Origin of the sequence: Acinetobacter sp. BY419 (assembly GCF_019038395.1) — a bacterium.
In the GTDB taxonomy this organism is placed as follows: domain Bacteria; phylum Pseudomonadota; class Gammaproteobacteria; order Pseudomonadales; family Moraxellaceae; genus Acinetobacter.
In genome coordinates, this window is sequence record NZ_JAGFXZ010000015.1 from 1 (window position 1) to 57671 (window position 57671).

The window sequence follows — 57671 nt, forward strand, 5'->3', positions numbered from 1 at the left end:
AGCAAATCACATGATTTATTCTATAAGCCGGTGTGATCTTCAATGATCAGTGGATTCGAATTTTCTTCATCAGAATACAGATAGAAATGTTAGTTTTAAGCCGTGTGCGAAGTGAAATTTGAATATCAAAGCGATTTTATCAACGTCTTTTTCGATTCATTCAAAATTATGCCACCCACATTATTTCTTCAATATTCTAAAGGGTTATAAAGGGACTTATGGCCTTGTGAAACAAATCAACATCATTTTTATCAAGCATTGCTTATCCTCTATTTTGCGAATAAAAATGAGCCATAAAAAAGCCCGACGAATCAGGATTTCTTAGACAAAATTAGAGCGTCAGTTACTTATTGTCCGGCAAGGCATAGGCAATGAGTGAGTCGCCCATCTTGGTGCCAAAGGAACCATGACCACCCGCCATAATAACCACATACTGCTTACCATTGGCTTCATAGGTCATTGGCGTAGCCTGACCACCTGCAGGTAGACGCCCTTTCCACAACTCATCACCGTTGTTTACGTTAATGGCGCGAATATAGTTGTCTTGAGTTCCACCGACAAACATCACGTTGCCCGCAGTGGAAATAGGACCACCCAGCATCGGCACACCCATTTTGAATGGTGGCAATGGAATACCCGGCATACTGTCACGGATGGTACCGATGCGGCGTTTCCAGGCCACTTCATGGGTATTTAAATCCACACCTGCTACAAAGCCCCAAGACGGCTGTTTACAAGGCAGACCAAATGGAGACAGGAATGCATTGATTTCAACACCATACGGCACACCATACATCGGTTGAATACCGGCTTCTGTTCCTGCACCTTTAGCAGTTTTCTCACGGTTTGGATCTTGAGGAATCAGTTTTGAAACAAATGGCAGACCAATCGGGTTGGTCAGTGCAATCTGACGCTCTGGATTGACCGACATACCGCCCCATTCGAACACGCCCAGATTACCAGGGAATACCAGAGTGCCATTTTCAGATGGTGGGGTATAAATGCCATCGTAGTTCAGTTTATGGAATGCAACCCGGCAGACCAACTGATCAAACATGGTGGCGCCCCACATCTGCTTGTCAGTCAACTTGTCTTTTGGTGCCAGGTTAAAGTCAGAGAAGGGTTGCGTTTTAGCATAGAACTCGCCCTTGGTCTGAGGACCACGTTTCACAGATTGTGGTACCGGTTTCTCCGTAATCGGCACAATCACTTTACCATTACGACGGTCCAGCACAAAGGCATTTCCGGTTTTGGTCAAGACATAAATGGCTGGAACCATATTGCCATTTTTGTCTTTGATGTCGGTCAATGTCGGCTGTGACGGCACGTCCATATCCCACAAATCATGATGTGTGGTCTGGAAATTCCAAACCAGTTTACCTGTGGTGGCATTCAGGGCCAGCATCGAGTTGGCATAACGCTCGTCCAGTTCAGTACGGTGACCACCATAAATATCCGGAGTCCCCACACCTGTTGGTACATAGACGATGTCCAGCTTCGCGTCATAGGCCAAAGGTGCCCAAGCGTTTGGAGAGTTGTGTACAAATTTTTGGCCCGGTGCAGGAATGGCGTTTGGATCTTCAGCGCCAGTATCAAATACCCAAAGCAGTTTACCGGTATTCACGTCATAACCACGGATCACACCAGAAGGTTCTTCAGTTGAATAGTTGTCGGTAGTTGAACCTGCAATAATGATGGTGGTACCTGTGACAACTGGGGGTGACGTTGGAATATAACCGCCCGGATACGGAAATGGCATATCTTTTTGCAGATCAACTTCGCCATTTTTACCAAAGTCAGAACATGGCTGACCCGTGACTGCATTTACCGCAACCAGCCGCCCGTCATTGACCGGCAAAATCACTTTTTGTGGACATTCCGCAGAGCTGCTTTTTTTCGCAGCGAGACTAGTTTCAAAACCAGCTGTATTGTTCACATCATAATAAGACACACCACGGCAGGTTAAATGCTGATAGGTATGATCGGCTTTTAACTTCGGATCATAAGTCCATTTTGCCTTACCTGTGGCCGGATCAAGCGCAGTCAATTTCTGGTGAGTGGTGCAGATGTACATGTTGTCACCCACTTTAATTGGGGTAACCTGATTGGTGGTTTCACCCGAGTCATTTTCAGTTTTGAATTCGCCCGTGTGATATTCCCAAGCCACTTGCAGGTCTTTGACGTTTTCAGTATTGATCTGTTTTAATGGCGAATAACGTAAACCGGACTGGGTACGGCCATAGGCTGGCCAGTCTTCATCTGCCACACCCGGGATTGGCTGGTGGGTTGCAGGTTGCTGAGATTTTAATTCACCCCGAATTTCTTGCGGATCATTAAAGATAGAATAGATCATGACGGCAATGGTAATGGCCAGTGAACCCGTCAAGGCAATTTTGGCACCTTTACTATAATCAAAACCGCGTGTTACCGCAGGAATAAGTAGGACTAAACCGAACAGACCTAGAATATCTAGACGCGGCGCAAGCGCAAAGAAATCTGAACCAACTTCCCACAACCCCCACACCACTGTCGCCAAAACAAATATCGCATACACCATGAGTGCAGCACTTTTCCGCTGCTGTAATAGAATTGCGGTCGCAATAAAGACAATGCCTGCAATGATGTAGTACCAAGACCCACCCAGCACTGCAAGATAAATTCCTCCAATCAGCAGTCCTAAACCGAAAATAGCGGCAATGACCACTAAAATCGTTTTCAGTACCGAACCTGATGATGAAGTATTCATAGTGAACACCTTATATAAATTTTTTGAAAGCTTATGCGCAGGACCGGCATGAGCAACTTAATTATGAAATTCCTAGTTATAAATACATCAATGTCTTGAGCAGGCATCACTCATCAATGCAACAAAGTGCTTAGATATTCAACTATGTATTGGCAACTAAAAACTATATTTTAGAAAGATGTATCGAACTTAATCCCGTCTATCCGCACATTTTCACCCTCTTTGTCTGCGCTTAAGTGACGAACATCTTGCACATTCGAGCGCATGCTGAACCAGTTACTGGGGCATGTGAGCCACAATAAACTTCCGCGCCCATGTCGTGGTAAGGATCAGCATGTGCAGCTGGAGTCGCCAGAAGCAAAGCTAAACTGCCTTTGATGATGGGGGGAGAGAGATTCAATGTGACACCTTTATCACAATATGAAGCTTGGTATTGTATGCCTGTCTCTTTTGAATAATTATTACTAATAGTTAAAATGTATGAACAAAATGTTAAGGCAAGTATATTTATTATAAATTTATTGCAAATCACTCAATCTATAAATAATTGTTTATATTATTATTTTTAATTAAATGTAAAACATAAAGTTACAATTCCAAATACCGGAATGATATTTACGTGGTGTATTCAAGCTTAACCTCCGTCTACCGACTGCCAGTATAAATCTGTTCCGGTTAATGCTTGTCATCTATCCTTTCAACGCATGCTGACCTGAATATTTCATTGGCTGATCATCAAAACATTATTGCTGTAACTCGTTTGAAATCATTAGAAAATTAATGCCATTTCACTATGAATTTTTAAAAATTCGATTATGCTAAAGTTATTCTGATAAAAAATTGCATCGCTTTAAAAAAAATAATTTAGCTTAATAGACGAGAACAAGCATGAAACGTTCAATCCTTGATTTTTCAATTCAATACAATACCGGTTTCATCTCGGGAGATGATAATCAGCGCTATAGTTTTAATGGTGCGGACTGGCGTGGAGAACGTCCACCGTCCCGTGGGGATCGGGTCGATTTTATCGTGAACACCGCGGGTGAAGCCTCTGATATTTATCTGGCCTTAGGTACTTCTATTTATCTGGGGGAAAAAATTTCCAGTCAGCTCGACAAATACTCCAATCTGGATCAGGCCGAGGAAAATTACAGCAGCATTGACTGGTTTGTAAAATGTCTGACCAACTATGCAAACTTTTCCGGCCGCGCACGCCGTAAAGAATTTTGGTTTTTTATGCTGTTTTGTGTAATTTTAGGCATTATTGCTGAGGTTATTGATACAGTTTTAGGCACTAAATCGCTCGTAAATGGCCTGCTTAATCTGGTACTTCTTGTCCCAAGTCTGGCAGTTGGTGCCCGTCGTTTACATGATGTAGGACGTTCTGGTTGGTGGCAATTGCTGATGCTTACCGTGATTGGTGTTCTTGTGCTGATCTGGTGGTGGGCCACTGAAACCAAACAACAAAACAATAAATATGGTGCTCCGGCCAAATAACCGAAGCTTACAAATCCCGTCTTGATGCAGGATTTGTTTATCGCTTATTTAATGAGTAAATATCAGTAAAATCAGACTCTCACAATGCTACAAGAACAATTAGTGAAATTTCCAGATGCTGTATGGGTGCAAATTTATAAAGACAAAATGCAGCTGATGGACACAGATGGTACGATCACGCATACCCGACTACCAGATGTACCTTATGCCCATCCACGGAGTATTATTGCCGACTTTGATGCAGCCGCAGTGACCCTAAAACAGCTGTTACCCTCGCCGGTAATGAAAAGGCTATTCAGCCCTATTGCATTGCTGCAAATCATGGATCTGCCGGAAGATGGTTTAACGGAACTTGAAAAGCGGGCTTTGCTAGAACTCGGTTATGAAAGTAGTGTACAAAATGTCATCCTGTTCGACCACGCAGGAAATGCACTGACCAAAGCCAAACTTCCACCCCAACATCGAATGACGATCATCAAAATTTTGCTGGTGATCATTATTATGGTGGTGCTGGCATCAACCTGGTTTTTGACGCTTTAAGTATTCGTCCAAGATTAAAATCCTGCAGAGAGCGAGATTTTAATCGGGTCAGCGTTTAATAAAAGAGCTTATCTTCTAGATATACTGATCTCTATAGATTCACCCGCTGATAGATCCCAACATCTCTAAAAATCAGTTCAAATCAATTAAGCAAACAAGAAACTTCATTTAAAATAATCTAATAACTGATTAAAACTATCTATTTTATATTTAGGCTGTGCCAGTGCTAACTCATCCTGACTGCCATAACCATAATTCACGGCAATGGAGTCAATGCCATTATGACGTGCGCCAAAAACATCATATTCACGATCCCCGACCATCACACATTGCTCACCCTGCAACTGTTGCTGTTCCAGAATATATTGAATCAGTTCAGCTTTATTGGTTCGCTCGCCATTCAGCTCACTGCCATAAATTTCTGTAAAATATTGGGTCAGATCAAAATGTTCCAGAATCTGTTTCGCATAAACCGTGGGTTTTGCCGTGGCGACAAACAAGCGATAACCACGGCGTTTCAGTTCTGCCAGCGTTTCTGCCACACCCTCAAAAACATGATTTTCATATAGACCCTTGACTGCAAAGCGTTCGCGATAAGCCATCAAGGCCTGCTCAGCCAGAATATGATCTGTATCGACCTTTAAGATTTTGGCCAGCGAGGCTTTTAAGGGAGGACCGATAATCCAGTCGATATTAACCTCATCACTAATCGGATGGCCAATCTTTTCCAGGCCATAACGCGCAGACGTAGTAATACCCACTTTCGGATCAGTTAATGTCCCATCCAGATCAATCAAAATATTCTTAATCACCGTCCATCCCCTCTTCTCAGCACCGATATAAATTAATATCGAGAGTTCATTCAAATTTGCCTATACTAATGTAATTTAGTGAATGAAGGACATCATTTTGCGCCCTACCGTACTTTGCTTCTCCGGTTTAGACCCTTCAGGTGGAGCCGGTCTTCAAGCAGATATTGAAGCCATTGGTCAAAGTGGTGCCCATGCAGCAATTGCCTGCACAGCCCTTACCATTCAAAATTCGCAGCAGGTTTTTGGTTTTGAAGCCACGTCCCGAGAATTGCTGCTGGCTCAGGCCAATGCCGTGGTGAATGACTTGCCAATTCGTTGTGTAAAATCCGGCATGTTAGGCACCACAGATAATATCGCGGCACTGGCCGAGTTTCTGGCTGCACATTCGGACTATCTGTATGTGCTGGATCCGGTTCTGGTGGCGAATAGTGGTGGCTCACTGGGCAATCAGGCGACCCTGGTCAAAGCATTTACCCAGCTTATTCCTTTAGCTACCTTGCTAACCCCGAATACGGTTGAACTGCGTGCCTTGACCGGCGAGCAGGACCTCAAGCGGGCCACTCAAAAATTATTTGAAATGGGCGCACAGGCTGTTCTGGTCAAAGGTGGTCATGAAGATACCCCTGATTATATTCAGAATAGCCTGTATATCGCGGGTGAGCTGATCAACGAAACCCGCTGTCCACGTCTGGAAGGTGAGTATCATGGTTCGGGCTGTTCACTGGCCAGTTTCATTGCCGGACGTCTGGCCATGGGTGATCAGTTGAAAACTGCGGTACAGCATGCTGAAACCTGGTTATTTGGGGTATTAAAAAATGCTGAAATTCCTGTTCCAAATGGTCAGAGAATTCCAAAACGTTTTTAAGATTAAAATTTTAAAGATAAAAAAGCCTGAATCATTCAGGCTTTTTTATAGTTTCTATTTTTGCGAGGATACCCCTATTGAGCTGAGATAACTATGCTCACATAGCTTGGTAAATTCCAGGCACCACCAGCAAAGCCTTTGCATTGTACGGTCAGACTACTGAAGCTTTTGACAAATTTCCTGCCATTCCATGCCCATTGGTCCTGACTTCGACAATCACCCAAACCTCGTACTTTATGCCCGGAAAATATCTGGCCTTGGCTAAAGGTTTCTCCGGAGGTGGTCACCAGCTGTTTCAGCTGCTTGTTTTGATCCATCAGCCAGAAACCGCTTCCCATATTATACGCCCCACGCCAGCAGGGGATCTGAATCAACTGATTTTGAGCATTGATGGGATAAATCGTCATGGCATCATCCGACAGAAAACGCTGGCTAAACAGCAAATCACATTGATCCTCGTTGGTGGTTGCTTTCAGTTTTCGAATCATCTGCTGACTCGCTGCCGTATTCAGTTTTGCTTGAGTGATCTTGCCTGACTGATATTTAGATATCACAACTTGCGGTATCGCTGCGGCTTTGAGTACCGCTTGACAGGATTTTTTCCCAGGCTTGATCAAGGCTGAGGTCGTAGAGAGTCGGTGCTGAAATGCATCCATCTTGAGCAAAACGGCACTAGCTCCGGCTGTCGACAAAGTCCAGTGTGTTTGCGCATTCTTAAATATCACTGGACTTGTTCCCTGTACAGCTTTCAACAAGGCACGTGTTTGAGCCGTACTCGGTTGTCCTATTCCCTCCCGATTCAGGCCAATCATGCCATAAGCTGTATTGGCAATTTGCATCTGCACTTCTCGTGTCGTTGTGGTGGTAGCTAAGGGCAAAATCCGGACCTGAGCTTTGATGCCACTGTTTGCACCCGCAGCACGCTCTAATAGCACCGAAACAGGTAAATCAATGTCCTGGTCGGATTGATAACCGGCAGCGCGGCAGGTACCGGTATTGTCACAGGCAATTTCCCAATCCTTATGTGAAAAATGCAGTCCCTGAATGGCAGCCAGACTCCATGAACTGATACCGGTCAAAGCGAATACAATGCTCATAGCTTTGATGCTGTATGTCCATTTTTGTTTCATCATTTAATCCTTTTTTAAAACACTTGCCGAAGTAGCTGGCTGCATCTGTTCAATCTGCTTCTGTTTATCTTTTTTCTTGCGCTCATTACTCAGGGTTGCCATTAAATCCTGTGCCAAAGCTTTGAGCAAAATCATATCTTCCGCCTGCATCTGTCTCGGCTGCTTATCCAGCAGACACAGACTACCGAGCACAATTCCGTTTTTATCTCTTAACGGTACACCGGCATAGAAACGGATATGATGCTGTCTCAATTCTGACAGATACGGAAAACGCGGATCGCGCTGCAAGTCTTCAATCACCAAAGGCTCATTTTGATAGAGCAGATGGGTGCAGACAGAACTCTTGCACATCTGCCGGATTGCAACAGGCTCCTGGTTAAAAGGGCTGACCGGAATATACATTTCATGCTGATCTAGCCAGGAAATTTGCGCATAATCCACATCAAAGGCCTGGCGAGCTTCTTCAATATACTGCTTATAAAGGGTCTGATGGCTGTCGTCCAATAATCCCAACTCATTTAAAGCCTGCTGCCGTTCTTTTGTATTCTTGATCTCCAGATTCTCAAACCAGTTTTCTCCTTCACTCAAGGCGTCAGTCTCGATGGTCAGGATCAGATCATCCACGTTATTGACCAGTGCCTCCAGCTCAAAACGTTGTTGCAGTTCATCCAGAATCTCCAGCTGCGTCACGCCCCAGGTTGCAAAAATAACTTTCAGCTCAGGATATTGCTGTGCCAGTTTATATTTCAGCAAACGAATCTGTGCCGCAGGTGCATGATGAAAAATAGACACACATAAAATCTTGATCGAAGCTGGTAATACAATGCCCTTTTCAGATTCGCCCGATTGAATCAGCACATCCGGATCATTTTGGGCGGCAATCTGTTTGAGGTTCAGGGCATGCGCCAACATGGCAGAAATCTGGGTGTCAATTTCCCACCGCGCCCCCACACAATAGACTTCGGGCTGCTCTGCACTCATTTCACTCGGATAAGCTTTTTGAAAAGCATGATTAAAGAACTTCAATCCTTGATAAAGACGCAACCGATGCGCGGCGGTGATATCGGTATCATGTCCTTGGGAATAAATTCGAATGGCTGGAATGGCCACTTTGCCATAGAACATTTGTACGCAACGAGCGACATCATCCGCAGTTGGCTTTTTAGGCAACTGCGCACAGATATAATCATTGGCCACCTGCATCGCGTCATTGACTTCATCGGCCACCAGTCGCTGATAAAACTGCTCGGAGGGTGACAGCACAGGCGTACTGCCCAGCAGAGTTTTGACAAAACCCAGTGCGGGCACATAGTTGGACAATACCAGTAAACAGGCAGTCAAAGGCGTCGACAAGATCAGCCCCACTGGTCCCCAGAGGGTAGTCCAGAAAGTAGCTGCCAGAATAATCGCCAAGGTAGACAGACCGGTGCTTTCTCCATAGAGCCAAGGTTCAATCACGTTATTGCTGATAAGTTCCAGGGCCAGAATCAAGGCCACGGTCCACAGCACCATGTTCCAGCCCGGATCGACGGCGAAGGCCAGCGTTATCGGAAAAATAGCTGAAACAATCGGACCTACATAAGGTACAAAACGCATGACCACTGCGACCAGTCCCCACATGACCGCTGCTGGCACCCCAATCAGCAACAGTCCAATCGCCATGGGAATGCCATAGGTGACATTGACCAGTAATTGCATACGCAAATAGGTTCCGATACTTTTGCCAGCATCATCCAGCGCATCGGTACCGATATTCAGATTACCGCCCAAGAGCTTCAGAAAGCGGTCATGCAGGTCTTTGCCATTCAGCAAAATCAGCACCATAAACAGGAACACAATCCCGATAATCGCCAGCGGATTCAGGATTTTATTCAGCCAATCCAGCGCAGCTTCTTCACTCGATGGTTCCAGGCCGACCACTTTAACATTCTGGACTTTCGGGTCTTCAGTTTCCTGTTCCGGGGTATCTATTGAATTTTCTACGGTATCAAAGGTCTGGATTGCGCCATCCCACATACTCGGTCCCTGACGATAGGCTTTGAGCATATTCAGTTTTTGCTGGATGGTGTCCTGATATTGCGGCAGTTCCTGACTCAGCTTGCCGAGCTGCGCCCCAAGATAGGTTGCAGTCCCCCCCAAAAATGACAAGGTCAGACACATGACCAGACCAATCGCAGCCCATTGTGGACAGCCCCAACGCTTTAAACGGGAAACCAGCGGAGAAAGTAAAAATGCCAGCAAAATAGCCAAAGCCAGCGGAAGAAAAATATCGCGGCCAAAATACAATGCTGTAATCACCACGGCAGCAATCACAAAGCCTGCCATCAATCTGAGTGCATGTTGGGTACGCTGCCGCTCGGACTGATCCGGCATCAATACTTCAGTCTGTTGTTGCAGAGTGGCCTGTCGTAGTTTGACTTGACTGGTCTTGTTGTCATCCACCTGAAGTGTCCTAGCTTATTCCTTCAGCATAATCTAGGACTTTCTCTATTTTTGTTACAAAGGTATTCCTGTAATCATTTGCAAAGATATTTCACTTAAATCTTTACAGGCATATGAATCAGCTCACACTTTTGATCCGGCGCATTTTTCGGGTTTCGAGTTGTACTGGGACTGAAGTATGCTGATGCAGTAATTGCCATTTGCCTTGCTGCTTGCTGAGACACATGCTGACCCGACACCAGCCCAGCTGAAAAATCGGTTCAATCACCGCATAATTAACCCGCACATAACCATCGACGACCGCCAGATCATGGGTGACATGGATATTAAGATCCTGGCGCTCGATACGGATTCCTTCAGGCATAAAGGGCCGATATTGCTGCCAGAGTGCCTGGTAAGCCTCGACACCTTTGACTTCCATGCTGACATCGACCAGACGGATCTCCGGTCGGCATAATTGAATAATATCCTGAATTTCGAGCCTGGCTACTGCGTTGTCCCACTCCTGAAGAAATGCCATGACTTCCCGAGCCAATTGCTCATTCCCAAAAACTTGCATAAGATTCCCTCAACCGGACAATTTAGACCTGAAATCGGGGTGCAATCAGCTGACCGGATTTCTGATCTTTTGTTATTATTATTCTGCCTGTGCTAGCGCTGCTCTCGCTTCGCTGCCTGATTCGCTACAGCTCATCTGAAGATCATTTATACAATTATTTTTATCTCAGTCAGGATGAACCCACTGTTTCTTTATTGGATGATTCAAGAATCAGCAGCGATTAAAATCTACTTTAGAACTTTTATCTCATATCTGTAAATGACAAAATATATCATTTAAAAAATAGAAATATTTTTGGATCTGCACCAGATACCCGGCCATTACAGAGCAGGTAGATCTGCTTATGAATTTCTTAATGCTTGAATAAGCTTTTAATACATTTTATTTATGCCATATCACGCGATAAAAGCCAAGGTTCAAATAATGGCTTTAGCATAAGTCTGCTTTGGCATTTCAATAATTTCAACACAGAGCTGTATTTTTAATCCGGGCTGTGGCGCAATGTATTGCTGCATGACGTCGAGCACCAATGCAGAAATCGCCTGACGCACTTCGAGACTACGCCCACTCAACAGCGAAACTTTAGCATGCACATAAGCTTGATCTGTAACAATATTTAGTCCAACCACATAATCCTGCTGCATAATCGCACGACTTTTTAAATCATTGAGATCAGCTACATGGCCGGCATTAAAAAGTGCCTGATGGATGGCAACCAATAAAGCTTTAGTCTCGATATGTTGCAGATTGTCAGAATATTCCAGATGCAGGTGTGGCATAGAAAAGCTCTCGGATCGAAAACGTAAAGGTCAGGGCACTGAAAAATATTCAGCCCAAAATTTCAGCAATATTGAAAATATAATACAATTGATCAACCGTATTATTCTCTCATTGGAATTTTAATCTAAGACTAAAGTTAAGCTTTTTTTACATATTCCGATTTCAGTTTCATCGGACCAATTCCCTCGATTTTACAATCGATATCATGACCATCGGCAGCATCAGGCAATAGGCGGATGCTTTTTACTTTGGTACCCACTTTCACCACTGAAGATGAACCCTTGATTTTCAGGTCTTTAATGACTGTTACGCTATCACCATCTGCCAGTACGTTGCCATTGGCATCTTTAATGACCACTTGTTCTTCAGTGATTTCGCCTTCTTTCCACTCATATGCACATTCAGGACAGATCAGTAGATCGCCATCTGCATAGGTATATTCAGATTGACATTTTGGACAGTTTGGCAGACCCATAGGAACCTCGAAAAAGAGAAAAATTAAATAAACAAAGAAGCTTACAGTATAGCGCCTTTGCATGCAGCGCTAATTGGCAGGATCTTGAGATGCAACCAGCACAGCAACGTGAAGGAATCAATTATCTGAAATCTGCGGATTAACCAGCAAAGATAAGAGTTGCAGTGATTCCTGCCAACTCAAATGACACACCGCCGGTGGTACCAGATCCGGATAACCTACCTGAATAATATGCAAGCCGGTGCCAATTGACACTTTTTCAAAGATCACGGTAACTTCTATTGCCCCTTGCAGTTCCGGGGTGGAAAATTGATCGGTATAGCGCAGCAACTGATTGGGAATCACCTCATGATAAATGCCATGAAAATGATGTTGGGTCCCGGTAGAAAAATTGGTAAAGGTGGTTTTATAGCTGCCGCCGGGTTTGATTTCTGCATGTTCTACCTTGGCAATAAAGCCATGTGGTGCTAGCCATTTCGCCAGTGCATCCGGCTGCACAAAGGCACGATACACCCGCTCCGGTGGTGCGCTGAACACACGATGCATTTTTAAGGTGTAACTCATTTTGTCCTGTCCTTTATTCTTATTCTTTATTTTTTTTATTGAGGGATATCCCCTGCATTGGTCGTGACTGATCAGCCTGAGTTGGGCAGTCATCTCAGTCATTTTATCCAGTTTCTAACTGGCTATATATAATGAGTATGTATCTATGCACAAGTTCAAGTTTTCGCATATCCATTGAATAAAGCATATAAAAAACCCGGTAGCACCGGGTTTTTTCATTTAAATCACCGTATGATCAGCTGCTACGCGAGCTGCTTTCTTCATCATCCAGTTCATCATCATAGACATAGGCCATACAGCCCCAGCCATCATATTCACCCTGAAATTGTGCAGCGATTTTACTGAACCATTCTTCCAGATCAACAATATCTTCGTAAGCAGGCTCCATATACACATAAATCGTGATGATCCATTCCAAGGTATCGCTTTCTTCATCCTGAAACAGGCTGATTTTTTGCTCTTCTTTTAACAGGTGCAAGGCACAACGATCCGCCTGTGCTTCATCCGCAAAAGCAATCGAAAACTCAATTTCGTGTGCTTCCTGCAAGTCATCACCATCCTGATGCATTTGCCACAATACATTGCCATTTTCATCGTCAGGGAATTGATTGTAATCACGTGACATAGAAGTATCCTTATTATGATGCCGTTTTATTCTGCATTTAAGATTAGCTGATTTTTATACAATTATCGAGATCAGGACAAAAAATATTATCTTTTAACCATAAATAAACATATGATTTTTATAAATATAAAAATATACGATACGATCAACCTCTCCAGCCTTTCCATAACCTAAAAATCCTGAAAATATCAGGATTTAAACCTGCCTCTGGCAAGCAGAACACCTGGCAAAAATCATCTATTAGATGTTGATAAAAATCATGAGCTAGACGGTGTGTGGATACAGATGATCTTGTTTCAGTTGCATGAGCAGTGCAGCAAACCTGAGTTCCTCTAAACGCAGATGAAGATAGGATTCCTGAACCATGGCCTGACTCATTGCCTGCCCGGTATAATTCAGCAAGACATAATCATCTCTTAAAGCTTGCAGCATTTCGCCCAGATTTTCTGTGCTTAATCGAGAAAGATATGAATCTGCCTTACTATTAAAAGCCAGACTGATGATTGCAATGGTGCTTCGACGGCGGCTGTCGTCAACATAATTACAGCTTGCTACCTGCTGTTTTTCTATGGCCTGCTGAATTTTCTCACGCACATTGCACAAATACCGAGCTGTATCCGTTTCGTTATAGCCTTCAATCAACTGTTCCAGAACACGTGTTGCAGGAAGCTGCAAGCCGAACTGCTTGGCCTCTATTTTATGCTCTAAAGCACTTAATACCTCCTGCAAGCGATGCTGTTGCTTGGCCTGCTCATAATAGCCTGTAGACTTTGTCGGGCCTGCTGCTCGACCTCAACTAAGGCTTGCGCCTGAAACTGGGCAAGATAGTCTTTAACCTTTGCGATATAGGCCTTGAGATCATCGATCATAATCGAAGCGTCCAGCTTGGTCACTTCAACAAAGTTTTCGGCCTGCAAGGTCCGGTTAATAATGTATTGCCCTATATCCCAGATATCCTGATATTTTTTGTATTTATTCAGTGCAATGTTTAAACTGCTATTTTGTACCCGCAATTGGGTCATTTCATAATTCAATTCATCGACTTGAGTTTCATAATCTGACAATTTTCTGCGGGAATGATCCAGGTTTTCCTGTAAAAACTGGATATTGCTGCGTAATGAGGCCTGTATCTTCAAGCTCCCTAGCAAAACACATAATAGAATACTCGCGAGAACGAAGAGAGCCATACTAAGCATCGTTCTTTCCTTTAACCCCGGGCATTGCCCTAAACCATCAAATTAAAAATTTATTATAAAGTCGTGGTTGATTCTGCATCACTTTAGCCAGATAATCAAAGTCATTCATCACTAAGTCATTCATTAATTTTGTTTTTCTGTATTTTTTAGAGAGTAGATGATGCATGCTGGACTAATTTTTAGCTCAAACCCACCCCATTCAGAAAGCGTTGAAGAAATTCACTTTATATCAGAGGATATAATTTTAAAATAATGAAAGTAAAATCAAAAAAAATAAAAGTAGAGGTATCAAGATGATAAAAACGATAAAAAACCATCTGAATTCGTGATCAAGATATGTACTGGGCTTGGAAATCTATGTCCTATATCGATAGCCAATCAGGCAATCTACAAGAAGATATCAATTCAACAGGTTGATAAATTCACTTATCTCCAAGCTGCTACCGAAACAAATTCTCACATTTTTTATTTGAGTGACTTGATTTAAAGGATTGATCCTCATCATATTTATGCGTTTAAAAAGTATGTAACCTATGGGAGCTGACTCTTAAGCGGAATTCGATCAGAATGGCACGACGGCCTTAATTTCAACTGGCACACCACTCAACGGCTGGGTAAAAGCCAGATAACTGGCATGCAAAGCCATACGATTTAAAGGACTGCGCTGTGGTTCAGGGTGATAGATTTTATCGCCAGTAATGGGATGACCCAGATGCAGCATATGCACGCGAAGCTGATGGGAACGACCGGTAATAGGTGTCAGTAGCACTCGGCTAATATCTTGCTGAGGTAAATATTCTACTGCCTGATACAGGGTTTTGGCTGCCTTGCCCAGTTCATAATCCACCATCTGACGCGGACGGTTTTCCCAGTCGGCAATCAAAGGCACTTCGACACTCCCCTCACCTTCAAGTTTGCCCTGTACCAGCGCGACATAGTTTTTAACTACCCTGCGAGCCTGAAACATTTTACTGACTGCCACTTCTGCATGCGATGTTTGGCAAACATTAAAATACCCGAGGTGGCCATATCCAGACGATGGGCAATTTTGGCCTGCGGATATTTAGCCACAACCCGTAAATAGGCACTATCATGATGTTCAGGTAAACGCCCCGGAACCGACAATAATCCGGCCGGCTTTTCTATTACCACCAGATCATCATCTTCATAGACAATATGCAGCGGTTCTTGCGGTGGACAATAGACAAAGTCTTTATTGATGGGCATGTTAGCGTATAGCGTCTGGAACAGTGCGCGCAAAATAACAAGCTGCTTTCAGGCTGTCAATTACCGCACTTGGCCAGATCAGGCTAATCTGCCAGATAATAATCGACTGTCGAGACCACGCGTACTTTCTTCAAATACGGGGTATTGCTGTCGCGATCTTCAATACTAAACAGCCCCTGGTTTGCGGACTTGATTTTACCCAGACGACTTTTTGAATCTGCAGCAAATTTTTCCGCCACGCTGCGGGCATTTTGTGTAGCTTGTTCAATCATCGCCGGCTTGATGTCATTCAGTTTGGTAAATAAATATTCTGTTCTTTGTCCGGAATCATCTCCTGCAAAAGCAATCCCTTTTTTCCCCAAAGCCACCAGACGACTTTGTGCCACGCGCACAGCATCTATTTTATGGGTATAGACCGTAATGGTCTGGCTGGCGGTATAACGCAGTGCGACATTAGCATCACCGCCATATTGCTGGGCGTATTTATCTGTGATACTCGGTGAAGCACTGGTAATTTCTTCCGCGCTAAAACCTTCATTTTTTAAAAAGTTCTGAATTTCCTGGGTATTGGTCTGCATGATATCGTACAACTCGCCCAGATCTTGGCTGCCCGCGTTAAAGCGGATTGGCCATACTGCCACATTGGCTTTAACTTCGCGTTCCGACAAACCTTTGACTGAAACTACACGCTCATACTGTTTGATTTTCAGCGCGCTACTGCCCAGAATCCATGCTGCAATTATCAGTCCCAAGCCAATCAAAGCACCCAAAATCAGTGCCGGTTTGAATTGATTCATCTGCTTCAACTCCTTTGAAATCTTTTTTCGTTTTTATTTATCATACTGCGCTCAAAATCATTATAAAATTATTCTGAATAACGCCATTTTTCTATCATGAACATATTCAGTTCAGGATCATTCTTAACTTTGATTCATCAGATAGATTGCGATTAACGACGTCAGGTTAAACAGTACTTAAAAATAACAGGTTTGCGTTGTAAAAATGAAGCGGTGATTTGTATCTTTCCTGAATTGAATTTTATTTTAAGTTTTTGATTTATTTTAATTATTATTTAAATTTGCATTGCTGGATAATTTTTTAGGGTGTTGGGAAAACGTCTAATGGTTTACTTCAACTATCAATCTTTGTAAGACTTGATCTTATAGCCTATAAACTTTTGGTCTATAGCGTCCTAAGCCGGATCGAGACCTTTTGGGTTCGTACTGCACTCGCGTTTTGCGCCGCTCACAGCATGCTACTCTTTCCGATCCCATCACACCCTTGAAAGCTATATTAGGCAAAGCTGGACGGGATTAATTTCCTATGTTTTTTTAATTTTGAGAATTTTCGAAAATTTATTTCGCCATTCCCCTTCATACAGGGAAATAAATCCTATTTCTGATTTTTTGCGCTTTTTTCTTCTATAAAAATAAGCTTTATTGGAATTTATATTCAGAACAGGATTTCTGTTTTATTGAAAGAAAGTACTCTGAATCCATTGTGCACTAAACCACCATGCACTGATGGCCGACATCCCACAAAGAAGATTAGCCAAAACCTTGTTGAGTTTGGTCAGTTCAGAACCATAATTTTTCAGATTAAGCAGATAGGCGATCACACCATACAGCGAGCCAATCGCGCCTCCAAAAAGGATCAAGATCAGCGGCCATGCGGAGTAAAAATGGGCTTTTTTATTTAATTTGCCTGATTCTGGTGCGTACTCGCGAATTTCCATAGGTGATTGCCCTCTTTTTAATATATGCAGGTGCACTATTTCTAGGCAGATATTTAGTTCTTATCAAATATTTGCCTTTCAGGACTTTCACTGAAGCAAGAAGCAGACCAGTTTTAGCGTACAAATAGCTGTCGGGTATGATGATTGATATAGGCATTCAGACCATCGCCATATTGGGCGAGCTGTTTCATGTTTTCGACATGCTGATAACCGGCACTACTATAGCTGTAGGTATAGACTTTAGAGGTTTTCTTGAATTGCACACGAATAAACTCCTTACCAATCTCGTAATTGGCAACACCTGAGTCGTGATTAAGATCAAGATAATGTTGCAATTGAGCCGCCCTAAATACTGTGAATCTAGGGATTTATATGGGGTTTTCCGATCAATTTTCAATCAATTTTAAACTATGAATGGGCATATTCAGATAGCAAAAAGCCCTAAGGAGTAATAGGGCTTTCATTCAAAACAGAGGGTAACTGTTTGAGTTGTTTTGCTTAGGCATTCTTATTGTTAAATTGATTGCCTTGGCATTTGGTACACGGTGGTAAACGATCAGTACCAATTTCTAAGTAGGTGCGGTGTCCGCATTGAATACAAAAATAGAAGCCTGTTCCGGGTTTTTCGCCAGCAGTAACCATCTTTGTTCTCCATAGTTTTAGAAATGGTAGATCTAGTATAACCCTCTTATGATGAATGTCTATTGTCCATTTCGACAGGTGATGGTGGCGTTTGGGCAAGCCACTATCAAGAATGGATTATAAGACCCCCTATCCACACCTTCTGGATTAGCAGCATAAAACGTATCAGATCCATTCAAAGTATTATATTTCAGCGCTTAACGTTAAATTCCTGCTTGTTTCCTGCGATTAATAAAGACCACAATAACGGCTATGCAGGTCAATACACTTGCAAAAACCAAATTCAACCAAAGCCCAATACTGTCATAAATGAGTCCACCAGCAAAAGCGCCCAATCCGATTGAAAGGTTAAATACAGCAACATTAAATGCAGTAGCTAATTCAAGCTGCGTCGGCGCTGAACGAATCATCCATGTCGTTAGTGAGACTGAAACGCCACCATAAGCAAATCCCCAAATTAAGAACAAGATAATATTTAAATATAGAAAATCACCAAAAAATATGAATAACAGCAATGTTGTACTTAATAAAGAAGCGATGATAAATAGTGTTTGCCATAAAAATTTTTGAATTGTAAAACCTAAAACAAAATTACCTGAAATCCCAAAAACACCATAAATTAATAATAAAGCGCCAATCGATGCATCCGAGAATTGTGCGATTTCTTGTAATATAGGTCGTACAAAAGTGTATGCAGAAAAATGCCCTGTCACGATAAACAAGGTCAAACATAAGCCAATAATAACATTCGGTTTTTTAAGTACCGTTAAACTGCTTCGCAACGTACTTACTTTTTTAATGGGTAGCGAGGGTAATGACCAAAAGAGCATCACAAATACAATGGCCACTAAAATGGCGACAGAGATAAAAGCCATCCGCCAACCAAATAAATCACCGAGATATACACCTGCGGGTATGCCCAATACTGAAGCCGCAGCAATACCGCTAAAAATAATGGAAGTGGCGAGTCCGACTTGTGCGGGAGGCATTAAACGAATAGCGAAACTCCCTGCTAAAGCCCAAATACCGCCCATTGAAATCCCGAACAATACTCTCGCCAGTAATAACCAATGGAATGTGTCCGTCATTGCTGAAACTAAGGTGGAAATAAACAACAGCAGCATAAACAAGAGTAATAATTGACGGCGATTAATGCGGGTAAAAACTAAAACGACACACGGCGCAACAATAGCAGCCACTAGAGATGGTGTGGAAATAATCAGACTGGTACGTCCTACAGATTGCTGCATACTTTCTGCGATGGGCGTCAACAATCCAATCGGAAGCATTTCCGCGCTTACCACAGCAAAAATGGCTAAAGCCACTGCGATCACTGCCAACCATGCTTTTAAATTGGCTTGAGGGATTTGTTCAATGGACGTTTTAGAACTCATTGGGGACTTCAAATATTTTACTGTGTCGTAATATACGCAATAGCGAGACTTAATAAACGTTATTTGTATCGTATTCTTGAAGGGAATAAGTGATCAGTCCCTTCTTTATTGGGATGAATGATAGAAATAAGCTTAAATTTAATCAAATAAAAGTAATAATTTATTTTTTAAATCAGATAGCTTAAATGTTTAATTATGATTGTTTTTCTCGATAAGTAGCTTCATTAATACGACAGAAAATTTCGACTTCTGCACTTTCAAAACGAAACTCTTTGGGTAAGCGAATGGCTTGGACTACGTCCTGTCATAAAAACTTTTGCGGTGGACATAAAAATATCCTTATCATTTTGGTATGTATCTTATGATAGATACTTGTTGAACACTTTTAAACCACCCTTAAATTAAGAAAGCCCTACCGAGTGATAGGGTTTTATATAAATTATTTGATACACGGAAGTAAACGATCTTTATCTATTTTTAAATAAGCGCGGCGTCCGCACTGAATACAAAAATAGAAGCCTGTTCCGGGTGTAGAGCCAGCTATAACCATTTTCGTTCTCCGTGTTGTTTTAGAAATGGTGAATGCAGTAATAGACAACTCGTTTATAAGTTAGATTGACCTTTTTGTAAGGAAGGTTTGGCGATTAGGCTAATACAGATATCTTTAAAAAAATTAAATGAGCCTATATTTATAATCAAATGCTCTAGATGGACTACCCACAACTTCAATTTTATTTTCCTTACGTAACCTCTTTAAAACCCCTTTAACTTTATTGACATCATTTTCACCTGTTAACTGCCTTATCAGTAAGTTCGTAATGTAAGAATCAGGGTTTTGACTTAGATACTCTAATATGACTGTTTCAATGGAAGATAATTTTTTATGGTTCAAAGTTACAACAAAGGAGTTTTCATTCTCTTCAAAAAATGGCTCAACCAATCCTGCTTTTCTCAATTCATTTTTGACTGTGTCCAAACCTTCTCCAATATCGTGGTTCAAAGGTTCAGGTAAATTATGCAACATTCTCACTAAATTTGGATTTCTGGAAAATCGCTCTTCATATAAATTATTTATCGTCATATATCCTGGCAATTTACCTGGACTAGTTACTTCAATACGATCATCATAAATTTTAACGTGAATATCATCATTTAAACTATAATCACGATGTATAACAGCATTTACTAATATTTCTTTAATTGCTTCAGATGGATAAGTCATTTTACTACCATCATGTAATTTAGCACCATCCAAATAACTTTTGATTTTTTTAATTGCATTACGAATTAATATTTCTAATGACCCATTAATTGTTACTGGCATCTCTAAAAGATGCTCCCTCTTATAATTGGAATCAGTAGTCAATAATCTATAAATTTTTATAGCACAGCGTGTATCCATTGTCGCCTGTGGTTCTTCATCAAATAAAACCACACACCCAACATTTGGAACAAGCATTTCCCCCTCCAACTTTGACAATAATCTTTGTTTTTTAAGAAATTTTTCGGGAGTCTGCGTTGTTGATATTCTCATCATATAATCTGATAATATTTCAGATTCAATTAATTCTTCAATATCAGTATTAGCAACAGCTTGTCGCTCATAGGCCATTATTCCCTTAGAGTACGCAAGTGATGTAATACGATCTCCCTTTATCTTATTTTTATTGGCATTTAGCCGAATGTAGCATTCATCACTAGAGGTGTAATGAACTTTAGGACTTTTAGGTATAGAAATAAAAAGTATATAACCTTGTTTAATTTCTAAGAATTCAATACCCACACCTTCAACCGTAGGTTTTGTTTGCTCTAAAAGAACATTAATTATTGCATTTGCTTCTTCTAAATTTTTAAATGGATTAATCCTATCCCCTTCAAATTTTTCGTCTTCAATACCAACATATATTTCTCCTCCGTCAGCATTAGCAAAAGCAACAAATGACTCTTGTAATTTCGCAGGTTTAATCCCTTTTCCTTTTAAATCAAAAAATGATCTTCCTTTGCGTCTAGTAGTTTTCGAAGACCTGTTTCATCTAATTTTTTTATTTCAAACATTATTTTACTCTAAATAATTTTACAAAAACCACTTTAAAAGTATGATCTTTTTAAACAATATCAACAACTTTAATCCTCCCCAACCCTCCTTTTTCTAAGGAGGGAGTTCCCCTCTTTCATAAAGAGGGGCTAGGGGAGATTCTTAAACATTCCCTTCTAAAAAGTCCTGCGCAAAGCGTTGTAATACCCCACCCGCTTCATACACATGCACTTCTTCTTCCGTATCTAAACGACAGGTCACAGGCACTTCAATGGTCTGTTCCTTACCATCCTCTGTGGCACGCTCAATCACTAAAGTTAAAGTCGAACGTGGAGCAATATTACCAATCACGCTATACAGTTCAGTACCATCTAACTTCAAAGTCTTACGATCTGTGCCCGGTTTAAACTCAAGCGGCAACACGCCCATACCCACCAGATTGGTACGGTGGATACGCTCAAAACCTTCTGCAACAATGGCTTCCACACCTGCAAGACGCACACCTTTCGCAGCCCAGTCACGACTCGAACCCTGACCATAATCCTTACCGGCGATAATGATCAATGGCTGCTTGCGGTTCATGTAAACTTCAATCGCTTCCCACATCCGCATCACTTCGCCTTCCGGCTCTACACGTGCTTTTGAACCCTGCTTGATTGTGCCATCAGAACGTACCACCATTTCGTTATACAACTTCGGATTCGCCAGTGTCGCACGTTGCGTAGTCAGGTGATCACCCCGATGCGTTGCATAAGAATTAAAGTCTTCCTCAGGCACACCCATTTTCGCCAGATATTCACCTGCTGCCGAATCACGCACAATCGCATTCGATGGAGACAAGTGGTCGGTAGTGATGTTATCGCCCAGAATTGCCAGCGGACGCATGTTTGCTAGTGTACGCGGTGCAGCCAGCGCCCCTTCCCAATACGGCGGACGGCGGATATAAGTACTTTGCGGACGCCAGTCATACAGTGGGCTTGCTGATTTTTCATTCTTGCCTAAATCGAACATTGGAATATAAATTTGACGGAACTGTTCAGGCTTGACTGCTTTTTTGACCAGCGCATCAATTTCTTCATCAGACGGCCAGATGTCTTTTAGATAAATCGGATTGCCGTCTTTGTCTGTGCCCAGTGCATCTTTTTCGATATCAAAACGGATGGTCCCCGCAATTGCATATGCGACAACCAGAGGCGGAGAAGCCAGGAAAGCCTGCTTCGCATAAGGATGAATACGGCCATCAAAGTTACGATTACCTGAAAGTACCGCAGTCGTGTACAAGTCACGGTCAATAATTTCCTGCTGGATTTCCGGATCGAGCGCGCCCGACATGCCGTTACAGGTGGTGCAGGCATAGCCCACGATTCCAAAACCCAGCTTTTCCAGATCTTTGAGTACGCCAGCTTCTTCCAGATACAAGGCAGCAGCTTTAGAACCCGGTGCAAAAGATGATTTCACCCAAGGCTTACGCACCAAGCCCAGTTCATTGGCTTTACGTGCCAGTAAACCGGCTGCCACGGTATTGCGCGGGTTTGAAGTATTGGTACATGAGGTAATTGCCGCAATAATCACAGCACCATCCGGCATTAAACCTTCAGCCTCTTGCGCGCGTGCAGCATCTAGATTGCCTGCAATGCCTTTGGCTTTTAAGTCGCTGGTTGATACGCGCGCATGCGGATTGGATGGCCCTGCAATATTACGTGTCACAGTTGATAAATCGAAACGCAGCATACGTGGATATTCTGCCTGAGTCATATCCGATGCCCAAAGACCAATCTCTTTGGCATAGGTTTCGACCAGTTTGACTTGCTCAGGCTCACGACCGGTTAAAGTCAGATAATCAATGGTGTTTTGATCGATATAGAACATGGCTGCAGTTGCGCCATATTCCGGGGTCATGTTGGAAATCGTGGCACGATCTCCGACCGACATGCTGTCAGCCCCTTCACCGAAGAATTCTAAATATGCGCCAACCACACGCTCTTTACGCAGGAATTCGGTTAATGCCAAAACGATATCGGTCGCAGTAATGCCCGGCTGACGCTGACCGACCAGCTCCACACCAATAATGTCCGGCAGGCGCATCCACGAAGCACGGCCCAGCATCACGTTTTCAGCTTCTAAGCCACCCACACCAATCGAGATTACGCCCAGAGCATCGGTATGGGGTGTATGTGAATCCGTACCGACACAGGTATCCGGGAAAGCAACGCCATCGCGGCTTTGAATCACCGGAGACATTTTCTCAAGATTAATCTGGTGCATGATGCCATTACCGGCAGGAATCACATCGACATTTTCAAATGCAGTTTTGGTCCATTCAATAAAATGGAAACGGTCTTCATTACGACGGTCTTCAATCGCGCGGTTCTTCTCAAAGGCATCCGGATCAAATCCGCCAAACTCAACTGCCAGTGAATGATCGACAATCAGCTGGGTGGGTACCACCGGATTGACTTTAGACGGGTCACCGCCCTGTTCGGCAATGGCATCACGCAGACCAGCAAGGTCTACCAAAGCCGTTTGCCCCAAAATGTCATGACACACCACACGTGCCGGATACCAAGGAAAATCGTGGTCTTGCTTGCGCTCAATTAGCTGGCGTAAAGACTGTTCCAGAATGGCAGGATCACAACGACGAACCAACTGCTCCGCCAGGACTTTGGAAGTATAGGGAAGTTTGGCATATGCGCCTGGCTGAATATCTTCTACGGCCTGTCGCACGTCATAATATTCCAGCTGGGTGGATTGCAGCGGTTTACGGTAGTTGTTGTTCATAAGCTTGCCTGCCCTCGTTTATCTCTATTTTTATTCACCAATTGATATTGATGAGTTACTTCTGTAATAACAGCATTGTACGCTGTACAAATAGAATTTCCCAAATTTAATATATTTCAAACACTTAAATAGAAAAACTGGCATTTTAGATAAAATTTGTTACATAGACTTTAGAATTTTTGCCCGAAACCAGGCTTTTGCTAAAAAATTCTAAATAATTCGCCTCATTCTTTAGTCTTATGTTGCAAAATATTCCTGCATCTATCGACATCATTATTCCTAATTAAGTATTTAATATTATTAATAAATTATTTATTTTATTTAACGTTTACTTTATATAAAAAATATAGCCTCACTGGTTTTTATATGCCTGTCCTGCTACAGCATTGAGTAGAATTTCAATCCTTAAATTTGGAATAGCAGATTTTCCAACACTACCAGAAGTTCCGTTGGAGGCATGTCACATGATTTGTATTCCTCACATTAAAAAAAACCCATATAAAGGCAGAATTGAAGTATTTAAAATAGCAATATTCAGAGCGATAGCTGCCATTTTGATGCTCAGCACTCACGCTTGGGATGGAACACATCCTCACTGACTCCCCGACCATTCCAAAAGCCAATGATTTAGATTGTTGTGGGCTTTTTTGTTTGCCTCTATTAGAGGCTTGCTGCACAATAACTGGATTGATTAATAGTATTCAAACTAGGGCTTATCATGGCAACGTCTCCTGCTTTCACATTGTTTAGTCTGAATGGTGTCGATGCACAAAAATTCCTTCAAGGTCAGGTGACTTTGAATACTGAAACTTTGGTAGAAAACCAGACACGCTATACTGCAATCTGCAGTCTGAAAGGACGTATTCAATTTGGCTTATGGCTTAAAAAGATCAGTCCGGAAAGCTTTGAAATCGTGAGCACTGAAGATCAGGCAACAGAACTGGCGAATCATATTAAGAAATTTGGCGCTTTCTCAAAAATAAAACTGGAACTGGTCGGTCCGGTTTATCCGGTCATCAATGGTATTCATACCGACTTTGTTGCAACTGAAACCGATGTGACAATGTGGGAGCAGCAAGCCATTGAATCAGGTCAGGCCTGGATTCAGGCTGCTACCGCCAATCTGTTTCAGCCACAGGAATTGCGCTTGCACCAACGCGAAGGCATTCACTATGACAAGGGCTGCTACCTGGGTCAGGAAGTGATTGCGCGCCTCTGGTTTAAAGCCAAGCCTAAACACTGGTTACATCTGGTTCAAGGGACAGGTGCCGCGCCTGCTGTTGCCACAAAACTGAATAATGATGTAGAAATCGTAAATAGCCTCGCGATTGAACAGGGTTATAAAGCGCTCGTGGTGGCAAAACCTGAAGCACTGACTGAGCTAGGCCTGGAAGTTCTGGAACTTCCTGACGCTTTGAGTGGTGATGTGGCGCGTCCGCAATAATCCCGATTTAGCCCATGAAAAAAGCCAAGATGAAATTCTTGGCTTTTTTGTTTTAGAAACCATGAAACAGCTTGTTCATGTCTTTCACCAGATAATCTTTGAAGTGATAAGCACGCGCATGTTTAGCATCAAACTTTGCGGTCAAATCTCCTTTTTGAAAGATATATACCCGGTCTTCCTGACTAATCAAAAACTCTGCCCCAAGTTGCATCAACAATGCATCAATCTTGTCCTCATCGGCAATCGATTCATCTGCGTTGATTCTGTCATAGTGACGTCTAATGGTTTTGACAAACATGGTGAAATCCTGGGAGTCTGATTCAAACCGAGATTTAATCAGAGAAGTTGGCTGAAGCAAAGTAATCCTTTCAATATCTGCAGGATTGAACTAAAACCTATCCACACCCAGCATCGATTTAACCAGTGAATCATGCTTCTATGATTTGTATTTAGTGACAAATTCTATATTTACAAAGTACAAAATCCTTTTATGATGTAAGTGAAAATGATTAAAACCGCACCAAGGAATAAGGTGCCAGCAATAATAAGGTTATAGGAACCATGAAAAAATTAGTACTCGCTGCAGTTCTTGCCGTTTCTGCACAATTCGCTCTGGCAAATACCGTAAAAGATCAAGTCGATCCGCAATTCGAAAAAATTGAAGCCATGGTCAAAGGCAATAATTTTAAAGGCGCCTATGAAGCTTTAAACCAGTTAGCCAGTCAAGGCAATGCCCAAGCCTTATATAACTTAGGCTATTTAACCCAGACCGGCCAAGGTACAGTCAAGGACGAGAAAAAAGCCATTCAGCTCTATGAGCAGGCAGCCAGTAAAGGCTATCCGGTGGCCAATTATGTACTGGGTAAAAACTACGCGGCCGGCTCACTCGGTCTCAAACAGGATTTGACCAAAGCCAAACAATACCTGGAACGTGCTTCGGTAGCCAAGTTTGAGGATGCCAGCATAGATCTGGCTGTACTGCTATTTTCTGAAAATACAGCAGCCTCAAATAAAGCCGGGCTGCAAAAATTGCAACCTCTGATCAGTAAGGGCAATATGCAGGCTATTCATGCCAAAGCCTTATATGACATTAGCAGCGGTTTCCAAAACAAAGATGAAAAACCTATTCAGCAAGGTTTAAGCAGCATTCAGGAGCTGGCAAAAAAAGGCTATATTCCAGCACTGATGGCGGTAGGCAATATGTTTACCAATGGCAGTATCGTGCCGCAAAACCTGCCAGAAGCGAAAAAAATATTTGCCGCACTGGCACAGCAAAATATTCCGCAGGCCAAAGAGTCTTTGGCAGCGGTAGACAAAATGCTGGCAGAGCAGAAAAAAGCACCTGCCAAGAAGAGTTAAGTGATCCAATAAAATTCAGACATAAAAAAGCCCTAAATTGCATAGGGCTTTTTTATGGGGAGAGCATCCATCTTCTAGAAGATTATCCCCACCACAAGGCAATTAAACCGCTGGTTACGATAAAACCGGCAATCGTACTCATCAATAGTGGCGTTAAGGCTCGATCATTCAGACCATAGGCCTGCCCTAACATGCCAAAAATCGTTGGCATCGGCAAAGCTGCAATCAGTGTACCGGCACGAACCATTTCCTGATTTAAGTCAGTCAACTGGCTTAGTCCCAGATACATCAACAGCGGCATGATAATATTGCTGGAAAATACCAGATAAAAGCTTTGCAGATTGACATATTTCAGGCTCATTCCCACGATACCACCGCCAATGGCAAACAGAGCCAATGGTGAGGCGGTTTGACCAATCAAGGCAAAGACCTGATCGAGATAGACCGGAATTTTAATCTGGAAAACAGCACAGGCCATCCCGAGCATCACCCCCATAAATAAGGGATTTTTTAGCAAGGTCAGCAGTGCACTTTTCAAAATGGAGCCCAGATTCGCCTGATGTTGTATACCCATGGCCGCCAGTACCAGCACCAGCGGAATCAGCAATACACTTTCGATGATGACCACCAGAGAGGTATAGGTCATCGCCTGCTGCCCCATCAATAGGCTCAGCACGGCAGTACCAATCAGGCCGGTATTTGACATTGCGGCACCCAGCGATAAGATTGCACTTTGCGAATGCGTATTCTGAAAATAACGGCGCATAATCCAGAAACCACTTCCATAGAGCAGCAAGGTCACGCTGCTATACACCGAAAAGTATTCAAAATACCAGATTTCATGCAGGTCTTTGGAGGCAAGGGACTGAAAGAATAGCAAGGGTAAGGCCACTTTAATGACAAAAGCACCAACCGTACCGACCTGCTCCTTATTTAACACTTGACTCTTTACAGTCAGATAACCCAGCGCCAATAATAAAAATATCGGCACAATGACCGCAAAAATCATAATGCAGTATCCTCTTGCCAGTGATTTCCTATTATAGGAATTTCAGGCGCTAAAGCAGTGTTAAAAAGACTCAAAAAGGTGATTTAAACCATGCGGGGCACTGCGCAGATATTGTGGTGAAATCTTTATTTTCTCCCCAAGTGCTGCTGCTGCATGCCAAGGCCAATGTGGATCATAAAGAATGGCCCGTGCAATGGCGATTGCATCTGCCTGTCCTTTATGCAATATATCTTCTGCCTGCTCTGCTTCGGTAATCAAACCCACGGCAATCACGGGAATATTCACCACTTTCTTGATCGCATCTGCAAAAGGCACCTGATAATTCGGTTTCACATCAATGTGCTGTTTGACATGCAGACCGGCACTGGAAATATGGATATAGGCAGCACCTGCAACTTCCAGTGCCTTGGATAATTCAATTGAAGACTCAATCGTCCAGCTATCTGGCTGGTCCATCCAGTCACTGGCCGAAATACGTACCCCAATTGGATAACCTTCTGGAACTGCTGCTTTTATGGCTTGCAATACTTCCAGCGTCAGGCGAATCCGGTTTTCCAGTGAACCGCCATACTGATCATCGCGTTTATTTGAAAGTGGTGACATAAACTGATGCAGTAAATAACCATGTGCTGCATGCAGCTCAATCAGGTCAAAGCCGGCATCCACTGCACGTTTGGCACTTTCTGCAAAGTCAGCAATGACCTGATTGATCTCTGCTTGACTGAGAGCTTTGGGTGGATGCTCGTCTGCCTGAAATGGCAGATTACTCGCAGAAACAGTTTGCCAGCCATGAGGTTGATCTGGCGCGATCTGGCCTTTGCCTGACCAGGGCTTATCGGTGGAAGCCTTACGTCCTGCATGTGCCAACTGAATAGCAAATGGCATTGGCGATATAGATTTAACCTTGGCCAATAATGCTTTTATTTGGGCAGCTTGCTGATCATTCCATAAACCTAAGTCAGCATAACTGATCCGGCCTTCTGGCTGCACTGCAGTCGCTTCCACAATACATAGACCGGCACCTGAGAGAGCATAACTCGCCCATTGCTGCTCATGCCAATAAGTGATTTCACCTTCATCTGTGGCTGAATATTGACACATCGGAGCAATAATAATTTTATTGCGGAGTGATAACGAACCAAACTGTAGCGGTTGAAATAATAATGTCACGTGGCATTCCCTCTTTATTCATGTTAAGTATGATCGGGCAATAAAAAGCAGGCTTTAAAAAGCCTGTTTAGTTATAACGTGAACCATCACTTTTTAGAAGATGATGCGACTGCTTAAACCCAGTACTAGCGCATTATCTACGTTGTTGGTTGACCCTGGATTGACCACATATTGCAGGTTTGGACGTAGCATCAGCCATTTTGTTGCATTATAGCTATAGTTCAGTTCGATATTGTATTCTGCACTGGCATTGAATACCGGACGTGAATCTGTAAAGCGGTCATTCACATGCACACGGTTAACGGCCAATCCCAGAATATCATTTGGCTGACTGTCGACCAAGCCGATATATTTCACTCCGAGTTGTTGTGAATTGTCTACTTTATTGGTCACACGGTCATGCCAGGTAAAGTTGGCAAATGAATGCAAACCCTGACGACCCTGACCTGTTGAAGTTAACTGTTGTTCTACAGCAAACCAGCCTGCAAAAGTACGATTCTTGGCATCACCAGGATTGGCAATATCTTTTTGGTTGGCAACATCATCGGCAGTATTGTACATTCCACCCACACGGTAGCTGCCCGGCAAGTTATTAATGAATGCTTTTGGTGTCCATACGATTTCTGCAGGAATCGTCATGCCATCAGCATGCTCAGTGTCTAAACTCCAGCCCTGACCTTCTTTAGCCCCATTGCCATTGTCCGGATTAAACTCATAAACCCCGACTTGTACTGCAAGTTCAGGATTCAGTTGCTGCTTTACGCGCGCACCCCATTGTGCAACCGGTGTATTCATCCAGATATTGCCCTGCCATTTACCCATTTGTGCAGCACAAAATGCCGTACTGGCAAAATCACAGGCCATCACGTTAAAGTCCATGCCCAACCCCAGACGACCAGCCTTAATGCTGAGTCCCTGTTCTTTATAATTCTTTTCAATAGACAGCTCACTCAGACGGCTATCCTGATTACCGCGTCCAAAAGTGCCTTGTACATTGGCCAGCTGCGGTGCATGAGGATCCTGCAAATCACGAACCGAGGTACTTTGACCTTGGCGCGCACTCATCATGGCACGTACAGTGACACCCTCCCATCCCGCCAGTTTTGCCATGTCCAATTGAGTACCCAACCATAATTGGGCAGAAGTTAATGGATCTGCACCGTCATTACGACCACCATCAGCAAGATAGGCAGTATCGGTTAACAGATTGGCTTCAAATTTGATCCCCTGTTGAGCCAGTTCTGTACGTTGACCATTCCAGTCCCCCAGCAAATACTGACCTTGTGAATCAAATGCAGATTCTGCCTGCACGGTTGTTATCATGGCAGCCATTAACGGCAATAGAGCTTGACCTAAATATTTCATGTAAAACCCGAACATATGGAGAGATAAACAAGCAAGGTTTTAAAATTGCTTTCAAGTGCATGAAGTTACATAACTTTTCATATAAATTCTCAGCATTTTTTTTATTATTAATTAAACTTTTAGTTATGCCTTAAACATAAAAATATAAGTTTTATTTTATGATTTTTAATTTATTTATATATTTTTCATGATCTTATAATTTATTTATTTTTCAATAAGATTTCTTCTTTTGAATATTTGCTAAGAAAAACTTAAAACCCCCGTTCATTCTTTCAACAATAACTGCTCAAATAAATATGAAACTTCCGGTCATTTTCCAGTGATTTCATCTAGATTAATGCTTGCAATCCTGGCCGATTCACCCAATATTAACTGCATCTCCCTCGCCACCGATGTGTTATGCCAGAATTACCAGAAGTTGAAACCACCAAAACCAGTTTATTACCCTTATTAGACCAACGCGTGAAACGTGTTGAGGTGCGCCAGTCAAGTTTACGCTGGCCCATTCCTGAAAATATAGAAAAACTGGAGGGGCAGAAATTACTCAAGCTGAGTCGCCGTTCCAAATATATTCTGGCAGAGTTTGAACACGACACAATGCTCTGGCATTTAGGCATGTCGGGGAGTTTCCGTCTATGCGATAGCAAGGAAGAATTACGTAAACATGACCATCTGATCATTCAGTTTGAAGATATCGAACTGCGTTATCATGACCCTCGCCGTTTTGGCTGTATTCTCTGGCTAGATACACAATCACAAAGCAAACTGATTGACACGCTAGGGCCAGAACCTTTAAGTGACAACTTTAATGCCGAGTATTTATCTGAAAAACTGAAGAATAAAAATGTTGGCACCAAAGTTGCAATTATGGATAACCATGTGGTGGTGGGTGTCGGTAATATTTATGCGACTGAGAGTCTGTTTAATCTGGGGATTCATCCGGCACAACCCGCTTCGACTTTAAGCCTGACGCAGATTGAAAAATTAGTGCTGGAAATCAAGCGTATCTTGAAACAGGCGATTGATCTGGGTGGCTCGACCTTAAGAGACTATACCAATGCCATGGGGGAAAATGGCTATTTCCAGCAAACCTTGCTGGCCTATGGCCGTGCCGGGGAAATGTGCGTGAACTGTGAGACCACGCTTGAAAATATCAAATTGGGACAACGTGCTTCAGTTTTTTGTCCTGAATGCCAACCTTTGAAAAAGATTCAGCTCCCTGTCAAAAAAATGGCAACTGTACGAGGGAAAAAGTTATGAAAACAGCCATTGTGCGTCATATTCTGGTCAAGGATAAAGAAATCGCTGAACAGCTTAAAAAGAAGATTTTAAGTGGGGCCGACTTTAATAAAATCGCCAAACAGTATTCCACCTGTAATTCTGCCAAACGTGGTGGTGAGCTGGGCGAAGTCAAAAAAGGCCAGCTGGTTCCAGTCATTGATAAGCTGGTATTTACCGCTGCTGAACGTGTATTACATGGCCCGGTCAAAAGCCAGTTTGGTTTTCATTTGGTAGAAATCAAATTCCGGATGGATTTTTAATCCCCCCTAAATCCCCCTTTCACAAAGGGGAGCTCCCCCCTTTATTAAATGGTGAGAAGCACTGCTTCGCAAGAGGGATTCCATAAAAAACAGTGCCCTCAGCGCCGTTTTTTATTTATCTCAAAAGCTTAAGCTTCGGGACGCTTTTTCAATTCATCACGAATTTCACGCAATAATGCGATATCTTCTGGAGTCGCTTCCGTAGTTGGCTCTGCTTCTTCCTTGCGGCGTAACTTGTTCATCATTTTCACTAGCAGGAATACAACCCAAGCCAATAACAAGAAATTAATCAGAATAGTCAGGAAGTTACCATAAGCAAATACATTTAAGCCCGCTGCTTGTGCTTGAGCTAATTGAGTCACGTTGTTCGGGTTATCCCCCAACACCAAGAACCAATTTGAGTAATCAACTTCACCACCTAAAATCCATGAGATTAATGGCATGAAGATGTCTTTCACCAGTGAATCGATGATTTGACTAAATGCGCCACCAATGATGACACCGATCGCCAGATCCATCACGTTGCCTTTAACAGCAAATTCTTTAAATTCTTGAACAATACTCATGTCTTTTTCCTCTTTATTTTGAAACTATTCTTTTTAATTAAATATTTCGAGAACTGTATTGCATGGCAGGGCTTTTATAACAGTTCAAAATTCCTTGTAATTTACTCGGAATTATTTCTTTTGAATATATGGAATTGCCAATTGCAAACAAAAAAAAAATGCTATCAATAAATTGATAGCATTTTTTCATAATATCGCTCTAAATGAGCAAGCTTATTTTTAAATCTTATTTACCACGGTTACGTTTACGTTCGTTTTCAGTCAAGTAACGCTTACGGATACGAATTGACTTCGGTGTTACTTCAACTAATTCGTCATCTTCGATGAATTCAAGCGCTTGCTCAAGCGTATATTCGATCGCAGGAACAAGAGTTAAAGCTTCATCTGTACCAGATGCACGTACGTTGGTTAACTGTTTCGCTTTAGTTGGGTTCACAGCCATGTCGTCAGAACGTGAGTTAATACCCACGATCATACCTTCATAAACTTCCAACTGTGGTTTCGCAAATAGGCGACCACGGTCTTGCAGCGTGAACAATGCATAGCCAAGACATACGCCTTGAACCATAGAAACCAACACACCATTTTGACGTTTCGCAACATGACCTGCTTTCGCTGGACCGTAATGCGAGAAGCTAGATGTCATGATCCCTGTACCAGAAGTCATGGTCATGAATTCAGAACGGAAACCAATTAAGCCACGTGAAGGAACGGTTGCTTCAATACGGATACGGCCTTTACCGTCTACTTCCATATTGGTCATTTCGCCTTTACGGAAGCCCATTTGTTCCATCACGAAACCTTGGTGCTGTTCTTCGACGTCAAATGTTACGTTTTCAAATGGTTCTTGCATTTGACCGTCAATTTCTTTCATGATCACTTGCGGACGGGATACACCCATCTCGAAGCCTTCACGACGCATGTTTTCGATCAATACAGAAAGGTGAAGTTCACCACGACCAGATACTTTGAAACGGTCTGGACTGTCAGTATCTTCAACGCGAAGTGCTACGTTGTGAATCAATTCGCGGTCTAGACGTTCACGGATATTACGTGAAGTGACAAATTTACCTTCTTTACCAGCAAACGGTGAGTTGTTTACCTGGAATGTCATCGATACTGTAGGTTCGTCTACCGACAATGGCGGCAGCGCTTCAACAGCTTTCGGATCACAAATCGTGTCAGAAATGTTCAATGCATCGATACCCGTTACGCAAACGATATCCCCTGCATTGGCTTCTTCGATGTCTACACGATCCAAACCATGATAACCCATGATTTTTAAGATACGGCCATTACGTGTCTTGCCATCTTTATCAACAACAGTCACTTGCGTGTTCAATTTCACTGAACCGCGTTGAATACGGCCAATACCGATCACACCAACGAAGCTGTTATAGTCAAGTGAAGACACTTGCATTTGGAAGGGACCATCAATATCAACTGCTGGTGGTTCAACGATATCTACGATTGTTTGAAACAACGGCGTCATGTCGTCAGCAAGTTCTTCTGGAGAAGGACCCGCAACACCACGAAGGCCTGAAGCATAAACAATTGGGAAATCTAACTGTTCGTCAGAAGCACCCAAGTTATCGAACAAATCAAATACCTGGTCAATCACCCAGTCTGGACGCGCGCTTGGCTTGTCAACTTTGTTAATAATGACGATTGGTTTCAAACCACGTGCGAATGCTTTTTGCGTTACGAAACGTGTTTGTGGCATCGGGCCTTCTTGTGAATCTACAAGAAGAAGTACGCAGTCAACCATCGACATTACACGTTCAACTTCACCACCGAAGTCGGCGTGTCCCGGGGTGTCCACGATGTTAATGCGGTATTCAGTATTAGTACGTTCATCTAACCATTTGATTGCAGTGTTTTTTGCAAGAATGGTAATACCACGTTCACTTTCGATAGCACCAGAATCCATGACACGCTCGATCTCACCCGCGCGATCACCGAGAGCACCTGATTGTTGCAAAAGTTTGTCTACAAGAGTGGTTTTACCATGATCGACGTGCGCAATAATGGCGATGTTACGGAGAGTTTTAATATCTGACATGTAAATTCAATGCATATGTAATTTGAGGGCAAATTATACAGAAAAATACAAAACTTTTATAGTCACTGTTACGACACTCCTCAACTTTTTTTGCCCAGTTAAGGCTTTTTTGATTTTGTAAAGACGTGTAACTCGATTAGAATAGCGCCATCCTGCCTTAATTTGCATTGACACATGTCTGATTTTAATCAATCTCCTCCCTCGAAAGATCAACTTGACCTGGTATATGGTCTGGACGATCGCCCAAAACCATTCATTGCTTTTTTAGCTGCTTTCCAGCACTTACTGGCGATTATTGTCCCGATTGTAACCCCTGGCCTGCTGATTTGTCTGGCACTCGGTGTTTCCAAAGAAGATACCAACATGATTTTATCCATGTCACTGGTGATCTCAGGTATCGCAACTTTTTTACAATCTAAAAAAGTGGGACCTTTTGGTGCCGGTCTGCTGATTGTTCAGGGAACCAGCTTTAACTTCATCGGTCCAATTATTGGTATTGGTTCAGCCATGGTTGCTGCCGGTACGCCAGTTGAGTCAGTGATGGCGGCAATTTTTGGTGTGGTGATTGCAGGTGCATTTATTGAAATGGGCGTGTCACAGATTCTGCCTTGGATCAAAAAACTGATTACCCCGCTGGTAACCGGAATTGTGGTACTCCTAATTGGTTTAACCTTAATTAAAGAAGGTTTAATCAGTATGGGCGGTGGTTATCAAGCCATGAGTGATAAAACTTTTGCCAATGCCGACAACCTGATTATGTCCTGCACAGTCTTGGCGCTGATCATTATCCTGAACCGTATCCGGATCACCTGGGTAAAAAGTTCTGCCATTTTGATCGCCCTGGTTTGTGGTTATATCCTGGCCGGCTTTATGGGCCATCTGGATTTTTCCGGCTTAAAAGATGCCCCACTGGTACAGATTCCAACCCCAATGCATTTCGGCTTAAGCTTCTCCTGGAGCCTGTTCATCCCGATGGCGTTCATTTATCTGGTGACCTCTTTGGAAGCCATTGGTGATATCACTGCGACTTCAAAGCTTTCCAACCAGCCGGTCGATGGTCCAAAATGGATGCAGCGCATTAAAGGCGGGGTACTGGTCAATGGCGCGAATTCATTCCTTGCTGGTATTTTTAACACCTTCCCAAGTTCAGTATTTGCACAAAATAACGGTGTGATCCAGTTGACCGGTGTAGCGAGTCGTTATGTCGGTATCTGGATTGCTGCTTTGCTGATCATTTTGGGTTTACTGCCTGCAGTTACTGGTATTATCCAGGCAGTTCCGCAAGCGGTACTCGGTGGTGCAGTGATGGTCATGTTTGGCGCAGTAGCAGCTTCCGGCATTAACATTTTGTCTGGCGTACATCTGGATCGTCGTGCCCTGCTGATCATTGCGATTTCACTGGCACTGGGTTTAGGTGTTGCACAAGTTCCACAAATTCTTGAGCATCTTCCTGAATTATTCCGTAATATCTTTAGCTCAGGCGTTGCCACTGGTGGTATTGCTGCCCTTATTCTGAATGTTGTACTTCCTGAAACAAAGAAGTAATTTCATGTCCAAAGAACACTGTCTAGGTCAGACTTAGGCAGTGTTCTTTATATTGGAGAGATACCCATGGATCCTAAAAGCGAAGTTTTATTAAGACAATATGATTTTTTGTCGGGTCGCATCTTACTCATTAATGCACCGACAGATGATCTACTCGCTGACTTCGATGCCTCTATCAATCCCGCTGTCTGGACATGGAATTTTAATGATTTTCAATATTTCCAGTCACAACAAGCAGATGTGCATTTTGGTGCAGAGATGCCTGAAGGTGAATTTGATCAGGCGGTTATTTTTGTACCTAAGTCCAAAGAACTGCTCAATTATTTACTGCATAATGTGGCAGCGCAGCTTAAACCGGGCAGCAGTATTTTTCTGGTCGGTGAAAAGAAAGGCGGGATAGAACGTGCAGCCAAACAGTTGCAGCCTTTTGGTAAAACACTCAAACTCGATAGCGCACGTCATTGCCAGCTTTGGCAACTGGTTCTAGATCACACGGTCGAGAAAAAATCACTTGCTGACTGGGCACAGCGTTATACCGTATCCACTCCAAATGGTGATCTGAATATTTGTGCCCTTCCGGGTGTCTTTAGTCAAAACCGTTTAGATATTGGGACTGCCACGTTATTACCTTATTTGTCACAGGTAAGCTCCGGTAAAATCGCTGACTTTGGTTGTGGCGCAGGTGTGATTAGTGCGTATCTGGCAAAGTTGAATCCTAAAAACCGGATTTTTGCGATGGATGTTGATGCCTTTGCACTGGCCTCTACACAAATGACTTTTGAAGAAAACCAGCTCACTCCTGAACAGATTGAAATTAAGGCGGTCACCGGCATTGCGGATGCACCCTTATTCTTGCACGCCATTGTCAGCAATCCGCCATTTCATATGGGAATCGAGACCGATTACACGGCAAGTGAAACCTTGTGTAAAACTTCGCGTCGTCATTTAAAATCAGGCGGTGAGCTCTGGATAGTCGCCAACCGTTTCTTAAACTACCCTACCCTGATTGAACAAAACTTTGGTCGCTGCACAGTGAAAGCGGATCAACAAGGCTTTAAAGTGCTCTTCGCCAGCACCAAAAAAAATGTTAAGGAATCATGATGAGCGAAACGCAAAATACGATGCAGCTGCAGCGTAAGCTGGGTGCTCGTCATCTGAATATGATCGCCATTGGCGGATCAATTGGTACAGGCCTATTCCTGGCCTCAGGTGCGACCATTGCTAACGCTGGACCAGGCGGTGCACTACTCGCATATGTACTGATTGGTATCATGATTTATTTCCTGATGACCAGCTTGGGTGAACTTGCCACGCACAACCCGACCTCAGGTGCATTTTTCACTTACGGCACTAAATATGTCGAAGGTGGTTTTGGTTTCGCTCTGGGTTGGAACTACTGGTATAACTGGGCCATTACCGTGGCTTTTGAGCTGGTGGCAGTTCAGTTCATTATGAAATTCTGGTTTCCCGATATTCCGGGCGTGTACTGGAGCGCAATTTTCCTTGCCATTATTTTTGGGATTAATGCCCTGACGGTAAAAGGCTTTGGTGAATCTGAATTTTTCTTTTCTCTGGTGAAAGTGCTCGCGATCATTGCTTTTATCATCATCGGAATCTGGATGATCGTGAAAATCATGCTTACCCCGGGTGCTGAAGCATTTGCCAACTGGAGCATTGGTGATGCACCCTTTGTCGGTGGTTTTCAGGCGTTAATTGGCGTGGCGATGATTGCCGGATTCTCCTTCCAGGGTACCGAAATGGTCGGTGTGGCAGCAGGCGAGTCGAAAGATCCAAAGAAAACCATTCCGGTGGCTATCAAACAAATTTTCTGGCGTATCCTGTTATTTTATATCGTGTGTATTTTCATTATCGGCACATTGATTGCCTATAATGACCCACGTTTATTACAGGCAGCCGCAACCGATAATATTGCGCTTTCTCCATTTACCCTGCTCTATGAAAAAGCCGGCTTTGCCTTTGCTGCCAGTATCATGAATGCGGTGATCTTGACGGCTATTTTATCGGCGGGTAACTCGGGTATGTATTCATCTACCCGTATGCTGTTTGATATGGCGCGTAAAGGCAGTGCACCTAAAATGTTTGCACGTCTGGACCCACGTGGTGTACCGATGAATGCGCTGTATGCTACTACTGCGATCGCCGCTCTATGCTTCCTGACGACCTTCTTCGGTGAACAGGAAGTCTTTAACTGGCTACTGAACATGTCCGGAATGTGTGGCTTTATTGTCTGGCTTGGCATTGCAATTTCACATTACCGCTTCCGTAAAGGTTATTTAGCCCAAGGTTATAAACTGGAAGATCTGGCTTATCGCGCGAAATTCTTTCCTTTCGCTCCCTGGTTTGCTTTTATCCTCTGTACGATTGTCGTCCTGGGTCAAAACTATCAAGATGTGCTGGCAGGTCAATGGATGGGAGTTCTCTCGACTTATATCAGTATTCCACTATTCCTGGCCATTTGGTTGGGCTACAAATGGAAGAAAAAATCTAAACTGGTTTCTTATCAAGAGATGGATGTACAACCCATGAAACTTGATCAGGAATAAACCATCATTCATTAAAAAATCAGCCTACGGGCTGATTTTTTAATTTCTTGGATTAACCATGCCGCATGACAAAATTACGATCATCAATCACAATCACTTGCTGACAGATCCCATCTGCTTGACGCTGCTGCTCAAAAACGTCTGCCGGCATAGCATCAAAACTGTCAAAGAAACTGATCTCGTGTTCATCCATTGCATAGATCAGTGAATGATTACCCACCCCTTCTAAGGTGTCATAGAAAACAATCACGAAGCGGCCAGCTTCGATCTGCTGCTGAATCTCCGCATAAGGAATTACCCGCTCTTGTACAGGAATATTCAGTTTCTCAGCCTGTTGATAAAACTCAACTTCAATGGGCTGTTTATCCGCATCATATGCTGTAAAGAAAGTAACATCCAGCCCCAAAGTTTTGAGCGCAACTGCTAGCGCAATAGTTGAAGTTCCCATCTCATCATCGTGCCGTGTCAATTGCACCAGGTCAGGAATATGTAGATCGATACCATAATGATGAAAGATCATCCAAATCGCATAAATACCGCTATTGGCTTCCAGACTCAGCAAGTCTTGAGGAAGTTCTATACTCATGCCTTTACTCAAAATCATTTTAGAGCTACAAGTGTATGTAAAAAACAGCCATAAAAAAAGCGACTCCTTAGAGTCGCTTTTTCAGTCTGTGTTCAATAACGAATTATTGAGCAGCTGGAGCTTGTTGTTGACCTTCAACCAGTACAGTACGGCTACCAGTGATTGTCGCGAATACACGACGGTTCATCGCACGACCTTCTGCAGTAGTGTTGTCAGCAATCGGTTGATTCCAAGCGAAACCTTGAGTAGACAAACGAGATGCATCTACGTTGTATTCGTTCACAAGTGAAGATTTAACTGAGTTAGCACGAGCTAGAGACAAACGTTCGTTCAATGCAAGTGGCCCAGTGTTATCAGTATGACCTTCGATGCGAGCAGTAGCGTTTGGATATTCAACTAGCTTCTCAGCAACTTTCGCGATTTCTGGTTTGTACTGATCTTTGATGTTTGACTTGTTAGTATCAAAGAACACACGAAGTTCCATGTTCAGATCTTCAGTCAACTCTTGTGGAGCTGGAGCAACCTGTTCAACTTGAACAACTTCAACTACTGGCGCAGCAGGTTTCAAGTGACCACCTAGAACTACGTTAAGACCAGCAAGTGCTGTATAGTTCCAGAACTCGTGATCAAAGTTATAAGTAGCACGTGCTTCAGTACGTAGTGATAACGCGTCATTTAGCTGCCAGAAAGCACCGATACCCGTATTTGCTAAAGTACCTTCTGACGTATTACCGCGGTCACGACGTACTGGAGCTGTTGGGCTGTTCTCACGACCTACACCATCAAATTTATATTTGTAGTGACCCGCACCCGCCAATAGGTAAGGCTTAACTTTGCTGTCATAGTTACCAGTGATTAAATCAGAAGTAACATAGAAGTTACCGTTGATTTGAGTTTGCTTATACTCAGCGCCTGGTTCAACTTGTGATGGACGACCATCAGTAATATAACGAAGTGATTTGTTAACATCACCCTTCACCTGGTTATATTCAGCCTCGAAACCTAACCATGGAGTTAGTTCTACACCAAGTGCTGCACCAACGAACAAGTCGTTTTGCATTTCGCCTTGACCGAGTTGTGCAGATAACAAGTGGGACTGACCATTGTTATGCTTGGTGTCTTGCCAAGTATAACCCAGCATTAATGGAGTAACAGTTACGCCTGCGTTTGCAGCAGCAAAAGGTGCAACTACAAGCATAGCTAAAGCAATACGACTCATTTTCATGGATTTATCCTCCAGAGATAACAATTGTTGTTCAAGCTCAAGCCTTATAAATAGGCCATCCTGAGATAGGCTTTTTATTACCCCAGTATTATTCTTAAGCTATTCACATGGCATCATACAAACACTTTATTATTTTTCCAAGTGCTTGATTAATTTAATCAAGTAAATTATTGACAAAATTACTTACAATTTCCGTTGTAATTCGGTAACTTTTTACTCAATTTCTTATTCTGAATGACCTATTGTGATTGCCAATTATTTTAACAGCTTTCTTGAAACTTAAGTAAGCAATAATTTACACGGTCAATAAAGCATAAAAAACGTATAATTAATAGCATCTTTATTATAAAAATAATATATAAATCAGGTAACTCTATGTATAAAAAAACAACAAGAGCGTTTACTATTGTTGAGTTAATTATCTGTATTGCAGTGATTGCAATTCTCGCCAGTATCGCCCTACCCTACTTCCACGAGTATAGATCCCGGCAGGAAGCTAAAAATATTCCGCTCAAGTTATCTGCAATTAATCGTTATGCACGCAGCCAGGCTGCAGTGTTTCAGCAGAATATTGTGATCTGCCCCAGCCAGAACACTCTCACTTGCCAGGCCAATCAATGGAACAATAACATGCTGGTTTTTATTGATAAAAATAAAAACAGGCAAATTGATACGGGTGAAAAAATTTTACATATTGATGTACTTAATCTCAAATACGGTAACCTGAGCTGGCGAGGAGCCTTGAGCTCACCAAGTGTCACCTATCAAGCACATACGGCCTTGCCAATTGGTTCAAATGGCAGTTTCTATTATTGTTCTTCCCACATTTCTAGCCAACAGCGTATTGTACTGAGCAAAATGGGACATATCCGGGTTGAAAGCCCCCCCTCCTGTTAATAGAACTATCCAGTTTATGCTTCACTGCGATTAACCCTTCAATCCTGAGTTTTTTTCAATATACTGCTTAAGTTTGAAAAAATTGATTAAAACTCATGCGGAGATAGAAGAATGACGGACATCGTAATTGTCAATGGCGCACGTACAGCCATGGGTGGCTTTCAGGGCAGCCTTGCCAGTGTAACTGCTCCTGAACTGGGTGCTGTAACGATTAAAGAGGCAATTTCCCGTGCGGGTCTGCAACCAGCAGATGTTGAAGAAGTCATTATGGGCTGTGTCCTTCCGGCAGGCTTAAAGCAGGGCCCGGCACGCCAAGCCATGCGTCAAGCTGGTCTTCTTGATTCTACTGGTGCTGTGACCATTAACAAGTTATGTGGCTCAGGTATGAAAGCCGTCATGCAAGCTGCTGATATGATTAAAGCAGGTTCTGCTTCAATCGTGGTTGCAGGTGGTATGGAATCGATGACCACTGCGCCTTATATATTGCCAAAAGCACGTGGTGGTTTTCGCATGGGTCATGGCGAGATTAAAGATCATATGTTTCTGGATGGTCTCGAAGATGCTGAAACAGGTCGCTTGATGGGTTCATTTGCGCAAGATATGGCCAATACCAAAGGTTATACCCGCGAACAGATGGATGATTTTGCGATTCGTTCATTAAAACGTGCGCAAATTGCCGTCAATGAAGGTTACTTTGCCGATGAAATCGTGCCTGTAACAGTTAAAACCCGTAAAGGTGATGTGATCGTTGATAAAGACGAACAGCCGTTCAATGCCAATCTTGATAAAATTCCGACTTTGCGTCCAGCTTTCGCCAAAGACGGTACGATTACAGCGGCTAATGCCAGCTCGATTTCAGATGGTGCATCTGCTCTAGTAATTACTTCGGCTGAAAATGCAGCAGAAAAAGCTTTAAATCCTTTGGCCAGAATTGTTGCCTATGCTTCAAATTCGCAACATCCTTCCGAATTTACCATTGCTCCAGTAGGCGCGATTCAAAAAGTGCTAGATAAAACTGGCTGGACAGCTGAAGAAGTTGATCTTTGGGAAATCAATGAAGCCTTTGCGATGGTGACGATGTGTCCAATGGATGAGTTCAAGCTTGATCCTGAAAAAGTCAACATCAATGGCGGTGCCTGTGCACTTGGTCATCCTGTCGGTTCAACCGGTTCACGTATTATCCTGACCTTGATCCATGCGCTGAAACGTACTGGTGGTAAAAAAGGGATTGCTGCACTTTGTATCGGTGGTGGGGAAGCAACAGCGGTAGCGATTGAACTGCTATAAACTTTTAAAATCTCCCTTTGTTAAAGAGGGAGACCTGTATATCCCCCTCTCTCTAACTCTTTCCCTGAAGGAAGGAGGATATAAAAATCCCTCTAAATGAGGGATTTTTTATGCTTACATTTTCATAAAGCTTGCTCACCTAAATCGCAGCAAAGCGGCGTAGATTAAATGGAGTAGAACAAAAAGGAGTTCTCCCATGCAACTCAATCACTATCTGAATTTCCAGGGCCAGGCTGAAGCTGCCTTTAATTTTTATCGTTCCATTTTTGGTGGTGAATTTTCAAATCTGACCCGTTATGGTGAACTACCTGCACAAGAAGGTTTCACCCTATCTGAAACAGATAAAAATAAAATTCTGCATATCTCACTTCCCATCAATGAGTTTACCGAACTGATGGCCTCTGACAGGAATGATCAGTTTTGTGCACAAAACAATACGGTGTTCACTCAAGGTAATAACCATTATATTTCGATTAATTTAGAGGCTAACGAGCAAACTGAAGCACAGCGACTCTTTGATGCTTTATCAGTGAATGGTCAAATTGAGATGCCGCTAGAAAAGACATTTTGGGGAGCACTTTATGCTGCTTTTAGCGATCAGTTTGGAGTTCACTGGATGATCAACTGTCAACTTGAAGAAAGTTGATGGTTTTTATCAAAACATAGAAAAGCCGGAATCAATCCGGCTTTTTTACAGCAACTTAACTTAAATCAAGCACCTGTTTGATAATGTGCCTGTGCCACCGCAGTTGAGGCTTGGTAAGGATTAGTAAAGTCACCCAAACCTGCTGCCGCTTCCTGAATATCTTTACCTTCTTTAATCACGAAAGTATCGAAACCAGAACGCTTCATGTAGTTCAACACATCTTTGAACACATCACCTGTGGCACGAAGTTCACCCTGAAAACCCTGACGACGTAGCAGTGCAGCAAATGAATAACCACGACCATCATTAAAACCGGCAAACTCAATAAAGATTGCATCCAGCTGCTCGAGCGGAAATTCATTGGTTTCAGGCGAAGCATCTACGGTTAAGTACAATGCTTTTTTGCCTGATACATTGGCAATTTGATCCAACTGCTCTACGGTCAGAACGACATCACCTTGCGGCAAAACGCCATCTTCAACAATCAACTGGTAAGTGTTATCTGCAATGCTGCCATCCTTAGAGAGCACTTGTAGTGCGGTATTAAGCATATGCTCGCTCCTTGAATGGTTGAATGCCAACACGGCGATAAGTATCGATAAACTCTTCACCGTCCTGACGCAGGTCAAGATAAGTATTCAGAATTTCTTCTACGGTCTCCGGCACCAGGTCTGCTGCAAATGATGGTCCAAGAATGTCACCAATCGAAGCGTCATGATCCGCATTACCACCCAGGGTAATCTGGTAGAATTCAGCGCCTTTTTTATCAACACCGAGAATACCGATATTACCGACATGATGGTGACCACAGGCATTCATACATCCTGAAATATTCAAATCCAGTTTGCCCAGATTATAAATCGTATCCAGGTCATCAAAACGGCGTGAAATCGCTTCAGAAATCGGAATCGATTTCGCATTCGCCAGTGAACAGAAGTCACCGCCCGGGCAGCAGATGATGTCGGTCAAGAAACCGATATGCGCACGTGCCAGGTTGTTTTGCTCAAGGGTTTGCCATACGGCGAACAGATCTTTTTGCGGCACATCGACCAGCGAGATATTTTGTTCGTGCGTGGTACGTAATTCACCGAAAGTGTACTGATCGGCAAGGTCTGCAATCAGGTTCATTTCTTCAGTGGTCACATCACCTGGTGCAATTCCGGCACGTTTCAGTGAAATCGTCACAATACGATAGCCTTTCACTTTATGTGCATTGGTATTGATGTTAAACCACTGTTTGAATTTTGGATATTGCGCAAACAATTCAGTGAAATCTTCGTCTGCATAATCCTGATACGCAAATGGCGTGAAGTTCTCATCCATTTTTGCCAAGGTTGCAGCATCGATCTTCAAGGTTTTAACGGTATGCGCAAATTCAGCTTCAACTTTTTCTGCAAAGACTGCTGGCGTTAAAGCTTTGACCAGAATCTTGATACGTGCTTTATATTTGTTGTCGCGGCGACCATGCAAGTTATACACACGAAGTACTGCTTCCAAATAAGCAATCAAGTCTTCACGTGGCAGGAACTCACGGATAAAGCTGCCAATCACCGGAGTACGGCCAAGACCACCACCGACCTTGATTTTATAGCCCATTTCGCCTGCTTCATTACGCACGATATAGACACCGATATCGTGAAATGCAGTTGCTGCACGATCGGTTTCTTCCAGCGCAGATACCGCAATCTTGAACTTACGTGGCAAGAAGGCAAATTCCGGATGGAAAGTGGACCACTGACGGATCAGCTCACAGGTCGGACGCGGATCGGCAATTTCACCGGCAACCACACCGGCATACTGGTCAGTCGTGGTATTACGGATACAGTTACCCGAAGTCTGGATCGCATGCATTTGCACAGTCGCCAGTTCAGCTAGCATATTCGGCACATTTTCCAGTGCAGGCCAGTTAAACTGAATGTTTTGACGGGTCGAAATATGCGCGTAGCCACGATCATATTCTTTTGCCAAATCAGCCACTTTACGAAGCTGTTTTGAGTTCATCAAGCCATATGGAACTGCAATACGTAACATTGGCGCATAACGCTGTACGTACAAACCATTTTGCAGACGAAGTGGACGATACTCATCTTCAGTGAGTTTGCCTGCTAAATAACGTTCCGTTTGGTCACGGAACTGTGCAACACGTTCATTAATCAGTTGCTGATCAAAATCAGTATATAAATACATGGCGTACAGCTAGTAGTTTCTATTATATCGAGCGCAAGGATAGCGAGATTAAACCTATCAATAAAATGCTTTTTATACATATTTCATAGCGGTTTTATTGATAAGCCTGCCAAAGTTTCACTGATATCAGCATTTACCGCACATACTTCCTTTTTCAGCTAATAATGCTTTAATTCTTCAATCATTAGCACTTATTTTCATAAAGAGATTTTTCTATCTCCCCTATCGTCATCAATATATTAAGCTATTAAAAACCCTACCAATTTTCAGATTCCCCTAAAAACTGCCCAACGAAATCATAACGTATCTTTGAGCGTGAAAATTTAATCGGGCATGCCAGTTGTGCTTCGGTCTGCTGACTATTGAACTTTAATGGAACCTGTGTCACCCAGCCCCGCTGCTGGGCCAGATCGGAATGCAACGCTTCTTCAAGTTTAAGCACCGGTTCGACACAGACATCCAGCGCTGCAAACTGCGTTTGCCATACAGATAATGGCTTGGTCTTGATTTTATTTTGAATCGCCTGCTTTACTGTAGTACGGTCTTCCGGAGCAAAAGAATTACCTTTTTCCAGAATAATCGGCAGCTCTAAAGCCTGTGCCAATCCCTGCATAAATTGCGGCTCCAGACTGCCAATTGACAGATAGCGCCCATCCTGAGTTTCATAATAATCGTAAAAGGTTCCGCCATTCAGATACCCCGATTCAGGCTGCTGATGCTGGTTGCCGACCAGACTGGCAGAAGCAGCCAGATTATTCATGGTGACCACGCAATCGGTCATGGAAATATCAATATATTGCCCTTTTCCGCTGTGCTGACGTTCAATCACAGCAGCCAAAATCGCAATCACAGCATGCATGGAACCGCCCGCAACATCGGCAACCTGAATTCCCAACGCTGGAGGACCACCTTCCACCCGACCGCTATGTCCTGAAATTCCCGCCAACGCCAGATAATTAATGTCGTGCCCAGCTTTATCTTTATATGTGCCGGTCTGGCCATAACCGGTAATTGAACAATAAATCAGTTTCGGGTTAATTTCACTTAAGGTTTGATAGTCTAAGCCCAGACGTTGCATCACCCCGGGACGGAATTGCTCAATCACAATGTCATAATCTGCTATCTTGGATTTGACCAGTTCGATATTTGCAGGATCTTTCAAATCCAGCGCAACCGATTGCTTGTTTCGGTTCAGATAACTCTGTGAAGTCGCCTGTCCGTTGGCAAAGGGTGGCATTAGTCGTAACAGGTCCGGTCGGGTCGGTGATTCAATATGCACAACTTCTGCACCTAAATCAGCAAGATACAAGGTGGCAAAAGGGCCGGGTAAAAGTGTAGAAAAGTCGAGGATTTTCAATCCTTTTAATGCATATGACATTGGAGTATTTGCTCTACTTATATTGCTTTTTTCAGTATCATAGAAATATAAATGTATAAAAACAATGTCATGTTCAGCCATTTACCTTGATAGTTTCGGCAATCTAATATGTAAGAAAATAGCAAAGGTATTCCTGTAAATTGCCATTGCTTTATTATTTTTCGTCATTTAGGTCAATTATTAGTGAACATTAAAGAGACTGAAGGATTAAACATGAGTCGTGATACGATCAGTATCCATTTCGTCAATGCGGCCTTATCTGGCGTCAAGCGCCTGGGCATGGATGTCGATACTTTATTGTCTCACGTCGGGATTGAAGCAGAACTGCTGCATCAGCCAAAAGCGCGTATTTCGCCTGAACAATATACCCGCTTTATAAAAATGTTGTGGATGGTGACCCAGGACGAGCATGTCGGTTTTGACAAACAGCAGCGTCGTTTGGGTACTTTTGCCATCATGTGCCAGCTTATCATTCATGCCAAAACCCTGGGTGATGCACTGGAACTGTCTTCCCAGTTCTACAAACTCTTCGGTGATGACTGGTCGGTGACCCTGGAGCGCGACAAACACGAAGCACGTCTGGTGCCATTGATTCCAAACGCAATGGATCCGGATCATTTCATTACCGAAAGTATGCTGATGATCTGGCATGGTCTGGCGTCCTGGCTTATCGAACGCCGTTTGCCATTGGAACGTGTGCACTTTAGCTATCCCCGCCCTAACCATGCCGATGAATATGATGCCTTATTCTTTGCGCCCGTGATGCAGTTCGACATGCCTCGCACTGAAATTACTTTTGCAGCGGACTATCTGGATCTGCCAATTCGCCAGAATGAAGAAACCCTGGAAGAGTTTTTGAAAGCAGCACCCGCCCAACTGCTGGTGAAGTTTAAAAACACCAATTCACTGACTTCAAGAATCCGTGATGTGCTGAAGAGCCAGATTGGGGAAGAAATGCCGACATTAAATGATGTAGCATCGATGTTATATCTTTCTCCACAAACCTTGCGCCGTCGTCTGGCTGCCGAAGGTAAAAGCTATCAAGGGGTCAAAGATGCCCTACGCCGTGATGCTGCAATTCATCTGTTATTGAATCCTGATCTGACGCTGGAAGATGTGGCACAACAAGTGGGCTTTAGTGAAACCAGTACTTTCCACCGTGCCTTTAAGAAATGGACCGGTGTGACTCCGGGTCTGTATCGCCAATTACATGGTTATCATTAATGAAATGGTACCGAGCCGTGTTTAAAAAGTAAAAACCGGTTCTCTCCGCCTGAGCACTAGCTTAGGCTTTTTTTATCGCTAAAATTGGCCAAATCGATCAAATGATCTGAGCCGTTCTCGTCATTGCACTTCCTCATTTAATCATTACACTCAAAGCTAAGAATAATTTCAAACCGCTTAAAAAAGGATTGCGCTATGAGCGAAGCCTATATCATCGATGCCATTCGTACCCCACGTGGCAAAGGCAAAAAAGATGGATCTTTACATCAAGTCAAACCTATTTCATTACTGACGGGCCTACTCAACGAGCTCCAAGCACGCCACCAATTTGATACGTCAAAAGTCGATGATATTGTCTTGGGCTGTGTCACACCGATTGGTGATCAGGGTGCCGATATTGCCAAAACCGCTGCCATTGCTGCGGGCTGGGACAATGATGTTGCTGGTGTACAAATCAACCGTTTCTGTGCTTCAGGTCTGGAAGCTGTCAATCTGGCCGCACAAAAAGTTCGTTCCGGCTGGGAAGATTTGGTGGTTGCAGGTGGTGTCGAATCGATGTCCCGCGTGCCGATGGGTTCCGATGGTGGCCCTTGGGCACTGGACCCTGAAACCAATATGGCCTGTGACTTCATTCCACAAGGAATCGGTGCAGACCTGATTGCCACCATTGACGGTTATAGCCGTACAGATGTAGACCAGTTTGCTGAACAATCACAGAAAAAAGCAGCATCTGCCCAGGCCAATGGCTATTTTAAAAGTTCAATCATAGCGGTTAAAGACAAAGCCGGTGTAGTGATTCTAGATCAAGATGAATTCATCAAACCGACAACAACCGCTGAAAGCCTAGGCAAACTCAATCCAAGCTTTGCCACCATGGGACAGATGGGCTTTGATGCCATCGCCCTGCAAAAATATCCTGAAGTCGGCACTGTCAATCATGTGCATCATGCCGGTAACTCTTCAGGCATTGTCGATGGTGCTGCTGTGGTTTTAATCGCATCGGAACAAGCTGTCAAAGAACAAGGTCTGAAGCCGCGCGCCAAAGTGCTTGCTACAGCGCTAGTCGGTGCTGATCCAACGATTATGCTGACCGGTCCTGCCCCGGCTGCACGTAAAGCTTTGGCTAAAGCCGGTTTAAGCATTGATGATATTGACCTGTTTGAAGTCAATGAAGCCTTTGCTGCCGTGGTAATGCGTTTTATCAATGAAATGAAGGTTGATCCTGCAAAAGTGAATGTCAACGGCGGTGCAATTGCCATGGGTCATCCGCTCGGTGCGACTGGTGCAATTATTTTGGGAACCTTGCTGGATGAGTTAGAACGTCAAGGTAAAAAACGCGGACTAGCCACACTATGTGTCGGTGGTGGTATGGGCATCGCGACCATTATTGAACTGGTATAAGGAGAAAAATAATGAGCGCAATTCAATTTGAAAAAAATGCCGACAATATTGTTATTTTAACGTTTGATTCTCCAAACCAGTCTGCCAATACCATGAATGCAGATTTTCGTAGCGCTTTGGCTGAAACTGTAGAAAAACTCAAAGCTGATGACATGATCAGCGGTATTATTTTCTGTTCAGCCAAAAAAACCTTTTTTGCCGGCGGCGATCTGGATGAACTGATTCAAGCCACACCTGAACATGCGACTGAATTCTTCAACATGATTGAAGAGATGAAAGCGCAAATGCGTTATATCGAAACCCGCGGTATTCCGGTTGTAGCTGCACTGAATGGTACAGCGCTGGGCGGCGGCTGGGAAATCGCCCTGTGTGCCCATCAGCGTATTGCTTTAGATGATCCCAAAACTAAGTTTGGCCTGCCTGAAGTTACGCTGGGCTTACTCCCTGGTGGCGGTGGAATCGTACGTATGGTGCGCCTGCTCGGTTTGCAAAATGCCTTTCCATTATTGATGGAAGGTAAACAGTTTGGAGTCGATAAAGCCAGATCTCTAGGGCTGATTCACGATGTCGCAGACAGTACCGATGAACTTTTAGAAAAAGCGATTGGCTGGATCAAAGCCAACCCGAAGTCGCAACAACCTTTCGATGTGAAAGGCTATAAAATTCCGGGTGGTAACCCTTCTACACCGGCAGTTGCACAGATGCTGGCAATTGCTCCGGCGATGCTGCGCGACAAAACTAAAGGCTGCTACCCTGCGCCTGAAGCGATCATGTCAGCTGCGGTAGAAGGTGCTCAGGTCGATGTCGATACTGCCCTGACCATTGAATCGCGTTACTTTACTTATCTGGCGACAGGTCAAATTTCTAAAAATATGATTGGTACTTTCTGGCATGGTCTGAATGCGATCAAATCCGGTGCGAGTCGCCCTCAAGGTATTGCAGCGTGGAAAGCTACTAAAGTCGGCATTCTGGGCGCAGGCATGATGGGTGCTGGGATCGCCTACGCTACTGCCAGTAAGGGCATTCCAGTCGTTCTAAAAGATATTTCAATAGAAGCGGCTGAAAAAGGCAAAGCCTACAGCCAGAAACTACTGGATAAAAAAGTCGCTCAAGGTCGTTTAAGTGCTGAAAAACGCGATCAAGTTTTGGCATTGATTCAAGCAACGGCAGAAGCTTCAGATTTACAAGGCTGTGACTTGATCATTGAAGCTGTTTTTGAAAACCCTATACTCAAGGCCCAGGTCACACAAGAGGCAGAACAGTATCTTGCCAGTAACGGGGTAATGGCATCGAACACTTCGACCCTGCCAATTACAGATTTGGCCCAGGCTTCTAAAAATCAAGCGAACTTTATCGGCCTGCATTTTTTTAGTCCGGTCGACAAAATGCAGCTGGTTGAAATTATCAAAGGTCGAAACACCTCGGCAGAAACGCTAGCCAAAGCCTTTGACTTTGTTCAGCAGATTGGCAAATTACCGATTGTGGTAAATGACAGCTGGGGGTTCTTTACCAGCCGCGTATTTGGCACCTTTGTACAGGAAGGCTTATGCTTGCTGGCAGAAGGTGTGCATCCGGCGCGAATTGAAATGGCTGCACTCAAAGCCGGTATGCCTGTAGGGCCATTGGCGATTCAGGATGAGGTATCTTTGACCCTGTCTGAACATGTAGCCAATGAAAGATACAAAGCCTTAGAGGCACAAGGTCAGACCATTACCAAATCACCTGCAGACGAGGTGATTCACAGCATGATTCACGAATTTAACCGTAAAGGTAAGGCTGCAGGTGCCGGTTTTTATGAATATCCAACCGATGCCAAAAAGCAGCTCTGGTCTGGTCTCAGCCACTGGAAAAAAGAGAATGATATTTCGGAACAGGAAATGATTGACCGTTTCCTGTTTGTACAGGCACTGGATACTGTCCGCTGTCTGGAAGAAGGCGTACTGGAATCTGTGGTCGATGCCAATGTCGGTTCCATCTTTGGAATTGGTTTTGCAGCCTGGACGGGTGGTGCAGTGCAATTCTTGAATCAGTATGGTCTGGCCAGAGCTGTGACGCGTGCCAAGGTGCTTGAAAACAAGTATGGTGAACGTTTCAAAGCCCCGCAGCTTCTGAAAGATCGGGTAACACATGCCCAGCCCATTCAATAGTCCATAAATTTAAATAAAAAGAGGACCCGGGTTCCTCTTTTTTATCCTCCAGATTGGGCTGAATCGTTGGATACCATCATCTGATGACAGATTTCGATCTGCTTTTTGATCAATTTATGTTATAAAGTTACATAAGTTTGATATCCACGTGGGTAAGACCAATGACTGATCACAGTTCACCTGAAAATTCTCCTTGGGGTTGGAAAGCACTTATTATCTTCTGTATTTTAGGTGGATTATTCATGCTTATTTTTTGGCTTGCGGTGAGTAATGAACCAGATTACATGCCAAGCCAGCAAAATAAACAGGCCACTCAGCAGCATGCTTTTAAAAATGCACCGACCATGTCGCCAGAAGCGCTTGCCAAAGCGCAAGCGGATCGTGCAGCACGAGAGGCTGCCAATACGGTTCACTCAGGTACGACAACCGTTGAACATAATATGCCAGCTGAAGAGCATGCCAATATGGATAATGCTGAGCACAGCTCAAATACAGCGCACGGTCACTGATCCAGATTTAGTATATGCATAAAAAAAGCGAGGTCATGGCCTCGCTTTTCATGTCTGAGTGAGAAATTAGAGCTTTAAATACATATCAATATGTGGAATGCCGCAGTCTAGATATTCGTCACCTTGAACGCGAAAACCCAGTGCTTGATAAAAACCAATCGCATGAACTTGCGAAGATAGTTTTAAAGCTTCTCGATGATCTGCTTTGGCATAATCGACAATGGCCTGCATCAATTGCTGACCGATCTTCAAACCACGATGTGACTTTAACACTGCCACGCGACCCACGCTGTTATTCGCCAGCAATCTTGCAGTCGCTATGGCATGATCTTGTTCATAAACCACAAAATGAATAGAAATGGCATCTTGCTTATCCCACTCATCTTCAGCTGCAATGTTTTGCTCTTGGATAAAGACCGCCTCACGAATCTCTTTGGCCTGCGCTGCCAAATCATCCCAAGTACCTGAAACAATCCTCAGTATTGAACTGTTTAGCATTTAGCCCCGATCCCCTGCTGATCCCATTGATCATTGAGTAACAATTCCAGTGAATGTTTTTGGATACCATACATCTCTTTCAAGGCCTGGATTTGTTTCAGGACTTCCTGATCGGGTTGTTGATAGTCTTTGCGCTTTGTCGCCAGAATCATTTTATTTTTACTGGTATGTTCAAGCGCAACAAATTCAAATACCTTGGTTTCATAACCATAGGCTTTCAGTAATAAAGCACGAATGGTATCGGTCAGCATTTCGGCCTGCTGTCCGGCATGAATACCGAACTGCAACATCGGACTCAGCACTTTCGGTGCTTGTAACTGCGGACGCAATTCCTTATGACAGCACGGCGCGCACATGATCATCTGCGCATTCAGGCGAATACCGCTATGAATCGCAAAATCCGTTGCCACATCACAGGCATGTAAGGCGATCATCACATCCAGACGTTGCGGTGCATAGGTACGGACATCACCCTGAAAAAAGTCCAGCTGATCAAAACCCGATTGTTGCGCGACATTCTGGCAAAACTCGACCATTTTCGGATTGAGTTCTACCCCAGTGACATACGGTGTTTGACCATGTTTTTGCATATAGTCATATAAGGCACAGGTCAGGTAGCCTTTACCGGAACCAAAATCCACCACGCGCAGACCCTCGGCTTGTGACTTAATCTGCGCCAGTGCACCTGAAAAAATTTCCACGAACTTGTTAATCTGTTTCCACTTGCGCGCCATACTGGGAATAATTTGCGCTTTTTGATCGGTAATGCCGAGATGCTGGAGAAAAATACTGTCCTGGTCCACAAAACGCTGTTTAATTCGGTCATGACCTTGTTCAGCAGGCTTCGCCTGAGTAGCAGATACTTTATGTTTACTGCGTGTCAGCATGGCTTTTTTCTTGTTTTTTTTCAATTGTAACTCTTCATCTACCGTCATCAAATTGGCTTGCTTGCAACATGCTAACAATGCCGTCACCTGCGACAGTGCATCCTCTAAAGGATAATTTTTGGTGACATCCTGCGTCTTGTAGCGATACAGACAGCTCAATACTTTCTGTTCATTTAATGAAATGACTCGCAAGGTCATTTTCTCTAAGTCTTGCAGTTCACCTTTATACTGACTTAAAATCAGGCGATCAAATTGATCCCTTTCAACAGCTTGCTGAAATGTATCCAAGAATTGCTGTTCCTGATCCGAGAGAGTTGCCAACGTTGACATAGATAAAACCTGAAATGAATTGCAGATCAAGTTTAAATCTTCTTAACCTAAAAGCAAAATTGAATTAGTATACAAGTGTATATTTAGAGAAGAATGACAATCATGCAGAATGCTCCACTGGTTCCCGATTATGATCAGAATGAAGAACGGATTAACTATATTAGTCATGGTCTAGGTGCCGGGCTTTCGATTATTGCCGGCATCCTTTTGATTATTAAAGGGTCTTATTTAAGTACTGGACAATGGATTGGCCTTTGGGTCTATGCCCTGAGCATGATTCTGCTGTTTTCTGCATCCATGCTCTACCACATGGCCACTACCGCAGACCGGCGTTATTTTTATAAAAAAATGGATCATACGGCGATTTATTATTTAATCGCGGGTACCTATACCCCATTTTTAGCCATCGCGATTCCAACCGCCAAAGCGCAGTATCTCTTGGTTGCACTCTGGGTGATCGCCATTCTTGGTACGCTTTTCAAGTTCGTTTTCATTAACCGTTTCCAGAAAATTTCTTTGGTGGCGTATCTGGTCATGGGTTGGCTAGCCCTGCTGGTGATGGACGATATGCAACAATATCTCAGCGCTCAATCTTTGACCTTTCTGATCATTGGAGGATTGGCTTATACCGTAGGTGCATTGTTTTACGCTTTAAAAAGAGTAAGATATACCCACGCTATCTGGCACATATTTGTATTGATAGGCGCAGGATCACATTTTCTGTCTATCTATCTTTACGTGATTTAATCATCTCCTTTTTCATTTCAGTGACCCTGAGCGAGTTGAAGCGAGAAGATTGCAGTTGTTTTTTTAAAAAATTACGCCTTTTTTAAAAAGATTACGCTTTTAAAACTAAGTTTTTTTATTTTTAGTAAGTGTAAGGTTTCTCATGGCGTCATCAAATTCTATACCTGCTTCGAAAGAAGTAGCGACAAATTCAAAATTACGCGTACTGACTGCAAGTCTTGTTGGTACCACAATCGAGTTTTTCGATTTTTATATTTATGCTACTGCCGCTGTCATTATTTTCCCTTATCTGTTCTTCCCTGCAAGTACAGATCCGATGACTGCAACGATTCAATCGCTTGCAACATTCGCCATTGCCTTTATTGCCCGTCCCATTGGGGCAGCATTGTTTGGTCATCTAGGTGACCGGATCGGACGAAAAGCCACATTGGTCGCTGCCTTGCTGACCATGGGAATTTCCACCGTTGCGATTGGCCTGCTGCCCACCTATGCGCAAATCGGAATTGCTGCCCCCCTCTTACTTGCACTGTGCCGTTTAGGTCAGGGCTTGGGTCTGGGCGGTGAATGGTCAGGTGCGGTACTTCTTGCGACCGAAAATGCCCCTGAAGGCAAACGTGCCTGGTATGGCATGTTCCCGCAACTGGGCGCTCCAATCGGCTTTATTCTGGCCACAGGTTCTTTCCTGACGCTGGGCGCTTTCATGTCTGAGGCCGAATTTATGGCTTGGGGTTGGCGTATTCCGTTTATCTCAAGTGCCTTGCTGGTGATTGTGGGTTTATGGATTCGTTTAAAATTGCACGAAACCCCTGCTTTCCAGAAAGTGCTAGATAAACAGAAAGAAGTGAATATTCCGTTTATTCAGGTTTTCAAAAAACATTCTCGCATGCTGGTACTGGGTACGATTGCTGCAATCTGTACTTTCGTCGTGTTCTACCTCACCACAGTATTTGCGCTGCAATGGGGAACCCAACAACTTGGTTATTCTCGTGAAGAATTTCTGCAATTGCAGTTAGTTGCGACTTTGTGTTTTGCTGCATTTATTCCACTTTCAGCAGTATTGGCCGAGAAATTTGGCCGTAAAACCACGTCTATTGCGGTATGTATCATTTCTGCAATCTTCGGTATTTTCTTTGCAGATCTGCTCGAATCTGGCAGCACCTTGGTAGTGTTCCTGTTCTTGTGTATTGGTCTGTCGATCATGGGCTTAACCTATGGGCCAATCGGTACTGTATTGTCTGAAATTTTCCCGACTTCAGTACGTTACACCGGTTCTGCCTTAACCTTTAACCTGGCAGGCATCTTCGGTGCATCATTTGCCCCGTTAATTGCAACCAAACTGGCAACGACTTATGGTTTGTCTGCAGTCGGTTATTATCTGACCGCAGCATCTATCCTGTCACTGATCGCATTCCTGTTGATTCGTGAAACCAAAAATGATGATGTAAATAATCAAATCTAAGGTTATAGATAGATTCAAAAGCCAGCACCCGATGCTGGCTTTTTTTATGATTTCACAACAAAACTCTGCTACTTATCTCGTTAAATTTGCTCAACAATCAAATGGACTCAACCAGACAGTGAGGCAAGACCATGCAGGAGCTTATTGAATCCCTAACGCAGGAACAGTTGGTCAATATCATTATTTTGCTGGAAGATGATAAAAAATTAGAAGCTGTTCGTTATATCACCGAAAATACGCCCCTGGATGAAGTTCAGGCGCTGCAAGTGATTGAAGAGATTGTGCGTGAGCACGACATAGTCATGAAAACAGAAAGTACAGGACCACGCTTTAGTGATGATGCAGATGATATCGACCTGGTGACACCACCACTGGAAATCCCCACCCATCCCAGCTTAAGTACGCCTACAGAAACTGAAATCATTGCGCAGCAATTACGTGAAAATGTGCCTACCCGGAAAATCGAAAAGAAAATCTGGATGATAGCGGTAGTTGCAGTGCTGCTGCTGATTCTGCTCTGGATCATCAGTTAAAGCTAAATAAGGTAACTTTGTCTTTTAGATCAGTTCAATAATATCAATGGTAGGGGGTACTCTGAAACGGAAAGGTACACCAACCAGACCCGTGCCGACAGTGACAAACACATCTGCATGTTCATGACGGTACATGCCTTTCTTATGGCCTAAAATTGATACTCTTTTCATGACGTAATTCGTCAGCCAAGGCAGCTCGACCTGTCCGCCATGGGTATGCCCAGAGAGCATCAGAGGTCGTGTCGGCAGCTTGGGAATCATATCGACCGTATCGGGGTTATGAGAAAGAATGACCCAAGGCTTGTCCTGAGGAAGGTCTGGCAGACTGCGCATATCGGCTTTTCCTGCCCAGAGATCGCCCACACCCAAGAGCCGGAATTCATCAAATTCGACAATTTGACCTTCAATATCCATCACCTGATTGACTTGCAGCGCATAGTGCAGCAACTCCTGGATTGGCGGCCCTGGATATTGTTCATCGTGATTGCCATTGACTGAGTAAACGGGTGCATGAATCTCTTTCAGAACAGCCAGTTCCTGTGCCAGTTTATTTTCCGGTTCATAAGTCCAGTCTCCCGCCACTACCACCAAATCAGGTTGAATATGATTTAATTTATGTACAATTTGTCGTAACTGCCGCTCATGTCCTGAAAACAGACCGATATGCAAATCGGCAATCAGGGCGATTTTGACCGGTTTCTGTAAACGTTTATCCGCATTGATCTGATATTGTGTCGTTTTCACTTGAATTAAATGCGGCTCGATAAAGCGCGCATAGCTCAAGACTGCACTGAGCAGAAATACAAAAACTGCTTCATGCAAGGAATAATAACCAGTCCATCCGGCATAAATACTGAAGAAAACCAGTGGAACTAACAAATAGGAAAGATAAAAAGCCAGCAAATGACAGAATGCTTTAAAGGGGTGAATGGTCTCGGTTCGTGTTTGGCTTGACCATGCCTGATACACAGCCCAGATGGCAAGAATGGCCATGCCGAGATAAAAATAAAAAAGTCCGGAATTTGAATCCCACATATATTCGCCTTGTTTCAGTCAAGCAGTA

The 57671-nt window shown here is 43.4% G+C and carries 51 protein-coding genes and 3 pseudogenes; 20 read left to right on the plus strand and 34 right to left on the minus strand.

Going from position 1 to position 57671, the window contains the following annotated elements; translation table 11 throughout:
• Positions 1-343: 343 nt before the first annotated feature.
• Positions 344-2746, minus strand: a complete 2403-nt coding sequence (locus KUG37_RS07525; RefSeq protein WP_216938443.1) for a glucose/quinate/shikimate family membrane-bound PQQ-dependent dehydrogenase — start codon at positions 2744-2746, stop codon at positions 344-346.
• Positions 2747-2978: 232 nt separating this feature from the next.
• The gene (locus KUG37_RS07530; RefSeq protein ID WP_216940328.1) at positions 2979-3146 is read right to left on the minus strand and encodes a hypothetical protein; all 168 of its coding nucleotides are present in this window, start codon (positions 3144-3146) and stop codon (positions 2979-2981) included.
• Positions 3147-3634: 488 nt separating this feature from the next.
• On the opposite strand from KUG37_RS07530, the gene KUG37_RS07535 reads away from it, so the two are divergent.
• A complete protein-coding gene (locus KUG37_RS07535; RefSeq protein WP_216940329.1) occupies positions 3635-4243 on the plus strand; it encodes a DUF805 domain-containing protein in 609 nt (202 codons plus the stop codon).
• Positions 4244-4327: 84 nt separating this feature from the next.
• Positions 4328-4783 (plus strand): hypothetical protein, encoded by a 456-nt coding sequence (locus KUG37_RS07540; protein ID WP_216937840.1) that lies wholly within the window; start codon positions 4328-4330, stop codon positions 4781-4783.
• Positions 4784-4947: 164 nt separating this feature from the next.
• Here the strand turns inward: KUG37_RS07540 and KUG37_RS07545 are convergent, their stop codons facing one another.
• Complete coding sequence (locus KUG37_RS07545; RefSeq protein ID WP_216937842.1) at positions 4948-5595, minus strand: HAD-IA family hydrolase; 648 nt, start codon at positions 5593-5595, stop codon at positions 4948-4950.
• Positions 5596-5692: 97 nt separating this feature from the next.
• Between KUG37_RS07545 and KUG37_RS07550 the strand changes: the two genes are divergently transcribed.
• Positions 5693-6460: a hydroxymethylpyrimidine/phosphomethylpyrimidine kinase gene (locus KUG37_RS07550; RefSeq protein WP_216937844.1), complete on the plus strand. Its 768-nt coding sequence runs from the start codon at positions 5693-5695 to the stop codon at positions 6458-6460.
• A gap of 74 nt (positions 6461-6534) precedes the next feature.
• On the opposite strand, the gene KUG37_RS07555 is transcribed toward KUG37_RS07550, so the two are convergent.
• The 17 genes and pseudogenes from KUG37_RS07555 to acnD all read right to left on the minus strand — a co-directional run bounded on the left by KUG37_RS07555 (position 6535) and on the right by acnD (position 24042).
• The gene (locus KUG37_RS07555; protein WP_216940331.1) at positions 6535-7590 is read right to left on the minus strand and encodes a DUF1176 domain-containing protein; all 1056 of its coding nucleotides are present in this window, start codon (positions 7588-7590) and stop codon (positions 6535-6537) included.
• Between the two features lie 3 nt (positions 7591-7593).
• Complete coding sequence (locus KUG37_RS07560) at positions 7594-10032, minus strand: AI-2E family transporter (RefSeq protein WP_216940333.1); 2439 nt, start codon at positions 10030-10032, stop codon at positions 7594-7596.
• A gap of 118 nt (positions 10033-10150) precedes the next feature.
• Positions 10151-10591: a nuclear transport factor 2 family protein gene (locus KUG37_RS07565; RefSeq protein ID WP_216937850.1), complete on the minus strand. Its 441-nt coding sequence runs from the start codon at positions 10589-10591 to the stop codon at positions 10151-10153.
• Positions 10592-11007: 416 nt separating this feature from the next.
• Positions 11008-11370, minus strand: a complete 363-nt coding sequence (locus tag KUG37_RS07570) for a 5-carboxymethyl-2-hydroxymuconate Delta-isomerase (RefSeq protein ID WP_216937852.1) — start codon at positions 11368-11370, stop codon at positions 11008-11010.
• Between the two features lie 137 nt (positions 11371-11507).
• The gene (locus KUG37_RS07575) at positions 11508-11846 is read right to left on the minus strand and encodes a zinc ribbon domain-containing protein YjdM (protein WP_216937854.1); all 339 of its coding nucleotides are present in this window, start codon (positions 11844-11846) and stop codon (positions 11508-11510) included.
• A gap of 117 nt (positions 11847-11963) precedes the next feature.
• Positions 11964-12410, minus strand: coding sequence for an SRPBCC domain-containing protein (locus KUG37_RS07580; protein ID WP_216937856.1), 447 nt, complete (start codon positions 12408-12410; stop codon positions 11964-11966).
• 235 nt (positions 12411-12645) lie between these two features.
• The gene (locus tag KUG37_RS07585) at positions 12646-13035 is read right to left on the minus strand and encodes a ribonuclease E inhibitor RraB (protein ID WP_216937858.1); all 390 of its coding nucleotides are present in this window, start codon (positions 13033-13035) and stop codon (positions 12646-12648) included.
• Between the two features lie 264 nt (positions 13036-13299).
• A pseudogene (locus KUG37_RS07590) lies at positions 13300-14231 on the minus strand (hypothetical protein).
• 562 nt (positions 14232-14793) lie between these two features.
• A pseudogene (locus KUG37_RS07595) lies at positions 14794-15458 on the minus strand (pseudouridine synthase).
• Between the two features lie 83 nt (positions 15459-15541).
• Positions 15542-16255, minus strand: a complete 714-nt coding sequence (locus KUG37_RS07600; protein WP_216940335.1) for an SIMPL domain-containing protein — start codon at positions 16253-16255, stop codon at positions 15542-15544.
• Between the two features lie 674 nt (positions 16256-16929).
• Positions 16930-17193 (minus strand): hypothetical protein, encoded by a 264-nt coding sequence (locus tag KUG37_RS07605; RefSeq protein ID WP_216937862.1) that lies wholly within the window; start codon positions 17191-17193, stop codon positions 16930-16932.
• 113 nt (positions 17194-17306) lie between these two features.
• The gene (locus tag KUG37_RS07610) at positions 17307-17528 is read right to left on the minus strand and encodes a hypothetical protein (protein ID WP_216940337.1); all 222 of its coding nucleotides are present in this window, start codon (positions 17526-17528) and stop codon (positions 17307-17309) included.
• A gap of 163 nt (positions 17529-17691) precedes the next feature.
• Positions 17692-17874, minus strand: coding sequence for a hypothetical protein (locus KUG37_RS14840; protein WP_367947489.1), 183 nt, complete (start codon positions 17872-17874; stop codon positions 17692-17694).
• A gap of 164 nt (positions 17875-18038) precedes the next feature.
• The gene (locus tag KUG37_RS07620; protein ID WP_216938350.1) at positions 18039-19229 is read right to left on the minus strand and encodes an MFS transporter; all 1191 of its coding nucleotides are present in this window, start codon (positions 19227-19229) and stop codon (positions 18039-18041) included.
• Between the two features lie 673 nt (positions 19230-19902).
• Positions 19903-20841 (minus strand): ATP-binding protein, encoded by a 939-nt coding sequence (locus KUG37_RS14885; protein ID WP_367947488.1) that lies wholly within the window; start codon positions 20839-20841, stop codon positions 19903-19905.
• Between the two features lie 54 nt (positions 20842-20895).
• Positions 20896-21207: pseudogene (locus tag KUG37_RS14725) on the minus strand (helix-turn-helix domain-containing protein); the annotation flags it as partial.
• Between the two features lie 219 nt (positions 21208-21426).
• Entirely contained in the window at positions 21427-24042 is a 2616-nt protein-coding gene (gene acnD / locus KUG37_RS07630; RefSeq protein WP_216940339.1) for a Fe/S-dependent 2-methylisocitrate dehydratase AcnD, read from the minus strand.
• Positions 24043-24760: 718 nt separating this feature from the next.
• On the opposite strand from acnD, the gene KUG37_RS07635 reads away from it, so the two are divergent.
• Positions 24761-25486, plus strand: a complete 726-nt coding sequence (locus KUG37_RS07635) for a folate-binding protein YgfZ (protein WP_216936812.1) — start codon at positions 24761-24763, stop codon at positions 25484-25486.
• 52 nt (positions 25487-25538) lie between these two features.
• On the opposite strand, the gene KUG37_RS07640 is transcribed toward KUG37_RS07635, so the two are convergent.
• Positions 25539-25784, minus strand: coding sequence for a hypothetical protein (locus KUG37_RS07640; RefSeq protein ID WP_216936813.1), 246 nt, complete (start codon positions 25782-25784; stop codon positions 25539-25541).
• Positions 25785-26047: 263 nt separating this feature from the next.
• On the opposite strand from KUG37_RS07640, the gene KUG37_RS07645 reads away from it, so the two are divergent.
• Complete coding sequence (locus KUG37_RS07645; protein ID WP_216936814.1) at positions 26048-26845, plus strand: tetratricopeptide repeat protein; 798 nt, start codon at positions 26048-26050, stop codon at positions 26843-26845.
• A gap of 82 nt (positions 26846-26927) precedes the next feature.
• Here the strand turns inward: KUG37_RS07645 and KUG37_RS07650 are convergent, their stop codons facing one another.
• The 3 genes from KUG37_RS07650 to KUG37_RS07660 all read right to left on the minus strand — a co-directional run bounded on the left by KUG37_RS07650 (position 26928) and on the right by KUG37_RS07660 (position 30389).
• The gene (locus KUG37_RS07650) at positions 26928-27854 is read right to left on the minus strand and encodes an AEC family transporter (RefSeq protein ID WP_216936815.1); all 927 of its coding nucleotides are present in this window, start codon (positions 27852-27854) and stop codon (positions 26928-26930) included.
• Between the two features lie 60 nt (positions 27855-27914).
• A complete protein-coding gene (locus KUG37_RS07655; RefSeq protein ID WP_216936816.1) occupies positions 27915-29024 on the minus strand; it encodes an NADH:flavin oxidoreductase/NADH oxidase in 1110 nt (369 codons plus the stop codon).
• Between the two features lie 93 nt (positions 29025-29117).
• Entirely contained in the window at positions 29118-30389 is a 1272-nt protein-coding gene (locus KUG37_RS07660; RefSeq protein WP_216936817.1) for a carbohydrate porin, read from the minus strand.
• Between the two features lie 399 nt (positions 30390-30788).
• Here KUG37_RS07660 and mutM point away from each other — a divergent pair, with 399 nt between their 5' ends.
• Positions 30789-31649, plus strand: a complete 861-nt coding sequence (mutM, locus tag KUG37_RS07665; protein ID WP_216936818.1) for a bifunctional DNA-formamidopyrimidine glycosylase/DNA-(apurinic or apyrimidinic site) lyase — start codon at positions 30789-30791, stop codon at positions 31647-31649.
• A complete protein-coding gene (locus tag KUG37_RS07670) occupies positions 31646-31930 on the plus strand; it encodes a peptidylprolyl isomerase (RefSeq protein ID WP_216936819.1) in 285 nt (94 codons plus the stop codon). The genes mutM and KUG37_RS07670 overlap by 4 nt, the downstream gene beginning before the upstream one ends.
• A 128-nt stretch (positions 31931-32058) precedes the next feature.
• Here KUG37_RS07670 and mscL read toward each other — a convergent pair whose 3' ends face one another.
• Positions 32059-32496, minus strand: coding sequence for a large conductance mechanosensitive channel protein MscL (mscL, locus tag KUG37_RS07675; protein WP_216936820.1), 438 nt, complete (start codon positions 32494-32496; stop codon positions 32059-32061).
• Between the two features lie 226 nt (positions 32497-32722).
• Positions 32723-34558, minus strand: coding sequence for a translational GTPase TypA (gene typA / locus KUG37_RS07680; protein WP_216936821.1), 1836 nt, complete (start codon positions 34556-34558; stop codon positions 32723-32725).
• 174 nt (positions 34559-34732) lie between these two features.
• Between typA and KUG37_RS07685 the strand changes: the two genes are divergently transcribed.
• From KUG37_RS07685 to KUG37_RS07695, 3 genes are all read left to right on the plus strand, one after another.
• A complete protein-coding gene (locus KUG37_RS07685; protein ID WP_216936822.1) occupies positions 34733-36103 on the plus strand; it encodes a uracil-xanthine permease family protein in 1371 nt (456 codons plus the stop codon).
• 66 nt (positions 36104-36169) lie between these two features.
• Positions 36170-37204 (plus strand): methyltransferase, encoded by a 1035-nt coding sequence (locus KUG37_RS07690; protein ID WP_216936823.1) that lies wholly within the window; start codon positions 36170-36172, stop codon positions 37202-37204.
• On the plus strand, positions 37204-38667 hold the full coding sequence (locus tag KUG37_RS07695) for an amino acid permease (RefSeq protein WP_216936824.1): 1464 nt from the start codon (positions 37204-37206) through the stop codon (positions 38665-38667). Before KUG37_RS07690 ends, KUG37_RS07695 begins: the two co-directional genes overlap by 1 nt.
• Positions 38668-38719: 52 nt before the next feature.
• Here KUG37_RS07695 and KUG37_RS07700 read toward each other — a convergent pair whose 3' ends face one another.
• Positions 38720-39253 (minus strand): peptidase C39, encoded by a 534-nt coding sequence (locus tag KUG37_RS07700; protein ID WP_216936825.1) that lies wholly within the window; start codon positions 39251-39253, stop codon positions 38720-38722.
• A 103-nt stretch (positions 39254-39356) separates the two neighbouring features.
• Positions 39357-40478, minus strand: a complete 1122-nt coding sequence (omp38, locus tag KUG37_RS07705; RefSeq protein WP_216936826.1) for an outer membrane protein Omp38 — start codon at positions 40476-40478, stop codon at positions 39357-39359.
• A gap of 375 nt (positions 40479-40853) precedes the next feature.
• Between omp38 and KUG37_RS07710 the strand changes: the two genes are divergently transcribed.
• The 3 genes from KUG37_RS07710 (at position 40854) to KUG37_RS07720 (ending at position 43308) form a co-directional block, all read left to right on the plus strand.
• Positions 40854-41375 carry a GspH/FimT family pseudopilin gene (locus KUG37_RS07710; RefSeq protein WP_216936827.1) on the plus strand — a complete coding sequence of 174 codons (522 nt, stop codon included), beginning with the start codon at positions 40854-40856 and terminating at the stop codon, positions 41373-41375.
• Positions 41376-41486: 111 nt separating this feature from the next.
• On the plus strand, positions 41487-42662 hold the full coding sequence (locus KUG37_RS07715) for an acetyl-CoA C-acyltransferase (RefSeq protein WP_216936828.1): 1176 nt from the start codon (positions 41487-41489) through the stop codon (positions 42660-42662).
• A gap of 196 nt (positions 42663-42858) precedes the next feature.
• Positions 42859-43308, plus strand: coding sequence for a VOC family protein (locus tag KUG37_RS07720; RefSeq protein WP_216936829.1), 450 nt, complete (start codon positions 42859-42861; stop codon positions 43306-43308).
• 65 nt (positions 43309-43373) lie between these two features.
• On the opposite strand, the gene KUG37_RS07725 is transcribed toward KUG37_RS07720, so the two are convergent.
• The 3 genes from KUG37_RS07725 to KUG37_RS07735 form a co-directional block, all read right to left on the minus strand.
• Positions 43374-43859: a DUF934 domain-containing protein gene (locus tag KUG37_RS07725; protein WP_216936830.1), complete on the minus strand. Its 486-nt coding sequence runs from the start codon at positions 43857-43859 to the stop codon at positions 43374-43376.
• Positions 43852-45495: a nitrite/sulfite reductase gene (locus KUG37_RS07730; protein ID WP_216936831.1), complete on the minus strand. Its 1644-nt coding sequence runs from the start codon at positions 45493-45495 to the stop codon at positions 43852-43854. Before KUG37_RS07730 ends, KUG37_RS07725 begins: the two co-directional genes overlap by 8 nt.
• 256 nt (positions 45496-45751) lie before the next feature.
• Positions 45752-46873: a CaiB/BaiF CoA-transferase family protein gene (locus tag KUG37_RS07735; protein WP_216936832.1), complete on the minus strand. Its 1122-nt coding sequence runs from the start codon at positions 46871-46873 to the stop codon at positions 45752-45754.
• A 213-nt stretch (positions 46874-47086) separates the two neighbouring features.
• On the opposite strand from KUG37_RS07735, the gene KUG37_RS07740 reads away from it, so the two are divergent.
• From KUG37_RS07740 to KUG37_RS07755, 4 genes are all read left to right on the plus strand, one after another.
• A complete protein-coding gene (locus tag KUG37_RS07740; RefSeq protein ID WP_216936833.1) occupies positions 47087-48097 on the plus strand; it encodes an AraC family transcriptional regulator in 1011 nt (336 codons plus the stop codon).
• 195 nt (positions 48098-48292) lie between these two features.
• Entirely contained in the window at positions 48293-49498 is a 1206-nt protein-coding gene (locus tag KUG37_RS07745; RefSeq protein WP_216936834.1) for an acetyl-CoA C-acetyltransferase, read from the plus strand.
• Between the two features lie 11 nt (positions 49499-49509).
• Positions 49510-51645 (plus strand): 3-hydroxyacyl-CoA dehydrogenase NAD-binding domain-containing protein, encoded by a 2136-nt coding sequence (locus KUG37_RS07750; protein WP_216940340.1) that lies wholly within the window; start codon positions 49510-49512, stop codon positions 51643-51645.
• 161 nt (positions 51646-51806) lie between these two features.
• Positions 51807-52154 carry a hypothetical protein gene (locus tag KUG37_RS07755; protein ID WP_216936836.1) on the plus strand — a complete coding sequence of 116 codons (348 nt, stop codon included), beginning with the start codon at positions 51807-51809 and terminating at the stop codon, positions 52152-52154.
• Positions 52155-52220: 66 nt separating this feature from the next.
• Here KUG37_RS07755 and KUG37_RS07760 read toward each other — a convergent pair whose 3' ends face one another.
• Together KUG37_RS07760 and KUG37_RS07765 are read right to left on the minus strand one after the other, a co-directional pair.
• The gene (locus tag KUG37_RS07760) at positions 52221-52652 is read right to left on the minus strand and encodes a GNAT family N-acetyltransferase (RefSeq protein ID WP_216936837.1); all 432 of its coding nucleotides are present in this window, start codon (positions 52650-52652) and stop codon (positions 52221-52223) included.
• Positions 52646-53869, minus strand: coding sequence for an SAM-dependent methyltransferase (locus KUG37_RS07765; RefSeq protein WP_216936838.1), 1224 nt, complete (start codon positions 53867-53869; stop codon positions 52646-52648). Before KUG37_RS07765 ends, KUG37_RS07760 begins: the two co-directional genes overlap by 7 nt.
• 102 nt (positions 53870-53971) lie before the next feature.
• Between KUG37_RS07765 and KUG37_RS07770 the strand changes: the two genes are divergently transcribed.
• The 3 genes from KUG37_RS07770 to KUG37_RS07780 all read left to right on the plus strand — a co-directional run bounded on the left by KUG37_RS07770 (position 53972) and on the right by KUG37_RS07780 (position 56608).
• Positions 53972-54616: a hemolysin III family protein gene (locus KUG37_RS07770; RefSeq protein WP_216940341.1), complete on the plus strand. Its 645-nt coding sequence runs from the start codon at positions 53972-53974 to the stop codon at positions 54614-54616.
• A 142-nt stretch (positions 54617-54758) separates the two neighbouring features.
• Complete coding sequence (locus KUG37_RS07775) at positions 54759-56075, plus strand: MFS transporter (protein ID WP_216940342.1); 1317 nt, start codon at positions 54759-54761, stop codon at positions 56073-56075.
• Positions 56076-56206: 131 nt separating this feature from the next.
• The gene (locus KUG37_RS07780) at positions 56207-56608 is read left to right on the plus strand and encodes a hypothetical protein (RefSeq protein ID WP_216938353.1); all 402 of its coding nucleotides are present in this window, start codon (positions 56207-56209) and stop codon (positions 56606-56608) included.
• A gap of 24 nt (positions 56609-56632) precedes the next feature.
• On the opposite strand, the gene KUG37_RS07785 is transcribed toward KUG37_RS07780, so the two are convergent.
• Positions 56633-57643 (minus strand): metallophosphoesterase, encoded by a 1011-nt coding sequence (locus KUG37_RS07785; protein WP_216938354.1) that lies wholly within the window; start codon positions 57641-57643, stop codon positions 56633-56635.
• Between the last annotated feature and the right edge of the window lie 28 nt (positions 57644-57671).

Excerpts from the sequence above, each read along its gene's own strand:
- KUG37_RS07525 (WP_216938443.1), bottom strand. The coding sequence starts at position 2,746 with ATGAATACTTCATCATCAGGTTCGGTACTGAAAACGATTTTAGTGGTC.
- KUG37_RS07535 (WP_216940329.1), top strand. The coding sequence starts at position 3,635 with ATGAAACGTTCAATCCTTGATTTTTCAATTCAATACAATACCGGTTTC.
- KUG37_RS07540 (WP_216937840.1), top strand. The coding sequence starts at position 4,328 with ATGCTACAAGAACAATTAGTGAAATTTCCAGATGCTGTATGGGTGCAA.
- KUG37_RS07555 (WP_216940331.1), bottom strand. The coding sequence starts at position 7,590 with ATGAAACAAAAATGGACATACAGCATCAAAGCTATGAGCATTGTATTC.
- KUG37_RS07565 (WP_216937850.1), bottom strand. The coding sequence starts at position 10,591 with ATGCAAGTTTTTGGGAATGAGCAATTGGCTCGGGAAGTCATGGCATTT.
- KUG37_RS07570 (WP_216937852.1), bottom strand. The coding sequence starts at position 11,370 with ATGCCACACCTGCATCTGGAATATTCTGACAATCTGCAACATATCGAG.
- KUG37_RS07575 (WP_216937854.1), bottom strand. The coding sequence starts at position 11,846 with ATGGGTCTGCCAAACTGTCCAAAATGTCAATCTGAATATACCTATGCA.
- KUG37_RS07580 (WP_216937856.1), bottom strand. The coding sequence starts at position 12,410 with ATGAGTTACACCTTAAAAATGCATCGTGTGTTCAGCGCACCACCGGAG.
- KUG37_RS07585 (WP_216937858.1), bottom strand. The coding sequence starts at position 13,035 with ATGTCACGTGATTACAATCAATTCCCTGACGATGAAAATGGCAATGTA.
- KUG37_RS07600 (WP_216940335.1), bottom strand. The coding sequence starts at position 16,255 with ATGAATCAATTCAAACCGGCACTGATTTTGGGTGCTTTGATTGGCTTG.
- KUG37_RS07605 (WP_216937862.1), bottom strand. The coding sequence starts at position 17,193 with ATGGAAATTCGCGAGTACGCACCAGAATCAGGCAAATTAAATAAAAAA.
- KUG37_RS07620 (WP_216938350.1), bottom strand. The coding sequence starts at position 19,229 with ATGAGTTCTAAAACGTCCATTGAACAAATCCCTCAAGCCAATTTAAAA.
- KUG37_RS14885 (WP_367947488.1), bottom strand. The coding sequence starts at position 20,841 with ATGGCCTATGAGCGACAAGCTGTTGCTAATACTGATATTGAAGAATTA.
- acnD (WP_216940339.1), bottom strand. The coding sequence starts at position 24,042 with ATGAACAACAACTACCGTAAACCGCTGCAATCCACCCAGCTGGAATAT.
- KUG37_RS07635 (WP_216936812.1), top strand. The coding sequence starts at position 24,761 with ATGGCAACGTCTCCTGCTTTCACATTGTTTAGTCTGAATGGTGTCGAT.
- KUG37_RS07640 (WP_216936813.1), bottom strand. The coding sequence starts at position 25,784 with ATGTTTGTCAAAACCATTAGACGTCACTATGACAGAATCAACGCAGAT.
- KUG37_RS07645 (WP_216936814.1), top strand. The coding sequence starts at position 26,048 with ATGAAAAAATTAGTACTCGCTGCAGTTCTTGCCGTTTCTGCACAATTC.
- KUG37_RS07650 (WP_216936815.1), bottom strand. The coding sequence starts at position 27,854 with ATGATTTTTGCGGTCATTGTGCCGATATTTTTATTATTGGCGCTGGGT.
- KUG37_RS07660 (WP_216936817.1), bottom strand. The coding sequence starts at position 30,389 with ATGAAATATTTAGGTCAAGCTCTATTGCCGTTAATGGCTGCCATGATA.
- mutM (WP_216936818.1), top strand. The coding sequence starts at position 30,789 with ATGCCAGAATTACCAGAAGTTGAAACCACCAAAACCAGTTTATTACCC.
- KUG37_RS07670 (WP_216936819.1), top strand. The coding sequence starts at position 31,646 with ATGAAAACAGCCATTGTGCGTCATATTCTGGTCAAGGATAAAGAAATC.
- mscL (WP_216936820.1), bottom strand. The coding sequence starts at position 32,496 with ATGAGTATTGTTCAAGAATTTAAAGAATTTGCTGTTAAAGGCAACGTG.
- typA (WP_216936821.1), bottom strand. The coding sequence starts at position 34,558 with ATGTCAGATATTAAAACTCTCCGTAACATCGCCATTATTGCGCACGTC.
- KUG37_RS07685 (WP_216936822.1), top strand. The coding sequence starts at position 34,733 with ATGTCTGATTTTAATCAATCTCCTCCCTCGAAAGATCAACTTGACCTG.
- KUG37_RS07690 (WP_216936823.1), top strand. The coding sequence starts at position 36,170 with ATGGATCCTAAAAGCGAAGTTTTATTAAGACAATATGATTTTTTGTCG.
- KUG37_RS07695 (WP_216936824.1), top strand. The coding sequence starts at position 37,204 with ATGAGCGAAACGCAAAATACGATGCAGCTGCAGCGTAAGCTGGGTGCT.
- KUG37_RS07700 (WP_216936825.1), bottom strand. The coding sequence starts at position 39,253 with ATGAGTATAGAACTTCCTCAAGACTTGCTGAGTCTGGAAGCCAATAGC.
- omp38 (WP_216936826.1), bottom strand. The coding sequence starts at position 40,478 with ATGAAAATGAGTCGTATTGCTTTAGCTATGCTTGTAGTTGCACCTTTT.
- KUG37_RS07710 (WP_216936827.1), top strand. The coding sequence starts at position 40,854 with ATGTATAAAAAAACAACAAGAGCGTTTACTATTGTTGAGTTAATTATC.
- KUG37_RS07715 (WP_216936828.1), top strand. The coding sequence starts at position 41,487 with ATGACGGACATCGTAATTGTCAATGGCGCACGTACAGCCATGGGTGGC.
- KUG37_RS07720 (WP_216936829.1), top strand. The coding sequence starts at position 42,859 with ATGCAACTCAATCACTATCTGAATTTCCAGGGCCAGGCTGAAGCTGCC.
- KUG37_RS07725 (WP_216936830.1), bottom strand. The coding sequence starts at position 43,859 with ATGCTTAATACCGCACTACAAGTGCTCTCTAAGGATGGCAGCATTGCA.
- KUG37_RS07730 (WP_216936831.1), bottom strand. The coding sequence starts at position 45,495 with ATGTATTTATATACTGATTTTGATCAGCAACTGATTAATGAACGTGTT.
- KUG37_RS07735 (WP_216936832.1), bottom strand. The coding sequence starts at position 46,873 with ATGTCATATGCATTAAAAGGATTGAAAATCCTCGACTTTTCTACACTT.
- KUG37_RS07740 (WP_216936833.1), top strand. The coding sequence starts at position 47,087 with ATGAGTCGTGATACGATCAGTATCCATTTCGTCAATGCGGCCTTATCT.
- KUG37_RS07745 (WP_216936834.1), top strand. The coding sequence starts at position 48,293 with ATGAGCGAAGCCTATATCATCGATGCCATTCGTACCCCACGTGGCAAA.
- KUG37_RS07750 (WP_216940340.1), top strand. The coding sequence starts at position 49,510 with ATGAGCGCAATTCAATTTGAAAAAAATGCCGACAATATTGTTATTTTA.
- KUG37_RS07755 (WP_216936836.1), top strand. The coding sequence starts at position 51,807 with ATGACTGATCACAGTTCACCTGAAAATTCTCCTTGGGGTTGGAAAGCA.
- KUG37_RS07760 (WP_216936837.1), bottom strand. The coding sequence starts at position 52,652 with ATGCTAAACAGTTCAATACTGAGGATTGTTTCAGGTACTTGGGATGAT.
- KUG37_RS07765 (WP_216936838.1), bottom strand. The coding sequence starts at position 53,869 with ATGTCAACGTTGGCAACTCTCTCGGATCAGGAACAGCAATTCTTGGAT.
- KUG37_RS07770 (WP_216940341.1), top strand. The coding sequence starts at position 53,972 with ATGCAGAATGCTCCACTGGTTCCCGATTATGATCAGAATGAAGAACGG.
- KUG37_RS07775 (WP_216940342.1), top strand. The coding sequence starts at position 54,759 with ATGGCGTCATCAAATTCTATACCTGCTTCGAAAGAAGTAGCGACAAAT.
- KUG37_RS07780 (WP_216938353.1), top strand. The coding sequence starts at position 56,207 with ATGCAGGAGCTTATTGAATCCCTAACGCAGGAACAGTTGGTCAATATC.
- KUG37_RS07785 (WP_216938354.1), bottom strand. The coding sequence starts at position 57,643 with ATGTGGGATTCAAATTCCGGACTTTTTTATTTTTATCTCGGCATGGCC.